We start from the raw sequence: 57,671 nt of genomic DNA, 5'->3' as shown, positions 1-57,671 counted from the left end.
CATGGTAGAGCAGCGTCACCCCTTTCAGATGGGGTACCAAATCCGGGTCGTAGATGGTGTCTGAACAAAATGCGTAGGTTTTTGGTGGATCCGGTGGATACGTATAGTCTTTGGCCGCATACAGCACCTTCCCGTCAGAATCCATAAAATCCTTTCCCCTTAGAAGGGATTGGATGGCTTCCACTTCGATTTTCTTCTGTAATAACTTTTCTTTGATCAATTTCCGGAATTCCTTTTTTTCTTGGATAATAAAACCAGTACAGGCGATCCTATGTTTCAGCGGCAGACTGAAAACCCTGTAATTTTTCTCTTCCAAAATCAATTCTTTCTGATTGGGATTGGTGGCGACGAACCTGATGGGGAAATTGAGTCGGGTATTGCTGTGCTTGAGTTGGACGGTGATGATTTCGTCCAGGCCATTGGGCCCAAAAATGGTGAGCAGACGGGTTCTTTTGTGCAAATGAAAAGTGGAGATCATTCCCATGATCCCAAAATAATGGTCTCCATGCAGGTGGGAGATGAAGATAAAATCCACCCTTCCGTATTTCAGCTTGAATTTCCGCAGCTGAATCTGGGTGCCTTCTCCACAATCCAACAACATGGAAGACATCCCAATTTCTACCAATTGGGATGTCTGATTTCTGCCATGTGCTGGGATGGCGGAATTGGAACCTAAAACGGTGATTTCAAACCTCAAAATTAATTTTCTTCTTCTTCTTCCTCTTCTTTGCCGTCGATCTCATGCATGAAAATCGCTTCTGCAGCTTCCTCAATGGAATCGACAATGTTGAATACTTTGTCCAACATGGAGATTTTGATCAGTTTCATGACGTGTTCCTGCGGAGAGGAAATGATGAAGATCCCGTCTTTGCTGAATTCACGGTTTCCAACCAACAATGCACTCAACCCACTTGAATCCACATATTTTACATTGCTCATGTCAATCACAAGATTGGGATAACCTTCTGCATGAACCGTCAGCAATTCTGACTTTAGTTTTGGGGAGAGGAATGAATCCAATTTCTCCTCATGAGGCGTAAAGACAACATATTGCTCTTTTTTATCTACACTGTATTTCATAATCGTGATTGTTTTTCAAATTTAAAAAGGTCATTTTCCAATGATGTCGATAGGACAAAGCTACTGGAATTCGCCCATATACTCTTTTATTTATTCAAAACCGAAGGGTCTCCACCTATTGTGCTAAGGTTTCAAGCGCCCAGTTCCTTTAAAACCGCTTTTTCGATCCTTTGTTCCAGTTGGGAAATATCTCCTTTGACAAAGGGTTCTCCGATGATCTGTTCGTAAAGTTCAATATACCTCCCGGAAATTTCCTGAACAAATTCATTGGGCATTTCGGGAACAAGCTGTCCTTCCTTGCCTTGGAATCCGTTGGCAATCAACCATTGCCGCACAAATTCTTTTGAAAGCTGTTTTTGGGGCAATCCGGCCGCTTGGTGGGCTTCGTATCCATCGGCATAGAAATACCGCGAGGAATCTGGGGTATGGATTTCGTCAATCAGAAGGATCTCTTCTCCGAATTTCCCAAACTCATATTTGGTATCCACCAGGATCAGTCCTTTTTCCCTTGCCATCTCTGTTCCTTTGGCAAACAAAGCTTGTGTGTATTTTTCCAATACCGCATAATCCGCCTCGCTTACGATACCTTTGGCAAGAATATCCTCCCTGGAAATATCTTCATCATGTCCGAAATCGGCTTTGGTGGTTGGCGTGATGATGGGTTCCGGCAATTTGTCGTTTTCTTTCAGTCCCTCAGGTAGGCTTACTCCACAAACGGATCGCTTTCCCGCCAGGTATTCCCTGGCCGCATGTCCTGCCAAGTAACCTCGAATGACCATTTCCACCTTGAAGGGCTCACATTTCTTTCCGATAGTGACATTGGGATCTGGCGTGGCAGTGACCCAGTTGGGGACGATGTCCGCTGTGGCCTGAAGAAATTTGGCAGCGATCTGATTCAAAACCTGCCCTTTGTAGGGGATAGGTTTTGGCAACACCACATCAAATGCAGAGATGCGGTCGCTGGCGACCACTGCTATTTTGTCCTCAAAAAAATAAACGTCACGTACTTTTCCTTTGTAAAACCCGACTTGGCCGGGAAACTGAAAATGAGTTTCTTTAATTGCAGTATTCATTTTTTTCTTCTTTCGACAAAAATAGAAAAAGCTGGCCTTTTCTTGTTTGCCGGGTCCTTTTATTTGTGGATTATTTCTTCTTTTTCGGGATTCCTTGTGCTCAGTTCCTTTCCCTCATGGAAAAATCTCTCCGTTAACAATTTGCCGGTTTCGTCGAATAGCTTATAGGTGCCCTCCATTCTCCCTTTATGGTAAGGGATGATTTCTTGGACCTGCCCATTTTGGAAATACCGGATGGTTTCTCCCTCTTCCTGTCCATTGAGATAGAAAATTTCCTGTTGGAGTTCTCCGGTTTCATAATAGGCCGTGATTTGGGTCAATTTCCCTGAAGAATCGTGCTTGACGATTTCCCTTTTGGCTCCGCTTTCATAAAAACTTTGGATGGTCCCAACAGGCATCCCCCTTTTATAGAGGGCCTGTTCTGCCAATTTTCCGTTCTCATGGTAGCTTTTGAAGATTCCATCGGCTTCCCTATTTTTATATTTCCCGATTCTGGCCAATTGACCGTTGGGGAAATAGCTGACGGTTTCGCCTTCCTGATAGCCATTCTTATGTTTGAATTTTGACTTGAGACTTCCATCTGGGTAATACTGGAGGTGTTCGCCTTCCAATTTTCCCTTTTCGTAGGAAATCTTGGCCATCAGTTCACCCCCTTGGTAATACTGTTCCTTGGTGCCATCCAACAGCCCTCTATCGAAATTGGATTTCTCCAACAGATTGCCCAAAGTATCATAATCATAACTCAAGCCCTGTGGGAGATTACGCTCAAAAAATGTCCTTTGCCTGATTTTCCCATTTTCAAAATAGGTGATGACTTCCCCGTCGATCAGGTTGTCCCTGAAGGACAGCTCCTGCGAGACGGTTCCGGATGGGTAATAGGTTTTGGAAGGACCCTCTCTATTATTTTGGGAATAGGAAATCACCCTGAGAGTGTCTTTTGTCCCGGGGAAAAAATCCACAAAAACACCTTCCTTCATCCCGCTTTCAAGTTGCCCGACGACCGCAAGAGAACCCTCTTCGTAGTACAATTTGTATTCACCTTGTCCCACACCGTTGACTTCGGGGTAGACTTCCCTGATTTTAAGTTTTTGTTCATCATAAAAAGTCCTGACCAACTTCTGTGCAGAAGCTTCCAGGGTGATGAAGCATAAAAAGGCAAAAATCGTTTTTTTGAACATGGGAGGTTTGTAAATAAAGAGAAAGCCTCGGAAACAAAAGGTGTGCTCAGTTTGATCTTGAAGACAATTCCTTTTTTTTTCCGAGGCTCAAAAAAACTACTTAGAGTCTTTCGATGACGATGGCAGAAGCACCACCTCCGCCGTTGCAGATTCCCGCAACACCTATTTTTCCTTCATTTTGTTGCAAAACCGAATGCAGGGTAGCGATGATCCTGGCGCCGGAAGCACCCAGTGGATGACCCAAGGCCACAGCTCCACCGTTGACGTTCAATTTGTCCATATCCAAGTTCAATTGTCTTTGGTTGGCGATCGCAACGGCCGCGAAGGCTTCGTTGATCTCGTAAAAGTCAATGTCGTTTTCTGTCAAGCCTGCATTTTTGATGGCTTTGGGAATGGCAAGAGAAGGAGCGGTGGTAAACCAAATCGGATCCTGTGCAGCATCGGCAAAACCAAGGATTTTAGCAATTGGCTTTAATCCCAATTCTTGCACTTTTTCCTTGCTCATCAAGACCAATGCGGAAGCGCCATCATTCATCGTGGATGCATTGGCTGCCGTGACGGTGCCCTCCTTGTCGAAAACCGGTCTTAGGGATGGGATTTTGTCAAAGATGACGTTCCTGAATTCTTCATCTTCATCGATGATGACCGTTTCGCCTTTTCTTCCCTTGAAGCTTACGGGAATGACCTCATCTTTAAAGGCTCCTTTTTTCCAAGCTTCGGCAGAGCGGGTGTAAGATTGGATGGCATAGGCATCCTGTTCCTCTCTGGTGATTTTCATTGTTTTTGCGGTATTTTCCGCACAGTTTCCCATTGGGAAATCGTAATAGACTTCATGGAGACCATCTCTGACCAATCCGTCGATCAGTTCACCATTTCCGTATTTGTAACCAAATCTTGCTTTGGGAATGTAAAAAGGGGCGTTGGACATGCTTTCCATACCACCGGCGACCATTACGTCATTTTGTCCCGTCATGATGGATTGCGCCGCAAACATCACTGCTTTCATTCCGGAGGAACAGACTTTGTTGACGGTTGTACAAGGCACATTGTAACCGATTCCGGCCCCGATGGACGCTTGTCGGGCAGGTGCTTGCCCCAGGTTGGCAGAAATCACATTTCCCATGATGACTTCATCCACTTCTTTGGGATCAACACCCGCTTTTTCCAAAGCGCCCTTGATGGCAAAACTCCCTAATTCCACGGCGGTCAATCCGGCCAACTTGCCACCAAAACTCCCAAATGGGGTTCTCACTGCGGATACGATATAGACTTCTTTCATTGGTTTATATTTATTGGGTTTATACTCTTTTTTCAAATGTATTTGGCTTCCACTGAGGTTGGAGGGTTTAGAATTCTCCCGCTCCAGACTTTCTACAGCGATACGCTTACCAATCCGGCAAGCCTTTTTCCGGCCTCTTGGTGGGTTTCTTTTTGTTTTGCTGGATGTAGCGCAACTCTGCCGCATTCATAGCGTCAAGGATTTGGGAAGCTTGTTCCGGACTGAGGTTCATTTCTTTGAGCCTTTCCTTCATCTGTTCCTTGGATTTCTCCCTTTCACTCAGGTCACTTTCCATGTCACTGGGTTCCTGGGAATCTTTTTCCTCTTGGGATTTTTCCCCGGATTTATCATCCTTTTTCTCGGATTCGGAGGCTTCATCCTCTTCGGTTTTTTCGTCGCCTTCTCCGTCTTTTTTATTTTCCTTGTCTTTGTCCTGATCCTGTTTTTCTTGCTCCTGATCCTCTTTGTCTTTTTGTTCCTCGTCTTCCTTATCCTGATCCTCCTGATTTTGATCCTCGTTTTCCTCGAGCCATCTGCTCAGCAATTCATAATTGTATCGCGCAGGTTCGTTTAGGGGGTCTTTGATCAGCGCAAATTTGAAGGCTTCCAATGCTTCTTTGTATTTTTCCTGTTTTCCCAACAGGATCCCATTTTGATTGGATGCAAAGGAAGCGATCATGGGGTTGGCTGAGCCGATCAATCCCAAATAAGCTGCTTGGGCTTCTTCCAACTGTTCATTATAATGGTAACTCAAGGCCAGGTTGTAGCTGGAATTGGGACTGTTGATCCCGAATTCGGTACCCAAAAGCAAATGGGAAGCGACAGAAGCTTCATACTTGGCATTGGCATAATCCTTGGACGCCGCTTTGATGGCGGCATTCTTCCTTGTTGTCACGGTCCAGGAGGCTGGGACAAACAGGATGAGGAACAAAAGAATTCTACTGATGAAGATCATATTCTATACCTAAGACGATTTTAAAGGCGGATGGTTTTGAGTGGCAAAATCATATCCAACAAAGCCAAACCCATCGCAGCCAACAGAAAGTAAAAATATTTGTTGGCAGAGGCTTCCACCATTCTGGATCCAGTGACGGTGCCTTCTATTCTTTCGAGTGCCGCAGAAAGGTCGGAAATTTCATTCAGCTCATCGCTGATTTCGAAATACTGCCCGTCGGTTTGTGCCGCGATCAGTTTCATGTTTTCGGATTGCAATCTTGTGATGGCGGGTTGGTTGGTTTTGGGGTCAATGATGATGGAATTACCACGCGGGATGGTGCTCCCCTGGGATGTCCCCACACCTAGACTGAAAACCTTTATGCCCGAATCGCTTAATTGCGCGGTGAGAGGCCTGAAATTCTCCGCAAAATCCTCTCCGTCCGAGATCAGGACAATCGACTTGGATTTGACTTCCGGAGAATCGTCCAAGTTGAATTTTCCCAATGCCAAATTCAAGGGTGCACTGATGTCGGTGCCAGTGTTGGGCACCAATCCGGAATTCAATCCATCCAGATGGAGTTGCAAAACGTTTTGGTCAAAGGTCAAAGGGCATTGGATAAAGGCTTCGGAACTGAAAATAATCAGCCCAATACGATCACCACTGAAGTCTTTGACCAGGTTTTTTAACTCGAATTTTATCCTTTGCATTCTGCTCGGTCCAATATCGGTTGCATTCATGGACTGGGAGAGATCGATGGCAATGAAGATGTCTTTCCCTTCTTCTTTGATCTCTTTTTGGGATGTGCCTATGGAAGGTCCCGCCATTGCGACCAAGAACAGTACAAAATACCCCAACCGCAACACCATCTTCATCAGAAGCCTGTGCTTGTGTACCTTTAATTTTTTATTGATAAAGTAAAAGCGGAGGAGGTAAACTCCATAAAGCAATCCAAATACAATTGCCAGCCCTATGAGTAATTTAACGTCAGGATATGCCCAAATCATGCCCTGAAATTATAAAATATAAACGAAAAGCCAGTATAGGATTCGATTTAATATATGTTAACGAAATCCATATCCCGATCTTTTCGGATTCATCTGTACATTAATTCCCCCGGTCAAAATTTTATCGGCGTGGTCTCCGCATTTTGATTTGGATCCTGTATTTTTTTCAAAGGGTTCATTTTTAATGGACAATATTGAATCCGTATGATTCATTTCCATTTCTATTCGAGTCTGGAGATGCCTAAAAATCAGACATCAGGTATTTTAGATTTTTGACTTCACCCTAACGGTAATACCCGTTGCTCTTCAAATAGTCTAGTTTTCCTTCAGTTATGACCCCACTGGGAACCATAAGTCATATTTCCGGTTGCACCCCAAAAAAAGACCTGGCCTTGGGATAAATCCATTTTATCAGGTCGAAAATATTTTTTTGGAAACAGATAGGCAAGAGCATAAGCACGTTTTTTAATCCAACAATCCAATATCCGGAACAAGCAAAGGCAAATACACCAGGAAAATTGTCGGAAGAAAATGTCCCCCAAAAGTAGGAAGCTTCAAAATGAGAAGCGATAAGATGGGGAATGTCCCATACAAACTTCTTCCTTTGCTGCCCATCATAATTCCATATCTTTGCCTCAGGTAAAAAGATTATTTTTGCCCTATACCAATCAATTCAAAGGAGAAACCGTTATCCATTCAAAAGAAATCTGTTTTATGAAATTTTTATTTGCTTGGGCTTCTGTCTTTCTGTTTCTTCTTGCATCCACAAACCCAGCTTTTTCCCAAAATCCCGAAAACATCTCCGGTCAGGTTTTCGAAATGGATTCGAACCTGCCACTTCCCGGCGCAAATATCTACTGGGAGTCGGAGCCACAAAAAGGAGTAGTAAGTGATGAAAATGGAAGGTTTTTGATTGGGAAAACAGGCCTTCCTTCCAAATTGGTGGTTTCTTTCATTGGATTCACGGTGTCCATCAGGGTGATTTCCGAGAAGGATCTGGGCAAGGAACTTCGGTTTTTCCTCAAAGCAGAAGAACTCTCCCTGGAAGAAATCATCATCCGGGACAGAAGGCCGGATGAAAATGTCAAAAGTTTGGACATGGGCAAAACGACCATCCCCATCGAAACGATTAAAAATATCCCGGCACTCTTTGGTGAGGTTGACCTTTTGAGAAGCCTCCAACTCCTTCCTGGCGTACAGACAGCCGGAGAAGGGACGACTGGTCTATTTGTCAGAGGAGGATCCGCAGACCAAAACCTGATACAGTTGGATGGCGCACCCGTGTACAACCCTTCTCACTTTTTCGGTTTCTTTTCCGTGTTCAATCCCGACGCATTGAGTGGGGTCGAGTTTTACAAGGGAAACATACCCGCCAATTATGGGGGCAGGATTTCCTCCCTGATCGATGTCTCTCTGAGGGAAGGCAACTATGAGAAAATAAAAGGAGAGGGTGGGATAGGGACGATCAGCTCAAGATTGACTTTGGATGGCCCCCTTTTTTCCGATAAGTCCTCCTTTGTGTTTTCTGGAAGAAGAACTTATGCCGACTTGTTTCTCAGGCTTTCTTCTGATCCGAATATCAAGAACAACGATCTTTATTTTTATGACTTGAGTGGAAAATTCAGTTTTAAGGTTGGTGATAAGGACAAAATCTCCATTTCCAGTTATTTCGGCTCAGACTTTTTGGGATTGTCAGGACAGTTTGGATTGGGATGGAACAATTGGGTTTCTTCAGCACAATGGACCCGAAACATCAGCGAAAGGACCTATTTTGACCTTAACGTGTATCACAGTAAATACAAATATGCTGTCAACTTTGACGACGCAGACAATGGTTTTCGATGGGACAATGTTTTGTCGGAGTCGGGAGCCAGGGCGGAATGGGGTTTTGTCCCGAACGAAAAAACCGAGTTGAAATGGGGGATGCACACACAATATTACCACTTTGCTCCGATCAATTTTGTGCCGGATCCCGGTGCCAGCATTGAACCCATCAACACGAATGCCCGGAATGGGCTCCAAAACAATTTCTTTGTTTCGGGCTCCCGAGACATCAGCCAAAGATTAAAAGTGGATGCGGGACTGCGGTGGGGGATCTACCAACAAGTGGGCAAAGGAATTGAGTACCGCTATGAGGGAAACCAACCGGGGCCTAATGTATCCATCACCGACAGCCTTTCATTTGGTACTTTGGAAAGCATGAAAACCTATCAGGGATTTGAGCCCAGACTTTCGGTCCGTTACCTGATTCGGGAGGACCTTTCATTCAAGGCTTCCTACAACAGGAATTTCCAATACGTGCAGGTGGCCTCCAACAGCTCCGCAGGATTGCCGATCGACCGATGGGTGCCTGCCGGTACATACATTGAGCCAGTGAGAGGGGATCAGTACTCGGTTGGGCTTTTCAAAAATCTCAACCAAAACAAATGGGAATTGTCTCTGGAAGGATATTACAAGGATTTCAAGAATGTCATCGATCTCCGGCAGGGAGCCAATGTCTTGTTCACAGACAACGTGGAAACGGAATTGTTGGCAGGTGTGGGGTATGCGTATGGGTTGGAAGCATTGTTGCGGAAGAATATTGGGAAAACCACCGGATGGCTGGCCTATACTTACTCCAGGACTTGGAGGAAAATCGAAGGCATCAGTGAGGGGGATTGGTACAGGCCGAGGTTTGACCGACCGCATGATGTGACTTTGGTTTTGAATCATGAATTCTCAAAAAGGTGGTCCTCGGCCCTAACTTTTGTCTATACGACTGGTCAGGCCGTTACCTTTCCGATCGGGACATATGAGGTGGACAACCAAAGCCTGCCTTTGTATGGAAACAAAAGGAACGAGGACCGCTTCCCGGATTACCATCGGATGGATGCATCGGTCACTTGGAAAAATGTGGATAGGGGCAGAAAATGGAAAGGCAGTTGGAATTTCAGCATTTACAACCTTTATGGGAGAAAAAATCCCTTTTCCTATCAATTTGGCGACATCATCAATGAGCAAATCGATTTTGATCCCGGATTAAACGAAGAAGTTCTCTCCAGAAGGCCAGGCGTGGTTATGACTTATTTGTTTACTTTCCTTCCGGCAATCACCTATAATTTCAAGTTTTGAAAAGACAGTTATGAATATGAAAAGAATTTTATATTGTCTTCTCTTGTTGCCTTTTTTCTCCTGTCAGGAGGAGGTTTTTCTTGATCTCCAAAAAAAGGAATCCATCCCCATTATTGAAGGGATTTGGACAAATGTGGGAGGATTGAACCAGGTGAAAATTTCATTGTCCAAAGATTATTATTCAGAGGGACCAGGTGAGGTGGTGGATAATGCTGAGGTTTATGTGGTCAATTCGGGGAATGGTTTTAGGTACAATTTCCGTTTTTCCGAAGATGTCTCCAGGTACATTCCGGTCAATAACCTGGGCGGTAGAATCGAGGAAAAATATGAGCTTCATGTCTTGATGGGGGAGAACCATTATATCTCTTCCGGAACACTTTTGGCACCGCCAAAATTGGACAGCATCACGTATGCATTCAAGGAGGAAAGGATTTTTAGGGATGAGGGGTATTACCTGACCCTATATGGCGATATTCCATTTACCACCGACAATAATTATCGGGTCAGGCTGGTGCGAAACGATACTTTATTGAACAGACGATCCGATTACCTTTTGTTTGACGATACCTTTGGGACATCCATTTTGAATCGGGGATTTGAATTGTCCGGCTTCAGGTTTAAGGAAAATGACAAGGTGCGGATTGAGCTTTACAGACTGAACCAAGATGCCTTTGATTACCTCAATCAATTGGTGAATTTATTGTTTAACGACGGAGGGCTTTTCAGTCCGCCACCAGAGAATCCGAAGACAAATATCCGGATTCTTGAAGGCGGTGGAGAGGTTTTGGGTTATTTTCTGGTGAGTCCTGTACTCACCGAAACGGTGGTCATCCAACCGGAGTAGACCCCGAAGAAAAACATGGGTGAAGGAAAGGAGCATTTTATTCCTTACTTTTGCACCATGACAGATTTTAATGCAAAGGGCAAGGTGGTCATCACCTGCAAAGACAGGTTCTCCGCCATCTTGGAGAAGGAATTAAAGGATTTGGGATTTAAGCCAAAACTGGTTTTCAGGACAGGGGTAGAGCTTTACGCTTCTCTCAACGAATGTATATTTCTGAACCTTCATCTTCGGACTGCCAGTCATGTCCTTTATGAAATCAAATCCTTTTACCTCAGGCATGCCGATGATATCTACAGAAGGATAAAATCTTTGCCTTGGGAGGAATACATCAGCAATCAAACTTATTTTTCGGTTTATTCCCATGTGGACAACGAAAGTGTGGACAATCCACTTTTTGTGAATGTGCGGATCAAAGATGCCATCGTGGACCGATTTAGGGAAAATACAGGTACCAGACCGGATTCAGGTTCTGCCTATGAAGGTGCTGTGATCCAATTGTTTTGGAAAGAAACCGAAGCCTCCATCTATATCAATACCTCAGGTGAAACACTTGCCAAGCATGGCTATCGGAAGATCCCGGGAACTGCACCCATGTTGGAAGCTTTGGCATCTGCGACCATTTTGGCCACGGGCTGGGACAGGAAAAGCCCATTCGTGAACCCGATGTGTGGAGCAGGGACACTTGCGATCGAAGCGGCTTTGATCGCCACCAACCGTTTTCCGGGGCTTTACAGAGACCATTATTCCTTTATGTACATCCAGGGATATGATGCTGAGGTCTATACTAAAATGAAGGAAGACCTTCAAAACGAAATTATAGAAGTTCCCGGTCTGAAGATCATTGCCAGCGATATCAGTGCACAGGCAATTTCGTTCACCCAGGAAAATGCCGAAACTGCAGGGGTTTTATCATTGCTGCAGCTGGAGGAATGCGATTTTGAAGAGACGAGTTTGCCGGAAGAGGAAAACGGGGTCGTCTTCCTGAATCCTGAATATGGCGAAAGGCTGGGAGAAGAGGAAGAACTCGAACTCACCTACAAGCGTATGGGTGATTTCATGAAGAAAAGATGTGCAGGCTACACCGGATTTATATTCACCGGAAATTTGGAACTGGCCAAAAAAATCGGTCTGAAAGCTTCCCGAAGAATGGAGTTTTACAACGGAACGATTGATTGCCGACTCCTGAAATATGAATTGTACAAAGGAACAAAAGAGCCGATTGCAGAATGATTTTTTTAGGACAATGAAATAATAAAAAAGGCCATCGGAAATTTCCGATGGCCTTTTTTCTTTTCTTCCCATTGACTACCTGTGCGTAAATCAGTTCAAGAATAATTCCGACAAGAACAAAGCTCAATTGGTTTTTGGCATTTTGGGCTATAATTTTTCATCCGTGCATTCATTTTTTTGAAAACAACAAATGCATTTACCAATAATCAAAACAATTCAATTCACCCTTGAGGAATTAAATCTTCTTGATCAAAGCATCTATTTTTTGTTTTAGGTCCAAGATCGCCTTGCTGTAGCGTTCGTCCCATTCCGCCAAGCGGTCTGTGGATTTCAATGCGATTTCATATTGGATGCCTGGCAGTACCCATGAAGCATATCCGCTAAATGGATCGGAAGAAGCATAAAGCGAACGGTACCAATCCCCAAAATACATGCCCTTGGGATCGATGAAACTCTTTTCCAATCCCAGGAGATCCTTGTTGATGGCTTTCAGTTTTTTGGCATCCACTTGACTTGTCTTCAAGACCGAGGCGATTTTACTGTCCAATTCTTCTGCACTGGATTTCATGGCGGTGTTTGCCGCTTTTGATTTTTCGAATCCGGTAAAAGCAGTGTCAAAGGCTTTGATTCCCTTTTCGGCATTTTCAAAATGGAGCGCCATGTCCTGGGCATATCTGGAAACCTGATAGGGAATGATATCGGCATTGGCCAACCTCAAGCTCATGATCCCTACAAGCTGCTCCACGGTTCCGCCCATCTGGAAAGTTGGATCTGCGAATTTTTCATAGAAGTGGAGGTTGTCATAGTTGGTGTGGTACAAGGTGGGTCCACCCGTTCCGCCATTCAAGGAAGGTACGCCAACATGCATATAAAAGGCGATGTGGTCCGATCCACCGCCAAGATTGCCGATGCTGGGTTCTTCTTTTTTGCCCGCCCAGACTTCATATACGGATTTGGCCGAATCCGGAAAGGCCACTTCCTTGGCGGATTCCATGATGATTTTCTTGAGCGTAGGGGAGGCAGATGCGCCAAAATTCCTTCCGGAAACTGCTGCATCCAAATTGATATAGGCAACCGCTTTGGCACTGAGCTCATCCCTGAATTGTTCCACCCATTCTGTGGAACCGATCACGCCATGTTCTTCGGCATCCCAATGGGCGATCATGATGGATCTGGAAGGCTGGAAACCTTCTTTGGCCATATTTCCCAAGGTTTCAGTCAAGCTCAAGAGCATTGAAGTGCCGGAATTGGGATCGGTGGAGCCAAAACTCCAGGCATCATAATGACAACCCAAGATGATCCATTCGTCGGGATTTGTACTTCCTTTTAAGGTTGCGACTACATTGTTGGCTCTCACATATTCTCTGTCCTGCTGCACTTTTAATCTTACTCGGAGTTCTTTTCCACCCTCCAACCGATAGGTATAGGGAAGTCCACCTTGCCAGCCACTTGGAACAGGCTTTCCTTTCATCTGCGCAATGATTTCTTGGGCAGATCCATAAGGAATCGGCGTGACGGGAATGGTATGTAGCCCCACTTCATCAGGGTTGAGACGTTTGATTTTGGTTTTGCCATCCAGTGGCAATGCTGGTTCAAAAGGGGTCAAGGCGTCTCCTGTCCAGTCCAAAGTAAGCAATGAGCCTCTTTGGACAGAACTTTCATTGTAATAAATCCCCTCGGGATAGACCAAACCTTTTGCATAACCGGAATCCCCCGGATCGGTAAAGATTAACAGACCAATGGCCCCATATTCTTCTGCAAATTTTGCTTTGAATCCTCTAAAATTCCCGCCATATCTGGCCAGGACGATTTTGCCCTTGACATCGATGCCCAGTTCTTTCAATCTTTCGAAATCCGCTTTTAGGCCATAGTTGGCATACACCACCTCCGCGGTCACATCTCCGCTACCCGAAAAGGCATTCCATCCTTTCCAGAGATCCGGATTGGAAGAATACGGGTCTTCGGACAAAACATATTCCTGCTGGTTGAGCGGTTTTCTTATCGGAGTGATGATTTCTACCAAGGACTCGCCGGGAGTCTTGGAAAGGTAGACATCGTAGGGGTGGACGACTACATCCCATCCCGCGGTTTTCATCGTTTTCACGAGGTAATCTTTCACCTTTTCATTGGCGGGAGAACCTGCGGGATGCGGCTCGGAAGTGATGGTGGTCAGGTGTTCTTTGAACCTGCTGAAATCCACCGTTTTCAGAAATTGTGCTTCGGTTTTTCTTTGTTTTTCACCTGATGCATTGGAAAATCCATCTATTTGTTGTGCCTGCGCAGGGAGTATCAAAATGGCACCCAATGCGATTGAAAGCAAATGTCTTTTTTTCATAATTAAAATTTTAACGAAAAGGCCTTTACACAAATATATCCAAACAGGATTCAGGAATGCCCTATAAATGTTAAATGGTTTATTTTTGATTTAAAATTTACCCAATATAAAACACTCGCCCATCTCTTATTTTCTTTATTTTGCAAGATCAATTTCTGAAAGGCTTTCTGCTAAATATTGGAAAAGAAAGTTTTTGACGGATTGAGGAATGATATTTTAGTTAATGGGGCAGTGAAAGAGACTAAAACCAATTAATAAATAGTATTCATTTTCTGTATGCGACATATTGATTTGTTTAAATTGCAAAATGGAAGACGATAGTAAAGGCGCAGTAGGTTTGGATTTAATCCCCCAACTGTCGTTAGATTGTGTGATTTTCGGTTTCCATGATGGATTATTGAAGATTTTGTTGCTCAGATGGAAGGAGACAGAGGAGTGGAGTTTGCCGGGAGGAATTGTGCTGCAACGGGAGTCTGTGGACGATGCCGCCAATAGGGTTTTGATGGAAAGGACAGGTCTTACTGAAATTTTCCTCAAGCAATTCCATACTTTTGGTGATCTTCACCGCTACGACAAAAAGGAGTTACAAGATAAGTTGGGGCACGTCATTTCCACTGAACATTGGTATGATCGCGCGGTTTCCATCGGTTATTTTGCTTTGGTAGATTATGCAATGGTTTTTCCAAACCCGGACAAATACACAGATGAGTGCAAATGGGTTGACTTGAAAGAAGTCCCAAAATTGCTTTTTGACCACAATGCCATTTTGGAAAAGGCCATTCAATCTTTGAGAAGGGAATTGAGTTTTCAGCCTTTGGGTTACAATCTTTTACCTGAGAAATTCACCATGCCCGAATTGATGCGGCTATATGAGGCGGTTTTAGACAAGAAGATTGATCCGCGCAATTTCCAGAAGAAGATTCTGAAATCCGGCATCGTCATCCGTCTCGAGGAGGTCAAACGTGGATTGGCGCACAAATCCCCTTTTCTCTATCGATTTGACAAAGAGCGGTATGAGGAAGTTTTGGAGGATGGGGGCTTGTTTTTTGTTTGACAATGTGGATCAGCCAATCAAAAAGGGAAATGCGGCTTTCTTTGGATTTTTCCCAACAATAAAGCAAAGGATTGTGCAGGGATGGATTTGAAATGCGAAGCATAAATTTCACCTACCTCAATGGGTTCTAAACCCCGTATAATGCATGACCATTTCGATTCCAGCCCGAAATTATTTAATCATCAGTCAGTTATGCTCTGTTTTTGACTTCAACATATCGGCAAGAGGACTTTTTCTTCCAATGGTCTGTTTTTCTTGGAGTTTAATAAACTCCTTTTTTTAGAAATCGAATGCATATTATGGGTTTAACCCGTTTTATGCATTTCCAATCCCATTCCATCCTGAAAATACTTCATCATCAGTCGCTTGTCGACGGTTTATGACTTCGCCGTTTTGGCACAAAACCTTATTCTCCAAATGGTTTGATTTTCTTGTAGTTTCAACACCTATTGGAAAACCTATTGCACATTTCGGGTTTGAGATTATAGAAAAAATCCCACCAAAAAAAGGCCGATAAATCTACCGGCCTTTTTTGGTTTTTCTGGCACTGCGCTCGCAATTTTCAATGGAAAGAGAGAAGCATTCGCCAAATATCTTTTTATCTATTGGATTCCTAAACGTATCGAGGCTTAGATGGCCTTTACTTCTCCAACAAGTTTTTGAAGCGAGTCTTTGGCATCCCCAAAAAGCATTCTGGTTTTTGGATAGAAGAAGAGTTCGTTTTCAATGCCCGCATAGCCAGCAGCCATCCCCCTTTTGAGGATGATCACATTTTTGGCTTGGTCCACTTCCAAGATGGGCATTCCGAAAATGGGCGAGGAAGGATCGTTTTTGGCGGCTGGGTTGACCACATCGTTGGCACCGATCACCACTACCACGTCCACTTGTGAAAGTTTGGGATTGATTTCTTCCATTTCTTGCATCCGCTCATAGGGAACGTCCGCTTCGGCTAGTAATACGTTCATGTGTCCCGGCATTCTCCCCGCTACGGGGTGGATGGCATAACTCACTTCTACCCCTTTTTCCTCCAGTAGTTTCTCGAGTTCGTGGCAACTGTGTTGGGCTTGCGCCACGGCAAGTCCATATCCTGGGACGATCACCACACGTTGCGAATAGGAAAGCAACACGGCGGTATCCGAAATGCTGATTTCCCGAGCGCTCTGTTCTCCGTCCGCACTTTTCCCCACACCCCCGGCAGTTCCGCCAAAAGCTCCCAAAAGGACATTGAGTAAGGAACGGTTCATGGCTTTGCACATGAGAATGGTCAGGATGGTTCCGGCGGAACCCACCAGGATTCCTCCGGTGAGCATCGCCTTGTTGCCATACAAAAATCCTCCCAAGGCAGCGGCAATCCCAGTGAAGGAATTGAGCAGCGAAATGACCACGGGCATATCTGCACCACCAATCGGCATGACAAACAATATCCCGTAGATCAGAGCAAGCACCATCAAGACATAGAAAAGCGGATTGTTGATGGATTGGCCGGTCATGAGGATGATGATCAGAATGATGATCACCAAAAATAGGCTGTTGTTGATGATTTGATTGAACGGAAGGGTTTTGTCCTTTATTTTTCCTTCCAGTTTGCCGTATGCAACCATCGATCCCGAAAAGGAAACACCCCCGATCACAAGTCCCATCAGCATGACCAACATTTCTCCATTCAGTAAAGAACTGACCATGGCTGGATCGTGGTGCTGAAACTCGATGATGGCGATCAATGCCGCACATGCACCACCCATCCCGTTGAAGAAAGAAACCATTTGAGGCATCGCCGTCATTTTGACCTTTTTGGCCATGACAGTTCCAATGACGGATCCAACAAGTAAGCCCAAACCGATCAAAATATAGTTGACCATTTTGTCAGGGTCAAATGTCTGATAGAGGGTAAGAGTGGCAAGAATACCCACCAACATCCCTGCCGCAGCAAAGAGATTCCCCTTTCTGGCGGTGTCGGGATGACTGAGCATTTTCAGTCCGATCACAAAAGTCAGGGAGGCGAATAGGTAACAAATTTCCAATATATTCAAACTGATCATGACTTCTTCGGTTTTTTCTTGAACATTTCCAGCATTCTGTCCGTGACCACAAATCCACCCACCACATTGAGCGTACCCATGACCACTGCCAAAAAGCCTACCGTCAAGGCAAGATAATTGTCAGGTGCAGCATGGAGCATGACGATAATGGCGCCGACCACGACCACACCATGAATGGCATTGGCGCCGGACATCAGCGGGGTATGGAGGATGGCCGGCACATTGGAAATGACCTCTACGCCCAATAAGACTGCTAAAATCAGGAAATAGATCATTTCCATGTTTTCGCCAAAATAATTCAGTAGCTGTTCCATGGTTAATTGTTTATCATTTGGGTGATCCGGGAATTGACTGGCTTGCCTTCATGGCAGACACAGGTTCCTGAGACGATATCATCTTCAAAATTGAGGTTCATTTGTCCCTCTTTGATGATCAATTTCAAAAAATTCAAGTAGTTTTTTCCATACATTTTACTCGCGTCTTGGGGGAGTTGAGCAGCAAGGTTGCCCACACCCACAATGCTAACCCCATTGATACTGACTGTTTGGTCAGCTTGGGTGAGCGCACAATTCCCACCTGAGGATGCTGCCAAATCAATGACGACCGCTCCGGGTTTCATGGCAAGGACTGTTCTTTCCTCAATGAGCAAGGGTGCTTTCTTTCCCGGAATTTGGGCAGTGGTGATGACCACATCCGCTTTCGTTGCTTGTTCGTGGATGGCTTCTTTTTGTCGATGGATGAAATCTTCGTTTTGCTCAACGGCATATCCTCCGGCACTTTTGTCATCTGTGGCACCTTCGACTTCGACAAATTTTGCGCCCAGGGACATGACTTCTTCTTTGGCTGCTTGGCGCACATCAAATGCGAAAACAGTCGCTCCAAGTCTTTTGGCTGTGGCAATGGCTTGCAGGCCGGCAACACCCGCGCCCAAAATCAAAACCCTTGAGGGAGTAATCGTCCCTGCCGCAGTCATGAACATCGGGAAAAATCTTGGAAGTAAGTTCGCGGCCATCAATACGGCCTTGTAGCCAACCACCGTTGCCATCGATGAAAGAACATCCATGGATTGCGCCCTGGTTGTTCTAGGAACAAGTTCCATGCTGAAGGCAGTTCGACTTTCGTGGATGAGGAAATGGGTGAGTTCTGGATTGTAAAGGGCGTTGAACTGGCCCATCAAAACCGATTTGGGACCCATTGATCTTATTTCGGCAATCGAAAGCGCTTGTATGCCGCAGACAATATCGACCTTTTGAAGAAGGGTGCTGCGGTCGACAATTTCCGCACCTGATTCTTGGTACAATGCGTCATCGGCAAAGGCCTTTTTGCCCGCACCGGTTTCCACCATTACTTCGACATTCCAGCTTTTAAGGGTTTTTACAGCCTCAGGCAACATGGCAACCCTTGATTCTTCTTCAGGTTCTTTTACTATCCCTACGATCATTATTGTTTGGCTATTGGGAAAAATTAAGCTTTTAAAAGGCTCTTAATAACCCTTAAACTATTAAAAAGTTATGGAATTAAAAGGTATTCTTGATAAAAGAATGGTTTTTCTTTTCAGTGGAGGTGAAATGGGATGGGCAACCAAAGAGTAGGAATTTCTCTTGGTGGCTACAGTCTGGAAGTCATTGATTTTGATTTGACCCGCGCAGTGTTTTACCAGTTTTTATCCCTCCTGAAATTAATTAAAAATCAGGTAGTTGTTTGCTGTTTTTGACTTCATCCCATCGGGGCTGCGCAATATTCTACAAATCGTCTGATTTTCCTGCAGTTTCAACCTAATAAAGAATCGGAATGCATTTTTCGGTTTTTTAATGTTCAAAAAGTCCAATGGTGCCACCCACCCAATCCTTGTCTTTGTTGAACTTGACGCCAATCATTTCTCCACGGCTGAGGCGGACCAAATTGGACATGAAAGTGGGGTTTTCGTCCTTTTCCGGCCAAACGGCCAAAATACGCACTTCTGCCTTGATCATTCCTTCCGGCGCTTGGATGATTGGGGCATAGTTTACTTTTTTCTGAAGCACATAAAGATCTTTTTCCTGGACTGCTTCCACATCTGATTTTTTGACATGGAACACCACACCTGTTCCCGAAAATGAAAAAAGTGGTTTCAATACATAGTTCTCCAAGTCTTCGGGGATTTCCTCCAACTCACTCAAGAGTGTTGATTCAATAAAATATTCCCCTTTGAGATAGGGGAGGATAAATTTACTTACCCTGAAAAACCAGTTCGGATGGCCGGCCCATTCCACATTCAAGTGATCCGAAAAACTGAAGTCCAGGATCAAATCCTTTCTCAATTCCAATTCATCGAAAATGACGCGATTGTATAGCCTTTTGATTTCGATAAGACTTCCCGCTTCGTCTTTGTAAAAAAGCGTATCTCCTTTTTTGATCACTTCCGTGACGCAGATGATGGGGATCCCCAAATCCTGCTTGCAATAATAAAAATCAATTTTGGTGTTTTGTTTTTCGGGCTCGATCTCCAAGAGAACCACATTTTCCTTGGGATGACCGTTCAGGATGACTTCCTTTAATTTTTCCAGATAACTGTCTTTGTCCATTCCATTCAGATATGGGGTCAGCTCCCCAAGAAATGGATAGTGGCTCTTGAGTTTTTCAAACAGGTTCATCTGAAAATTGAAAATGGAAGGGAAGCCTTGCACTTCAATCAATTTTGGGACGATCTCCCCATTTTCCTCACAGATGCCAAAGTCGATGGCCATGAATTGCGGATGTCCATCTTCCTTGGGAACCGAGGAATTGACAGCCAGGGATTTTTCGGTCAATGCTTTAAAACCAGGTTTTTGGATGAAGTCGATCACCTGCTGACTACCTTCCATGAGTTTCGCCTGCAATTCCTTCGAAATAAAAAATGGCGTTTCTGCAATTCTAAAGGTTGGCAAATAATCAAAATCACGCCTGATGTCATCCAAAAAAGCCAAATATTTTTCTTGACTGAATTGGCTGTTGAAAAATTCCCGGTAATTTTTGAGCATATTGGATGGAAGGATTAATGTGAAAACGCTTGTTGATACCTTAGGACGTCATCCAAGGCATTTCTCAGAAAATTTGGGATGAGTGTTTCATTGGTCTTGTAGATCTTGTCCTCGTCCATCAGATACTCCAGCATGGTTCTGTACCTTGCCTTTCCCTTCAGTTGGATGATTTTCTCTTTAACTTCCGGCTTTTTCAGGTGGTTCATGAAGCTGATCGGATCCGCTTCCGGATGAAATTGGGTACCTACTACTTCTTTTGAAAAGCGGACGGCCATGATGGCGCGCTCATATTCCAAATGGCTCCTTATTTTTTCCAATGCAATAATGGAAGCACCCTTTTGCTTGAATTTATTCAATCTTGGTTGGACCACTTGGTAATCTCTGGAATCAACGGCATAAAATGGCTGGGGGAGCCCTTCAAACAAGGGGTCTTCCAATCCATCGATTGTTTTTGGGATTCTCATCACACCAAAGGAAGTGGATTTTCTTTTTGTGATTTCGGCAAGACCAAAATGCTTACAGGCCATTTGGAAGGAATGGCAGATCAACAGCAGGTGCTTTTTGTTTGCATTTTCCTTGTTCCAATTCCATAGGGTATCGATAAATCGGTAATAGGCAGTGTCCCATTCCCCGTTTCCTTCCAAAGGGTTTCCAGGACCTCCAGTGGAGATGTAGATGTCAAAATCACCTATGGCGGGAAGCTCACTTTTGCCTCTGACGTCAAAAACAGTAAAGCTGATTTCATCCTGAAAGCGGCCCACAATGTCGAATATGCAGCGCATCCCCTGATTGGGTTCAGCGTCATACATATCCAAAACAGCAAGTTTGATTTTTTCCTTTGGTTCCATTTGCATTTTATTTTTTTCTGACTGGCAGGGCTAGTGTTCTCGCTTGGAGATTTTCAGTCATCCGCAAAGGTCGTGAACAAATTCTTTTATCCCACACTGGATGAAACAAAAGAAATCATGGACGTAACCATTGTTGCTTTTTTTGCCCAAACAACAATGGTCAAAATCCATAGGATTTTCTGCTTAGAGGCCTTTTGTAAATTCCCCTGTGATAAAATCCACCACTTTTTTGAGGTCTTGGGTTTCCTCATAAACCTTCAACTGTTTGTCAGCACCAGTTCCTGTTTCCAGGATTTGATGGATATGGTTGATTTCCTCCCTGCTTCCAAGTTCGTCTACCACGTCATCGATAAACTCCAGCAATTCTATCATCAATTCTTTGTACACCACTTCCTTTTGCTGGCCAAAGTCAATCATCATTCCCTCGGTCCCATATCGGGCTGCACGGAATTTGTTTTCCCGGATCAGGGCGATGCGATAGATGTTGAAACTCGTGTTCATCAAATGCATCTTGTAGAGTTTGGCGACCACCGCTTGTATCAGGGCTACGATACAGATGGTTTCGTCTACGGTAAGGCACATGTCGCAAATCCTGAATTCAATCGTACTGAAAAAAGGATGCATCCTAAGGTCCCACCAAATCTTTTTGGGATTGTCGATACAATTTGTTTTGATCAATGTTTCCACATAATTGTCATAGGACTGCACGGAGTCAAAGTATTCAGGCAGTCCCGTCCTCGGGAATTTCGCAAAAACCTTTGCCCTAAATGCCTTGAACCCTGTATTTCGGCCTTCCCAAAAAGGGGAATTGGTGGAAAGTGCATAGATGTGGGGCAAGAAATAACAGGCTTGATTCATGATTTGCAAAGCAATGTCCCTGTTTTCGATGCCTACATGGACGTGCATCCCAAAAATCAAATTGGATCTTGCTGTGTCCTGGAGTTCATTGATGATGTTGTGATAGCGTGGATCATCCGTGATCGATTGTTCCTGCCATTTTGAGAAGGGATGTGTTCCTGCCGCCCCGACGATGAGGTTTTGCTTGTCGGCCAACTCCACAATCTGTTGCCGGAGGAAACCTACTTCCTTCCGGGCTTCTGCAATATTATGGCAAATGTTGGTTCCCACTTCCACAACGGATTGGTGCATTTCGGATTTAACCTGTTCCTTCAGGTAGATTTTTGCACCGTCCACGATCTTGGACATGTGGGAGCGGAGGTCCCTGGTTTCCGGATCGATGATCTGGAATTCCTCTTCTACTCCAAGTGTGAAAACTGGTAGTTTTTTCATGATCAAAATCTTTGGGCCATTTGCACTGCATCTCTCATGAACGTACCCCAGGAGAGATTGATTTGTCCAGGCTTTTGTGCTTTGGCGTAGGCAATGGCCATTTTTGCGGATTCCTCTACCACCCAATCAAAATTCGCTTGTCCTACCGAGTTGATGTCGGCATCCGGAGCCGGATTGCCAAAATCAATGGCGTAGGGTATTCCGTCTTTTACGGCAAATTCCACGGTGTTAAAATCATAACCCAATCCTTTACAAAGTTTGATGGTATAATCCTTTACTGTTGCCAATAATTTTTTGGAAGCAGGCGGACCGTCTACCACGTAGCGAAGGTGATGGGGATTTCGGGGTTCGTACTGCATGATCCGGACAGCTTTTCCACCCAAACAATAGACCCTGAAATATTCCTGAAAAACGATTTCTTCTTGAAGCATCATGACCAATTGGCCTGTTTCAGGATGGGTTTTGAAAAATTCTTCTTTGTTTTCCAAACGGTAAACATTTTTCCAACCACCACCTGCATAGGGTTTCATGTAAGCAGGGAATTTCACATAATCAAAAATAGACTGCCAATCCATTGGAAGTGCAAGGTTTCGGAAGGACTTTCCAGTCGTGTCTGTTGGGTGTTCTGCGGATGGTAAAATCACCGTATTGGGTAGGGGCACGCCAAGTTTGTCGGCCAGACCATTGTTGAAAAACTTGTCATCTGCACTCCACCAAAAAGGATTGTTGATGACCGCGGTACCGGTGAGAGCCGCATTTTTTAAATAAGCACGGTAAAAAGGGACGTCTTGGGAAATTCTATCGATGATGACTGAATAGTCGTCGGATTTGTTTTGAATCACTTTGTCGATCAGAACGGCTTCCGCGAAGATGCCGCTTTCTTTTTTCTCATTTACTCTTTCCACGAATGCATGGGGAAAAGTGTCTTCCATGCCAAATAATATTCCAATCTTTTTCATATGAGGTGATTTTTGTTTAATCGAATTTGATTCTTGATAGGTAGTGGGGGAACATCTCCTTCCAAAGTGGCCAATCGTGATGGCGATTTTTCCTGACATCCAGCCAATGGCGAACGCCTCGACTTTCAAGGATGTCGCTCAGTTTGATGTTGGCATCGAAGCAAATGTCCCAATTGGAGGTTCCCAAGATGATGTCCATCTTCCAAAGCTCAGGATCATTGAGTTGCTTCAGAAATTCCAAAGGGGAGTTGTAGAAAATATCGTCATGTTGGTAACCATGCATAAAATTTCTGATTTCGAAGGCTCCGGACAGCGAAAACATATGGCTGCAATAGCCGGGATGTCGAAAGGCAAAATTGGCGGCATGATATCCACCAAAACTGCAGCCTGCCATCACCACTTTGCCAACGGCAGTGTTCAGCCGGATGCGTTCCACGACTTCATGACAAATCATTTTATCATAGGCCAGATGGTTTTGGATGCGCTGGTGTGCATGGATGCCTTTGTTGTAAAAGCTCTGACGGTCATTGCTTTCCGGACAGAATATTTGGATCAATCCCTGATCAATATACCACTGTGCTGCGGAGATGAGTCCCATGTCCCTGTTTTCGTGAAATGACCCCATGGATGTAGGAAAAAGTACTACGGGGTACCCTGAATGGCCAAAAACCATCATTTCGACCTCTCTGTGGAGGTGAGGGGAATGCCATTTGAAATATTCTTCCTTCATAAAACTTTGGTTTCTAGTTTTATTAAAATTAAGAGGCTTTTGTTCAATCACAAAAAAATATTAAAAAGTTTTCCACTTTTTTTGAAAAAATTGAAATTTTCCGGGAGTTGTGGATAGGAATTCAAATTGGGATCATTAGGTCTTGATTTTAAGCTGTTGGTTTTTTAAACGCCCTTTTTTTATCCCAGGACTTTCCTTTCTGTCCGGTGCCGGAATCAATGCCGATTTTTAAGGCTTTAGAAGTCAGGTGGGAACGAATCATGGTGCGAGAGTTGCATGAGATTTATTCAACCCGTTTGCTGCATAGCCATTTCTATCCCCGCCTGAAATGGCTGAATAAGCCTCAGTCGTGAATTCTTTTTGATTTCAGCCTATTGGTAACACTAATTATTTTCAATAGTCTGAATTTTATGCAGTTGAAATCCCATCGGGAAGCCGAATGCATGTTTCGGGTTCAAATGGTCATTCATGCTTTTCTGACTACAATTCCACTGTTTGAGGTTTTTTGATTAATTTTTGGACAAGCAGAATAGCCAAAATGGAAAGGGAAGCCATGATGGAAAACCATTTCAAGGTGGTGAACATGCTGGTCATTCCCGCAAGCAAAAGATTCTTACCCGGAAAATATTGCAAGAGGGTGATGATCCCAATGTTTTCGATAAAATCTGCAAGGCTTGCCAACAAGGGTATTTGGGCCAAAATCACACTTTTCTTGATTCGGAAAAGTAAAAAACTGAACATCAAACCATAGATTACTGGATAGACAAAATCGATATAGATCAGGCCATTCGCATAAATTTGTCTGTCTGTTTCCCCATAGCCTTCGATCAATTGGTAGGCTTGTTTGGAGGAATATGCAAATTTCAAATCCAGGGGCTCAATGATGGGGATATAATAAGGAAAGAGAAACATGTTGAAAACAAAAAAGGCGACAAACAAAATGAGGATGTTTTTGCCACTGGAAAACCTCTCAAGAAAATTTTTCATGTCATTCTATATTAAATGCCAGAATAGAATAGGAAAAAATCACGTTTAACATCCCGAAAACCCAGGGGTCTCGGGAACCGACTGCCATTTCAAATATCGATATTTATATATAAAAAAAAATCTTTTGTATTATAAAAAAGTTGTTTTATATGAAAAAAACAGGAAAAAACTAAACTAAAAAATATTGATTTTACTTCATTTTTTAGTGTTAAGGATGAATCCTCTCCAACTTGGTCAAAACGATTCCCGTCAAAATGTTTGGATAACCATGGAGGACAAAAAGGATTCTAGGGAAAGTGTTTTTTCCATGTAGCCCCAGTCTCCAGGTTATCATTGGGTCTCTTGCCGTCTATTCCTCCTTGTACCATTCTGCATACATTGGGTAATTTTTTGCCGTCCTTTCAATCACCTCGAGCATTTCTGGTCCGGTATCTTTCACTTTTTTTGCAGGCATTCCTGCATATATACTATTGGCTTCCACGATCGTGCCCGCAAGGACAACGGCACCTGCCGCAATCACGGCTCCAGAATGGATGACCGCTCCATCCATCACAATGGCTCCCATGCCGATTAGGACGCTGTCGTGTATGGTGCAACCGTGCACGACGGCATTGTGGGCAATGGAAACTTTGTTGCCGATATACGTTCCTGCTTTCTTATAGGTACAATGGATGATGGCCCCATCCTGGATATTGGTGTCATCTCCAATCCTGATCTCATGGACGTCACCCCTAACTACGGCATTAAACCAAACCGTACAGTTTTTGCCCATGACCACATCGCCCACCACCGTGGCGTTCTCAGCCAACCAACAATTTTCGCCCAGCATCGGGAGATGCCCATTGACACGTTTTATCAAAGCCATATTTTTTTGCTTAATTTTCGATGAATCATTAATTTTTGAGGACTAAAATTAATTTAATTTCGTTGAAGGTTGAACTTTTTTGTCAATAATTGGTTTTCATGTTCGTACATTTAATATCGAAAATTCAAAAATTTTACAAAATTATGAAATTACTTCAAAAAACAGGTTTGGTATTGGCTGCCTCATTTATGATGGTAGCTTGTGGAAAGTCAGGTGATACTGTAGAAACTACAGACGCGCAAGAGGTAGGTGAAGCTACTGGCGAGACCTTGGTGATCGACAATCAATCCAGCAAAGTGAATTGGAAAGGTTACAAGCCATCTGGTCAGCATTACGGTTTTATCCCCGTTACTTCTGGCGAATTGGTAGTTGCTGGTGAAGAAATCACTGGAGGCAAATTTGTATTCAGCATTCCTGATCTTAAAATCGAAGATTTGGCCGAAGGATCCGAAGATTATGGAAAACTTCATGGCCATTTGCAGTCTCCAGATTTCTTTGATGCTGCCAATCATCCTCAGGCAACTTTCGAAGTAACGGAAGTGACTGCCTACACGTCAAACAATAGCGTAGCTGACAAAGACGAATTCGCATCTGACAACACTCCCGCTTCTGATTCTGAGTTGGCCGGTTCAAATCCTACACATTGGATCGCTGGTAACTTGACCATGAGAGGAACTACCAAAAACATCAAATTCCCGGCAACAGTTTCCATCACTGATGGCGCAGTAGCTGCGAAAGCTGGTTTCAACATTGACAGAACTTCTTGGGGTTTGTCTTACGGTGACGAAAGTTCTGCCGTGGACAAAGCAAAAGATCAGTTCATCTACAACACTGTAAGTGTGATGTTTGACATCAACGCGAAATAAGCGCAACAAGAACAATACGTTTTAAAGAGGAAATCTTCGGATTTCCTCTTTTTTTTTATCCCATCCAAAGCTGTAATTTTAGGCCATGTCAGGAAAAAACACCTTTCCATTGCCCAATGATCCTATTTGGATTTCTAAATTGTTGAATTGGGCGAATCACCACTATCCCTTTTTTGCCTATTTTACAGACAATGGGATTCCATACCCCCATCAGGGTTTCAAACACCAGTTTTACGCTGCCAAATCAGCATTTCCCCTCAAAGAGGCCACAGCTATTTATGGGAAACAAAAGATGGTGGGTATCATCGGATATGATTACAAAAACGTTGTTGAAAAATTGACCAGTGATCATCCGGCGCCTGTGGATTGTCCGGAATCTGTTTTTTTCTTGCCCGAACTGGAGATCCTCATTGAGGAAAATCAAATCTCGGTAATCCATGAGCACGCCGACCAGCTTTTGTCGGAGATATTGGCTTTTGCGCATCCTTTGATCCCGAATCCACACGTTTTAGTGACTGCAATGACAGACAAAGAAACGTATTTTTCCAATATCCAATCCATTAAAAACCATATCATCTCGGGAGACCTTTATGAGATGAATTATTGCATGGGGTTTACTTTTGAGGAAAAAAAATGGGATCCCATTCAAGGTTTTGAGGCATTGATGAAGCGGTCTGCGATGCCTTTTTCAGCTTTATTCCGGGCCGAAGATCTTTATTTGGTTTGTGCTTCTCCGGAAAGGTTTTTGAAAAAAACGGGGGATCAATGGATTGCCCAACCGATCAAAGGCACCATAAAAAGAGGGGCCAATGCAGAAGAGGACAGCATTTTTCAGGATTATTTGGCCAACAGCGAAAAGGAACGGGCCGAAAATCTGATGATCGTGGACTTGATGCGAAATGATCTTTCCAAAGTATCCAAAGTTGGCTCCGTGGAGGTGGAGGAGCTTTTTGGGATTTATGCATTCCCAAAGGTTTCCCAGATGATCTCCACAGTGAAATCCAAGGTGCGAAGTGACCTTTCCCTGGAAACCATTGTCCAGGCCACATTTCCGATGGGAAGTATGACGGGCGCTCCCAAGATCATGTGCATGGAGCTGATAGAGCGGCACGAGGATTTCAAGCGGGGATGGTATTCAGGCGCTTTGGGGTATTTTGAAGCGGATGGGGATTTTGACCTGAATGTCGTCATCAGAAGTATCGTTTTTGATAAAGCCTCCGGCAAAGGTTATTTTGCAGTGGGAAGTGCCATTACCCATGACGCAGATGCGGAATATGAATATCAGGAATGTCTGCTCAAGTCCGAAGCCATTCGGGAAGTGCTGGAGGGGTTTTGACCAATTTTAAAGGATGAATGGAAGGGATCAGAAAAATAATTCATGTGGATATGGATGCATTTTATGCCTCTGTCGAGCAGATGGATTTTCCTGAACTCAAGGGAAAACCAGTTGCAGTCGGTGGGAATATGGAAAGGGGAGTAGTGGCGGCGGCCAGTTATGAGGCAAGAAAATTTGGGGTCCGTTCTGCCATGTCCGGAAAAATGGCAGCCTTGAAATGTCCTCAATTGATTTTTGTAAAGCCTAGATTTGATCGGTACAAGGAGATTTCAGGTCAGATCAGGGAAATATTCTTTGAATATACGGATTTGGTGGAACCGCTTTCCCTCGATGAAGCATTTTTGGATGTCACGGAGAACAAAGTCAACAACCCTTCAGCGACTCTTATCGCCCAAGAAATCAGGGACAGGATCAAGAAGGAAGTTGGGCTGAATGCCTCTGCCGGAATCTCTTACAATAAATTTCTGGCCAAGACCGCCTCTGACCTCAATAAACCCAACGGTCAAGCCTTAATCCTTCCCAAAGACGCACATGATTTTTTGGAGAAATTGCCCATCGAGCGATTTTTTGGGATCGGAAAAGTGACTGCCGATAAAATGAAACAACTGGGGATCCACAACGGTCGGGATCTGAAGGAGTTTTCGCTCCAGTTTTTGACCAAGCGGTTTGGAAAGTCTGGATTGCATTTTTTCAACATTGTCCGAGGGATCCACCTGAGTGAAGTGCAGCCGAATCGCATCCGTAAATCCCTTAGTGCCGAAAACACCTTTGAGAAAGACCTTTCCAAGGAAAGTGAATGGGAAGAGGAGTTGGCCAAGATCTTCGAAGAATTGACACGAAGGATAGAAAGAACCGGCATCAAGGGCCGTACAGTGACGCTGAAGATCAAATACAGTGATTTCACGATCCAAACCCGCAGCAAAAGTTATGAACAATATCCCGAAATGGAGGTCATCTGGGAAACAGCAATGGAACTCTTGCAGCAGGAAGAGCTGAAGGGATCAGTGAGACTGCTGGGCTTGGGGCTTTCCAATCTCAACCTGACGGAAGAAAAAACGCTTTTTGGAAAGCAGCTTTGGCTTGACTTCGATCCTTTGTCAGAATAGGAAAATATTGCTTTTGCTGATGCTAATCTTGGGATTTGAAGCTGTTTTTTCAATGCATTGGCCTGCCGATCAAAACCATGTTTTTTTCGGGTCTTTTTCAACCCGTTTTATGTATTGCCAATGCCTTTCAATACTTTACTTGTCTGATAATTAGTCCGTTGTTGACTTATATTGACTTCACCCTATCGGTGTCAGGAATTGGATTCCCAATTGTCTGGTTTTCTTTCAATTTCAATCTCAATTGGAAAACTATTGCATATTTCGGGTTCAATTATTGGCCCCAATGAAACATCATCCTAATTCCTCCATCCCATAATCCCTTTCTACCAGACAAATCCTCGTTTTGAAGGCAGAATACCATTTTTCCCTTCCCATTTTTTGGGCAATCAAATGTTCACCATTCATTTTCCAACTGCGGATGGCCTCTAGGGATTCCCAGTAGCTGACGGTGATCCCCAGGTCTTCGCGTGCACTTTCGTGTCCCAAATATCCAGGTTGCTCCTGGGCGAGGCTGACCATTTTTTCGGCCATTTTGATATATTCTTCGCCTCCGATATGAGCCCGGTGGGAAGTGAAAATCACCGCATAATAGGGGGGATGAGGAGTTATGGCAATGTCATTTTGTGTCATTTTTGGACGATGGTTTTATAGGCGATTTGGTCTCCTGATTCTTTTGGTGGCATAGAAAGTTAAGTGCTTTTTTTTGAACTGAAAAAAAAGGCAAAAAAGAATTTGACCTACTGATTCAATCCGAAAAATACGGGTTAAAACCAACATTTCTAAATTGTGATAGGGAACATCCTTTTCGATTTTGCGTTTTGAATTGGGTATCTTCTTTTCATTTGAGTAAGTTTTAGCACTGCTCATCGGCATTTCAAAAAAAAACTATGCTTGCATCCCCATATTTTAAAAAAAACCCGAAATTATATTATTTTCTCCCAATTTTTTATCGGTATTGGATGGATTCCAGCCCAATGTCTGAAGAGATCAGTTCCATAAAGGAGCTGATCAATGGCCAAAATTGGTTAGCCGAGGAAGAGAAAGCATTTTTGATGGAGCAGATTGATCCCCTGCATCCACCTAGGCCCAAAACACTCCACTCTTGGAATTCCTTGATCCTCCAATCCTTTGACCCGAGTCAAAAAAACCTGCCTGCAATTGGAATCGAACTGGCTTTAAAACAAGCAAAAGAACAGCACCGGGAATTGGACAACGAAAGCGAATTGGCTTTCGTTGAGACCTCGCAAAAGCTTGGGTTTTTGGAAAGGAATACAGGCTTTTCCTTTCAGGAAGGGCACATTACGCTTACTTCGGAACATGATTCTGCGACAAGCTTTGATGTGTCCGCACTCCAAGACATATTGGAAGGAAATCAGGCAGCATTGATCCAAAAGGTGAAAAGTGTAATTTCCGCCCCAGATTTCGCTTATGTAGCCCCGGATCCTCTTATTGAATACAGGCAGCAGGTTTTTGATTGGTGCAAAATATTGGCAGATCATGGTCTTGGCAGCTGGGGATTTCCCAAAGAAAATGGTGGCAAGGGGGATATGGAAGGCTATTTCACCATTATGGAGACCCTGAGCTATCATGATCTCAGCTTGGTGATCAAGTTTGGAGTCCAGTTTGGGCTCTGGGGAATGAGTGTTTATTACCTCGGTACGGAAAAGCACCATCGCAAATATCTTCGGGAAATCGGTTCACTTTCCCTTCCCGGATGTTTTGCCATGACGGAAACCGGCCATGGCTCCAATGTAAAAGGCATTCGGACGACTGCGACCTATAATCATGAAGATCAGACGTTTTCCATCCACAGTCCGGACCCTTCTTCCCGAAAGGAGTACATTGGCAATGCTGCTGTGCATGGACAAATGGCCACGGTCTTTGCCAAATTGGTCATCGATGGGATAGATTATGGGGTCAATGCTTTTGTGGTTCCTTTGCGGGACGAGTCAGGAAAATTAGAGAATGGCGTGACAATAGAAGACTGTGGTCGGAAGATGGGCCTAAATGGCGTTGACAATGGTGTGATCTATTTTGATCAGGTGATCATCCCGAAAGAAAACATGCTGGATAAGTATGCCTCGGTGAATGAGGCAGGGGAGTTTGAAAGTCCCATTTCCAGTGACAACAGGAGGTTTTTTGTGATGCTGGGGACCTTGGTTGGCGGAAGGATTGGAATTCCCAGATCAGCTCTTACGGCGGCAAAATCGGGATTGACCATCGCCATCCGATATGGGGACAAGCGAAGACAGTTTGGCCCCGAAGGGGGAGAAGAAGTGCCGATTTTGAACTACAGGATGCATCAGCGAAGATTGATTCCCCCTTTGGCCACTTCCTATGCCTTGAATTTTGCATTGAAATATTTGACGGATAGGTTTCTGAATAAAGCCGAAGAGGAGGCCCAGGAAATCGAGGCATTAGCAGCAGGGTTGAAAGCCTACACCACTTGGTTTGCCACCGCCACCCTTCAGGAGGCAAGAGAGGCTTGTGGAGGCAAGGGGTATTTGTCCGAAAATAGGATTGACGCACTTAAAAACGACACTGAAATCTACACCACTTTTGAAGGTGACAATACGGTCTTGATGCAATTGGTGGCAAAAAGCAGGCTGACCGAGTTCAGGCAGGAGTTTGGCGACATGAACGTATTCGGTATTTTCAACTTTGTAACGGACAAAGCCATGACCTACGTGTCCGAAAAAAATCCCCTTATCATCAGGAGTACAAATTCTGAACATTTACTGGATTTTGATTTTCACCTTAATGCATTCCGTTACAGGGAGCAAGCAATTTTGGGTTCGGCAGCAAGTAGACTGAAGCGGCTGATAAATGGGGGAATGGATTCTTTTGATGCCTTCAATGTCTGCCAGCACCATTTGATCAATGTAGGTCAGGCATATATCGAGCGGGTTGTTTTGGAACAGTTTCAGGAGAAAATAAAAAGCATAGCGGACAAAGGCAGTAAAAAAGCACTCACCCAAATGTGTCAATTGTATGCACTCCACACCTTGGAAAAAAACCGTGGGTGGTTTTTGGAACAAGACTATATGGAGGGAGTGAAAACAAAGGCAATACGAAAGATGGTCAATCAACTCTGTTGGGAAATCCGGCCTGATGCCATTGCGCTTACAGATGCTTTTGCAATTCCCGAAAGCTGCCTTTCTGCCCCGATAGCAAAAAGGGAATCCTTGTAGTTCCTTTCCCAGCGATTCAATGTGGAGGAATGAGCTGTTGGAAAATGGAAGATGAAGGCATTTGGATCAAGATTCCTTTCAATTAACCCAAGGTTATTCAAGGATTGGGTTCATTGAATTTGCCTTATTTGCCCGAAAATATTTTTCTGGAATACAAATATTTTTTTTCTGGAGAAATCATCTCAAAGGATTGTGGATTCGATTTGTACATTGTTTCCACAATTTGAGGAGGTGGGATTCTACAAATATTTTTTGGTCCCAATGTCTTTTTGATACACAAGGATTGCTTTTTCCTTGGTTTGGATGATTAACCAAAGCCTTTTGATCCCTAATGTATGTTTGACAATATCAATACGGGTAGTTTTTATGGGTTGTCGGGTTGAAAAAAGTATGAAAATCCATTCAGGAAATGTAAAATGTGGAAGGTTTCCAGTGAAAGATTGCAGTCGGGTTTGGCCTGTTACCTCGGGTTTTTACCTGTCTTATGCATTTCCAATTGGATTCGATCCTGAAATTAATGGATAATCAGTCGGTTGTTTGCTGTTTTCGACGTCATCCTATGGGTAGAACGACTTGCCCTCCAAGCGCCTGATTTTCTTAAGGTTTCAAGCCCAATTGGAAACCTGATGCATATTTCGGGTTCTAGGCATAATAAAAAAGTAGGGTGAATCAGGGGTTTACATTAAAATATTGCCCAAAAAATCAAAATCCCTTTCAAATAGACTTATAAAAAAAAGGGCCATCTCAAACATTGAGGTGGTCCTTTTTTTTATAAGGATAATGAATTTATCTGAGGGTGAATTTGATGGTTTTTGAAGCTCCAGTGCTCGGCATAGCCACCAAGGTATAATCCCCTTTGGGCAAGCCAGTACCAAAATAATAATTTCCTCTTCCATCATCACCAAATAAAGTAAAAGGTGCGGTTTGATCCGTGAAGTTTTGGGTGGAAGCACCTGTTAAGGAAAAACTTACCGATCCTTTGAAGCCAGTGACCATATTGGCCTGAATGTTCATTTTATGGGTAGTGGTCGGGATAACGTTTCCAGCTGATATTTCCTGTAAGTATTTATTGATATTGGCTTGGATCAATGAAAATCCGGTGATTGGTGAGGATCCAGAAGAAGTTGTAGTGGTGCTCTTTGGACTGCTTTCTGCTGTATCTGTGGAAGAACTTTGGGTTGTCCCGGAGGAAGTCATGTCGTTGAATGAGGCATTTTGATTTCCCATTCTGACATTGTCAAAGTAAATAATCCTTTTGGATACATTGGTTTTTCTGTTTGCCCAAGTCCATTTGTATAGGCCTATTTTCCATTTTGGAAGATCGCCTTTGTAGATATTCCCCCCTCTTCTGGTCACGATTTTCTTTCCGTTTTGCCATACTTCAATTAAGCCATCTGACCCGTTCGAATGGATATAATGAAAGACAAACTCGTTCCAGGAATTTTTTGGAACTTGACCCAAATCTATATTGTCTTTGTTGCTGGATCCGGTTTGAACATTGCCAACGATCAATATCAATCGGTCATTTTTCACATTCAAGGAAGCGCTTGGGCTTCCCATTCCTTCTTGATGCCATTGGGAGATGATTTCCGTGTCGGTATCCATTTGAAATCCATCCGAAGGGAAATTAACAGCAAATGAATACCATCTTTCCCGATGATTTTGTGCGGGGAAGAGTACCTCTGCCCTGACCCCTGAGTTGATTTGAACCTTGTCGCCATATCTCAACTCAAATTTACCTGATTTGGCTCCTTGGAATTTTGGATTTGTAGGTGTCCCAAAGGAATGACTGGAAGCCAATTGTTTCCATGTGAAGCTCAAGGGGTTGTTTCCTTCAAATGTTTCTTCAAAGATAAGGTTGGCCGCAACCCTAAGGTTAGGGTCCGTTTCTGAATCCGAGATGCTGGTCGCTAGGAATTCCATTTCGTTAGCCTCGGCAATCGGGCTGTCGATTTCTTGCATTTCGCAGGAAAAAATTCCTAAACTTAGCAAGATGATGATCAATTGGTTGGTGGTTTTTCTCATTTGACTTTTCATTTTAGTTGGTTTTTAATGCATTGATAAAATTTGGTTATAAATAAAACAGTAACTATTTATGACTATAGTTTTCACTCTCAACAATAGATGCAACAATAGAAGAGCGTTTTTCTGGATAATTGAGGTGATGGATGTCCAGGTCTTTGATTTATCAATTTGATTTTACAAAAATGTTTATTACTGACCCCTTGTACCTCCTTGATTTTTAGTGGTTTGTGTGCGTATTGGTTTTGACGGAAAAACAATTACTATGCCATTACCTTTCATGGAAAATGAGCGATGGCTAGATGCGAACCCAGGTAGGATCTTTATTAATTGGGCGAAATATAGTTTGTCGGATTTTCAAACGAAGAACCGCATGAAAATTTTCCTAGACCATGTAGCAACATGAACAAAAGGCTTTTCCATCTAAAAGTTAGAGTTGAATTGGTTTTTGGATCTTTTTTTTTTTTCGAAATAAAAAGGACAATCCACAGATTAAAGTTTTAGGGAAAAAGCAAAGGATTGGTTCAGCGAAAAAAATGTTCAGCATTTTTCTTCCACTTAATGATTTAACCCGTTTTATGCATTGCGAACTCCATCTAATATTTTAATTTACTGATCATCAATTAGGTGTTGACTATTTTTGATTTCACCCTATTGGTGTCTGGAATTATTCTCCCAATGATCTGATTTTCTTTCCGTTTCAATCCCATTTGGAAACCTATTGCATATTTCGGGTTTCAAGATTTGAGAAAGGGGAGTTTGGGTGCATCTAAAAAATATTGAAATGTCAGGGGATGACTAGTTTTGGTTTTTGGGTAAAAAAAAAGGCTGCCCATAAGGCAGCCCTTGATTGAAATAAGTGAAATTATTTAATGGTGAATTTGATGGTTTTGGAAGCTCCTGTGCTAGGTGTGGCCACCAAGGTGTAAGTTCCTTTGGAAAGTCCAGGACCAAAGTAATAATTGCTTTTTCCATCATCTCCAAACATAGAGAAAGGAGCTGAATTATCTGTGTAGGTATGGGTTCTTGTTCCAGACAAACTGAATTTTACAGTTCCTTTAAAACCGGAGTCCATATTGGCACGGATATTCAATTTATGCGTGTTGGTGGAAATTGAGTTCCCCTCGCTGATCACCTGCAAATCCCTGTTTACATTGGCTGCAATCAAGGTAAAGCTTGAGATGGGGGATGTTGGGGTAGTGGTAGTAGGACTAGTCGGGGCTGGTGCCGGTGCAGTTGTTCCAGAAGAACTCATGTCGTTGAATGTGGCATTTTCATTGCCCATTCTCACATTGTCATAATACAATACTCTTTTTGAAACATCTGTTTTATTGCTTGCCCAAGTCCACTTGTAAACCCCGATTTTCCATTTTGGAAGCGCACCTGGGTAAATATTCCCGCCTTTTCTGGTTAGGATTTTATTCCCGTTTTGCCATACTTCTATCAAACCATCCGATCCGTTTGAGTGTACATAATGGAAAACGAATTCATTCCAGGAATTCTTTGGTACGGGACCCAAATCGATATTGTCTTTCTTGCTTGATCCGACATTTTGTACGTTTCCTACAATCAAGATCAACCTGTCATTTTTTACATTCAAAGAAGCACTTGGACTTCCCAATGTTTCTTGATGCCACTGAGAGATGATTTCAGTATCGTTGTCTTTTTGAAATCCATCTGCAGGGAAATTCACTGCAAAAGAATACCATCTTTCGCGGTTGTTTTGTGCAGGGAACAATACTTCTGCTCTTACTCCGGTATTGGTCACAATCTTGTCACCATATCTCAGTTCAAATTTACCGGCTTTGCTTCCCTGAAATACAGGGTTGGTAACCGTTCCAAAAGAATAACTTTCAGCAAGTTGTTTCCAAGTAAAGCTCAAAGGATTGCTTCCCTCGAAGTTTTCATCGTAAATGAGATTGGCGGCAACCCTGAGATTGGGGTCGGTTTCTCCGTTTGAGTCCAGAATGCTGGTGGCTAAAAAGGACAATTGTTCTGATTCGGCCAAGGGGTCTTCAATTTCCTGCACGTCACAGGAAATGATTCCAAAGCCAAGTAGCAAAAGGGTGAATAGTTGGGTGATTTTAAGAAATTGGTTTTTCATTTTAATTGGTTTTTGTTTGATTAAATAAGAGTTGGTTTTTGTTTGATTAAATAAGAGTTGGTTTTTGTCTGTCATTAATTTTGGTTTGGTTTAATTAAGTAAGAGTTGGTTTTTGGCAATAGAATATCTTTTCATGAATATCATGAGTGGTTTTGGGTAAATTGGCTTTTGCCTAAGAGGGAGAATGGGTGATTCTTGTTCCGGGCAATATAAGGGGTGATTACATCCCGAAATTAATTTCTAAAAACAATCGATTGAATAGAAATTGTGTTCTCGAAAGGTGATTTTACTTTTTTTAATTTTGCATATTACTGATTAATAATTAGTTATATTTTTTTTGGGTGTGGTGCGGCAAAAAACAATTTTTGTGCCATTAGGCTAGTCCTAATTTTGAGAAAGCTCATTGGAGGGTGAAATCCACTGTGGCTTGAGTTATTTGATGTTTTGTGTTTTTCATTGGATTCATTCGGTATTTTTATTTGGGGAATTGGTGTTTTAAAACTGATGAATTGATACCCATTTTGTTGCTGTTTTTTTCGTCCTTCGCACCATTTTAATTGTCTTTTATTATTTAAAATATAATTTTATGGTTTTTGAACGCCTTCTGATAATATTTGTATTGTTATATTTATTAGGGCAATAAAATAATAAATAATTCAATTAACAAAATATAAATCCATTTATGGCAAAAAATAACAGAACTAGAAGACACTTCGAATGACCACCTTTTTAGATCGAATGAGATAGTTTAAGTGATTTCTATACAGCTAGTTAACGCTTTATATTTTTAAGATGTTGCTCTGGGGATTGTATTGGTATTTTTGTGTAATTCCTTGACTTTTAGGAGTAGGTAATTTGACTTTTTAAAAAAATAAATAAAAAATGAAAAAATATAATTAAAATGATAGTGGTAAAAATAGATTAATCTGCATTTTTTTTAAATGTTTTTTAGATTTTAAAAAGAAAAGGCCATTTGGGATTTTTAACCCAAATGGCCTGATGATTTAAAAATCTGTTCCGCTGTTTTTCAGTTTTTTTTGCGTGATCCAGATGTTCCTGAAGAGCACCTCATGTCCCTCTGCTTGGAGTTTGATTCCTCCGGGTCGGTCGGTAATTCCTTTCCCACCATCGTTCCCTCCGTCCTGTCCCGAATTGGGGCCTCCCCATACTTGATCGATGGACTTGTCTTGATGGATTTTCTTGCCATTGAAGTAAATTGTCACACGGGCTTTTTCGAAGAGTTTGCCGTCCTTGAATCTTGCGGCCTTGAAAAGGATATCGTAAGCATTCCATTTTCCAATTCCATTATAGGCTTCCTCAGTGGGAAGATGTTCATTGATGATGGCCGCCATCCCATGCAGGCCATAATCCCCATCCAAAATCTGGATTTCATATCGGTTTTGGAGGTACACACCAGAGTTTCCCCCTTCTTGTTTTACCAAGAACTCCACATGAAGCCTGAAATCTTTGAATTCTTCCTTGGTCACGATGTCTGCCGCTCCGTACAATCCCCCCGCACCTGATGGATCGTTGCTGCTCATCGCAAAGCCTTCATCAACGGGGTCCGATACAATTTCCCATTTGATGGGGAGTTCGGCCTTTAATCGTGGGCCGTTCCAATAGGTCCACTTCGAATCCAACATTTCGCGGCTGCCATCGAAAAGCATTTTGGCTTTTTTGGGTTTTGAAATGCCTACTCCAGTTTGCGCCTTCATTGTAAGTGGCAATACAAATGCGAGTACGCAAAATAGGGCTGTGAAATACTTTCTTTTTTCCATAGGTTTTAAGGTTTATTCCAGAAATATAGAAAATAATCATCCGAGGCATCCTAAATAATAGGCTTTTTACACGGAGGTTGCTGATCGTTCCAGAGGTGGGGATTTTATGGATTGAAATTTGACTGCTTTTTTTTTGAAAAAAAGAATTGAAAATTCTCCAAGCTTTTTACATGCAGAAAGTAGGCTCATTCTAGAAAAAACTGCCAAAACCTATCTTGAGAGGGGGTTGGGAAATGGCCTTTTGGCCAAATGTAATCCTCTCCATCATAGGGACATGGGATTGCGCTGATTTCAGGTATTGCTTCTGCAATTCAAAAACAATTGGAACAAAAATTTAATGTAATTTTAGATCAAATAACAACAGATAACATGAAGTGGCAAGGAAGAAGACAAAGTAGCAATATCGATGACAGAAGAGGTCGCTCGGGTGGTGGCGGGGGAGGGATTTCCCCATTTTTGATCGCACCACTGATCAAGTTGCTGTTCTCAAAGATGGGAATGGTCATCGTCGCGGGATTTTTATTGTTGATGTGGATCACTGGCACCAATCCCCTCACCTTGATTCAACAATTTATGGGGGGTGGCAACATGACCAATGTTGCCAATTATCAATCCAGTCCGGCTGAACAGGAATTGGCAGATTTTACCGCTGTGGTACTTGCCGATACGGAAGATGTCTGGAATGAGTTGATTCAGGATTATAGAGAACCAAAATTGGTCTTGTATACGGGAAGTGTCAGTTCGGCTTGCGGGTCAGCATCTTCGGCGACGGGTCCTTTTTATTGTCCGGCAGATGAAATGGTTTACATAGACCTGAGTTTTTACCAGGATCTCAAAACAAAATTGAATGCACCGGGCGATTTTGCGCAAGCCTATGTGATTGCGCATGAAGTGGGACACCATATCCAAAACATAATGGGCATCAGTGGCAAGGTCCAATCCATGCGGGGAAAGATAAGCGACAAGGAATACAATGAGTTGTCGGTCAAATTGGAATTGCAGGCTGATTTTTTTGCCGGGGTTTGGGCACACCATACCCAAAAGATGAAGAATGTCTTAGATCCCGGAGATATTGAGGAAGCCCTGAATGCAGCCAATGCCATCGGGGATGATCGGCTCCAAAAACAATCTACCGGAAGAATAGTCCCGGACTCCTTTACCCACGGCACTTCAGCACAGAGGATGCGTTGGTTTAAAAAGGGTTTTACAACCGGGGATTTTGCTCAGGGAGATACCTTTAGTGCTACGGATTTATAATGCGTCATCACCAACTTTATCTTCTTTGGATTGCCTGTATTAGTAGTTCATCTATTTGATACCGTCCTTCGTGGGCAAATATTAACCTTCCTTCATGATTCCAAATCCGCTGCCTTATGCGTAGGTATTTTACGATATGTCTTTTGTTGGCATTCTCCATGGGTTGTGGGAATGGCAAAGGAGCCGAGACGCTGAGTCCCGAAGCGCATTCCGCACTGGTGGAGAACTGGTATGACGCGCGGGTGACAAGTCTCAAATCTCCCGAGGGCTGGCTGAATCTCATCGGCTTGTTTTGGTTGGAGGAAGGTGAAAATCAAATGGGCTCCAAGGCCGGGACTGTCATTGTCTTGCCTTCAGGCATGCCTGAAAAATTGGGTTCCTTCTTCCTGAAAGACAGTCTTGCTTTTTTTATTCCGGTACAGGAAGGGATTGTTATGGAAGGAGAAAAGTTAAGGGAGAAAACCATTGTGTCCAATTTTAAAAATGGGATAGGGCCTCAATTGGCTTATGAAAGCCTACGGTTCAATTTGATCAAAAGGGACAAAGTCATCGGTCTTCGGCTCAGGGATTTGGAAGCAGATGCAGTCAGCCAATTTGATGGAATAGAAAGATATCCTGTGGATATTGACTGGAGATTGGAGGCGACATTCATCCCCTATGATCCTGTGAAGATGATCGATATCACAAACGTTTTGGGCCAAACCACTCCCAATCCTTCCCCTGGAGCAATTGAATTTGAGCTTTGGGGAAGCACCTACCGTTTGGATGCTTTGGATGGGGGAGAGGAGGATTTGTTCTTGATCTTTGCGGACGGTACGAGTGGTGAGGAAACCTATGGTGGCGGAAGATATATTTACATCAAAAAGCCTTCGGCCAGCGGAAACACGGTTTTGGATTTCAACATGGCCTACAATCCTCCCTGTGTTTTTACGCCACACGCCACTTGCCCACTTCCGCCTAGGCAGAATGTGTTGGACGTCGCCATTACCGCCGGAGAAAAAAATTACGGCATTTATTGAGTTTTCCTTTTGGGAAAACAAAACACCCTTTGGAATTTGTGAAAATCAATTCCAAAGGGTGTTTTTATCCAATCAATTTCCATTTGACATTCATTTGGTGTTTGTTTACGAAACACCTAATACGAAAAGCAAAAAGCGGAATACTTGAGGAAATCGTTTTTCGCAGGTACTTATTTGTGGTTTTAAAATTAACCCAACCAATTTCCCCAAGGAATTCTTGATAGGATAAGCACCAATCCGATGGCGTACATCATGTAAATGGACCTGAACTTGGATTTGCTCAGGAACATGTTTTTGGACCTGATATAGCCCACGCTAATGACGACAATCGCAATGATATTGATGAGTGGATGCTCCAAGGCTGTCAATCTCGCAACCGGATCCTGCATGGCGCCACCGCCGGTCAATAGGGAAAATCCCAAAGGGCTGACGAAATAAAGAATCAAGCCGACCAATAATTGCACATGGGAAATGATAAATCCTGCCATTGCAATTTTTCTGTCCTTTTCATTAAAAGTCTTGTTGCTCAAGGCTCCCACAAGCGCTAAAATAATCACAATGAAAAGCACCGCAAGTGCGAGATAGGCCAATGCTGAGTGTAGGTGTTGTAATCCTGTATACATGTTTTCTTTTTTTGTGGTGAAATTAAGGAATTAAGTCTGTTTTGGGAGAATTTCTCTGTATTAATTTGAATTATACCTGCGTTCGTCTAATTTTTAGGTCTATTCGTTTTTGTGAAGTAGTTGTATGAACATTTAATTCTTTGATCCAAAAATAGCCGTGAGTTCAAATTGTATTGCGATTTGCGGGTTTTACATCAAATGTTTATTTGTGTTATTTTTTGATGCTTAAAAATAATAAAATTGAATGGTCGGTTTAAAAATTAACTATTTTATTCAATTAATAGTTCAATAATTAAAATATAGGTCTATTAATGATGCTTGAATTAACTTTTTTAAGTAAAAAAATGAATTTATGGCCATTTTCATTGTGCTTTAAATATAAGATTGTGATAAGTGGAATTGCGTATAAAGTGCTCATTTTTTTAATATTTAAAAAATTTTAAAAAAAATAATATTTATTTTGTTTTATAATCTTGAAATATAATAATTCAATGTAATTTTTAAATAAAAACACATTCATTTTAAAAGCAAAAATCTATTCAAATCCATCTCTATTTTTTTGAATGGTGCATTGTTTAGGAAGGATCTTGGTAGTTTTATAATCGTGTATTAAGCCTGTTTACTTCTTAAATACACTTTATTTTTCCCAAAATAACCATTTATATACCCCAATTTTAGCCATTTGCCAAAGATGTTTTTTCTTAGGAGAAATCATGCCTTGTTGTCTGTACCCTTTTACCAACCACTCAAAACCCTTTATTTATGAAAATCGATTTTACCAAATCGGGGATTTCACTGAAAAACTGGAAGATACTCTTCCTGATTTTGGGGATAATTCTCATCAATGCAAATGAAAAAATTTATGCCCAGCAGCGGCAAGTGTCAGGAGTTGTCCTTGATGAAGCAAATTTGCCGATTCCCGGTGCAAATGTTCTCGTCAAAGGGACAACAAGAGGTGTGATTTCAGATCTTGATGGAAGGTTCACCATTGAAATTGGACCTTCGGAAAACATCTTAGTCATCTCTTATATCGGCTACGAAAAGATGGAAGTGGCTGTTGGAAACCGAAGCGAGGTCACCGTCAAACTTAGTGGAGATATTCAACTCAGCGAAGTCATTGTCACTGCTGCGGGTATTGAGCGGAACGCAAGCACCTTGGGCTATGCTGTCACCACGCTTAATGCCGATAAGGTAGCGCAGAGAAATGAGCCGGATCCCATCAGATCACTGACTGGAAAAATCGCCGGTGTCAATGTACAGGGAGGCGGTGGCGTTGCAGGCGGATCCACGAACATCACCATCAGAGGAAATTCTTCATTGGGAAACAATAACCAACCCTTGTTTGTCGTGGATGGGATTCCATTTGACAATTCCACTTTTGAACCAAGTGGATCTAGGCAGACCCAATCCAATCAATCAACGCCCAGCAGGGCCTTTGACATTGATCCAAATACCATCGAAAGCATGACTGTTCTTAAAGGAGCGGCTGCTTCTGCATTATATGGTTCACGTGCTGCAAATGGCGCAATCATCATCACCACAAAATCCGGATCCAAAAGGAGTAGGAAGGGCATGGAAATCACCTACAGCACATCCTATTCCACAGAGAAACTATCTGGATTGCCTGACTACCAACAATTGTATGGGCAAGGGACCAACGGCGATTACAGGGCGGGCGTTTACGGTTCATATGGTTCTCCCTACAGTTCTAGACCTACTATTCCGCATCCATTGGCCTCTACAGCCTATCCTTCAAGTGTGTTTCCGGAATTTTATGAAAGTAATGGTGTTACTCCTTTAGAGGTCCCTTACAGGTCTTATGCAGGAGAAAACCAGCGTAATTTTTTCAGAACCGGTAATGTTTACGAAAATGCTGTTACCATCAATACGGGAACAGAAAAAGCCAGCTTATTGGTCGGAGCCAGTCGCACTGAAAACAAAGGGGTTGTGCCAGGAAACGAAGTCACTCGAACCTCCTTTAATGTGGGAGGAAATGCCAACCTTGACAATGGGTTTTTTGTGCGGGGTACCATCAATTATGTAAAAACGGATCAGCAAAGTCCACCAATTGGTGGGTCCGGTTCCGTGATGGGCAACTTGCTCTTCATGCCTACGAGTTATGATTTGACAAGCTATCCATTTGAACATCCGATTACTGGTGCGAATATTTATTATCGGGCATTGGACAATCCCTATTGGTCTGTCAAAAACAGTCCTTCGACAAGTAGCGTGGACAGGTATTTTGGGAGTTTTGTTCTTGGAAAAAAAGTGACACCATGGCTGACCATTCAAAACACATTCGGCTTTAACGGCTTCACGGATGCCCGTATTTCTGTTCTTGGAAAAGGATCAAGCGTATATGCCAATGGAACCATCAACACGGACAATATCAATCGTCAAGAGTTGGACAATACTTTAATGGCAACCATTTCCACCAATATTACCCCTGACCTTTCCTTTACCGGTATTTTGGGAAACAACATCAATCAGAGAACGACGAGAAGGTCTGCTTTTTCAGGAGATGGAATCATCGTGTCAGGAATCAATGATATTCGAAACACTACGACCATCACCCTGTCAAGCATTCCCAACAATCAGGCACTGATTCAGCAACGGTTTTATGCATTCTTTGCTGACATGACCTTTAACTACAAATCGTTTGCTTCCCTCAACTTTGTTGGTAGGAATGATGTATCGTCGACCCTTCCCGCAGCCAACAGGAGTTATTTGTACGGAGGTGTAAACGGTCAGTTTACCTTCACGGAAGCTTTGAAAATGCCCAAAGGCGTTTTGAATCACGGTTCCTTGAGAATGGGCTACACGAAAGTTGGTAATGAAGCCAATCCTTATCAAACCATCAATGTTTTCAATGCCAATGCAAGTTTTGGTGGAATAGGTTCTCCTTTCTCCAATGCAAACAGTGCCAATGTAAGTACGCAGACATTGTCCAATAGCTTGACCAATGGGGGGTTAAAACCAGAGTTTATCACTGAATTTGAAATCGGTACTGAATTGAGGTTTTTTCAAAACCTCCTCACTTTGGATTTGACTTATTATGACAAACTAAGTACCTCGCAGATTTTTGTGGTGAACTCGGCTCCTTCTTCAGGATTCCTGACCAGAATCATCAATCTTGGCGAAACATCCAACAAAGGAATTGAAATTGGCTTGACAGCCAATCCATTGATGTCCGACAATGGCCTGAATTGGAGTGTTTCGGGTAATTTCACCAGGAACAAAAACAGGGTGGAAAACATAGGCGGATTTGCCCAATTGACCTATGGTGGAAACGTCCATATTGCCGGAATGCCATATGGGATGATTTTTGGTACCCAATATGCCAGAGATGATGAAGGAAATATCCTCGTAAATCCTCAGACGGCAAAGCCAATTTTGGCCACCACAAATGGTCCAATCGGTGATCCCAATCCTGATTTCATCGCTGGTCTGAGCAATACCTTCACTTTAAAAGGACTGACTTTGGATTTTCTTTTTGATTGGAAACAAGGAGGTGATTTGCTATCTACAACCATTGGCGAGACTTATGCCCGAGGCGTATTGAAAGATACCGAAGACAGGGATTCATTCAGGATCGGCCAAGGTGTACTGGGAGATGTGAACACCAGGTTGCCTTTGCTGGATGAAAACGGGAATAAGATCCCGAACAATACAGCATTGAATTACAATGATTATTTCTTTGGAAGTGGATTCGGCCCAAGTGGCCCCAGTGCAGGTTATATCGGTGAAGCCACCATTTTCGATGCCACTGTGATCAGATTGAGGGAAGTCTCTTTGGGATATTCGTTGCCATCCACTATGCTCCGAAAAACGCCTTTTGGGAGCATCTTTATTTCCGTAAGCGGAAGGAACCTTTGGTACCTGGCTCCCAACACGCCAAAGGCCATGAATTATGATCCGGAAGTGAGTACTGCCGGGTCCAATAATCCTGGATATGACGATTTGGGCGTGCCTGCCACCAAAAGATACGGAGTAAACCTAAGAGCAAGTTTTTAATCTGAAAAAACTAGAAAACCATGAAAAAGACAACATATATACTTGGGACTTGCCTTTTGGCCATTCAGTTCCTGTTTACTGCTTGCGATGATTTCATCGATATCAATGATGATCCCAACAATCCGACCGTTCCCCAACTGAGTTTGCTCCTACCGGCAACCCAGCTGTCGATTGCGGGAAATTTTGACAATATCAACAGGGGAGCCTCCAATGTGATCCAACATAGGGCTGCGGGGAGTCTCAACAGATATGATCAAAGTGGGACTACTTTCCAGGCAGCCTGGCTTGGGTTCTATACACAGGCAATACCGGATTTGGAAACCATCATACAAGAAGGCACAGCGCAATCCAGCTGGGGATATGTCTCCATTGCCAAGATTCAAAAAGCTTTTCTTTACAGTACAATGGTAGACGTTTGGGGGGATGTTCCCTACTTCGATGCTGCAAAAGTGGCTGATCCTAAGTTTGATAAGGGGGAGGAGATTTATAATGATTTGATCGGATTGATCGATGAGGCCTTGTCGGATATGGACAGGGGATTCACAGTGGTTTCTTCCTCTGACCTTTTCTACCAGGGATCCAAACTGAAGTGGCAAAAAATGGCCAACTCCTTGAAATTGAAGCTTTACATGCAGATGAGACTGGTCAATCCTGAAAGATCTAAATTGGCGATTTCCAACTTGGTGCAAGCAGGAGTTCTTATCGATAACAACAGTGATGATTTCACATTTTTGTTCGGAACCAATGCTGCCCCAAATACGAGACATCCATGGTTCACAACCGGGTACGCTCCTGGTCGTGACGGTTATGTAAGCATGGTTGTGGTGGATCGCTTAAAGGAACAGGATGATCCTCGACTTCGGTATTATATATTCAGGATCAACGCAAAAGCAGGTTTGGCAAACTCTCAGGTGGGTGAAGGCTATTATGGCCGCTATCCGGGAGATGGTGCAGCATCGCCTGCCGATCAAAACACGAGGGCCATTGTAGGCATTTATCCGGCAGCTGGTCTCTATGACAATGGCGCAATGCCTTCCTTAGGTGATGATAATATATTCCTGAACAATATAGGTGCAGCTACCGGGACAACTGGAAATTCATTTAAAATTGCCTTGTTTGCAAATGGAGATGGATCCGGTGCGGGAATCTTGCCTTTGCTTACCCATGCAATGGTTAAATTTTATCGAGCCGAAGCCGCATTGGTTTTGAATACTGGTGAGGATGCAGGATTATTGATGAACCAAGCGGTAGCAGCCCATTTTCAGGCAATCAATGAACTTTCCCCTGCTTTTCCGATTGCTCCTGCGACAAGTACAGGTTTCATAAACAGACTTTCCGAACATTTTGCAAGTGCTACCGCGCAAGGCAAGTTGGAGTTGGTGATGATGCAAAAATGGATTGCAATGTATGGCAACGGTGTGGAATCCTACAATGATTACCGAAGAACCGGCCTTCCTGAATTGCAGGATCTAATTGCTCCACTTGATGTTTTTCCGGAAAGGTTTTATTACTCGGAAACGGAATTGACCTCAAATGAAACAGTAGTGGACACGAGAGATCAACTCCAAAGGAATCAACAAATTGTCCCTGTTTTCTGGAAAAAATAAATCTTAATCTGAATTCATAACGTCAGCGGATCTTTATTCCCCGCTGAATAACCTATAAACATTTATGAAAAAATATCTTTCTTATACCTGGATTTTGGTTTTACTGTCTTTGTCCTGTAAAACGGTAGACTACGATTGGGAGGACTTTAAATATGCCCCCACACCCAAAGTCAACTTGAATGCTGCGGCTTCGGCATTGCCTACCTTTTCTTCTGCAAAAGTATCCTTCTTCAATATGGCGGACCCTGATTTTGCAACAAGTCAAAAATTTGAATGGGAATTGGACTTCCATGATGCGAGTGGAAGGGCTGCGGTTTCTGAAATTGAAGTATATGTCAGCTTCAACAAAAGGGAAAACAACGTACCTGTCTATCCTGTCATTTTGTCTCTGGCAAAAGTTCATCCCAACGAACGTCAATTTCCTTTGCCCAGCACGATTAGGGCCACGGATAAACTTTTCGAAAAGGTGAATTCTTTCCCCAAAAGTTACAGTTTTACTCCTGCTGAGCTGGCTTCTCTCACCGGAACAAATTTAGCCACCATCGGGGTGAATGACTATTTCCTCTTCAAGTTTGTCGTCGTCATGTCAGATGGTACAAGGATAACCCAGTACAATGACAACTCTTGTGACGAATCAAGGGGGGAATTGTGCGACTGTAGAGTGGGGGTTCGATTCAAAAATCTAAAATAAAATCCTTTGAAGGGGAATGCCGATATTCGGTATTCCACTTTTTTATTCACCCAAAAGAAATTAAAAAGCATGATGAAATTAAGGATATTAGTTTTCTTTTTATTTGCCTACTCCCTAGCCTTTGGACAGGGGATTCCTTCACCGGAATCACATTTTGGTTTTAAAATCGGAAAGGATTACCATCTGGCCAACTATACCCAAACCGAGGCTTACTTCAAAAAAGTGGCAGCAGCTTCGGATCTGGTGAAGTTGGAATCGATCGGTAAAACTGAGGAAGGCAGAGAGCAATATATGCTCATCGTAACCTCTCCTGAAAACCACAACAAACTGGACCGGTACAAAGAAATCTCAACCAAGATGGCCAGAGCAGAGGGTTTTGGTGAGGTCGAGGCCAGGGCTATGGCCAAAGAAGGAAAAGCGGTTGTATGGATAGATGGTGGATTGCATTCCACGGAAACGGTGGCTACCCACCAACTTATAGAAACCATCTGGCAAATGGTGAGCCGAAAGGACGACGAAACACAAAGGATTTTGGAGGATGTAATCATTCTTTTTGTGCACGCAAATCCAGATGGACATGAATTGATCGGAGATTGGTACATGAAAGATTCAGTACCTGAAAAACGCAGCCTCAATAATTTGCCTGTGTTGTACCAGAAATATATCGGCCATGACAACAATAGGGATTTTTATATCCAAAACATGAAGGAATCCCGGAATATGGGCTACCAATTGTTTGTCGAATGGATCCCACAAGTCATGTACAACCATCATCAAAGAGGGCCTGCCGGGTCAGTTTTGGCCGGACCTCCTTACAGGGATCCTTTCAATTATGTGTTTGATCCGCTGATGGTGACAGGTATCGATGCAGTTGGTGCCGCGATGTACAACCGTTTGATCACCGAAAATAAGCCTGGATTTACCCGAATGGATGGATCTTCTTTCTCTACATGGTACAATGGAGGCCTTCGGACCACCACCCACTTTCACAACATGATCGGAATCCTGACGGAAATTATCGGCGGACCAAATCCGGAAGAAATTCCTTTGGTGCCAGACAGAATGATTCCCAACAGCAACACACCATTTCCGGTGATGCCCCAAAAATCCTGGCACTTTCAGCAATCCATCGATTATTCTGTTTCGCTGAATTTTGCGCTTTTGGATTATGCCGCCAGAAACAAGGACCATTTGCTTTACAATATTTATGCAATGGGTAAAAGCTCCATTGGTAAGGGGAATATGGATTATTGGACTGCTTTTCCAAGGAAAATCGATGCCATCAAAAAAGCACATCAAGCAGACTTGGCAAAACAAGCCGCCGGAGATACCAGAAGGGAAGCCAGAGGCGGTGTGATCCCATCCAAATATTATGACAGTATCTATTTGGCACCAATGGAGCGTGATCCCAGAGGTTTCATCATTCCTGCCGATCAGACAGATTTTGCCACAGCGGTTAAGTTTGTCAATGCGCTTGTCAGAACAGGGATAAGGATTGAAAAAGCCATGGCAGATTTTACAGTCAACGGAAAAAAATATTTGAAAGGGGCTTATGTAGTCAAAACGGACCAGGCATTTCGTCCCCATGTAATTGACATGTTTGAGCCTCAGGATTATCCAAATGACTTCCAATATCCAGGAGGTCCTCCTATCAGACCGTATGATGCCGCGGGTTGGACTTTGGCCTACCAGATGGGTGTGGGTTTTGATCGGATAATGGAAGCATTTGATGGACCATTCGAAACCCTTTCTTATGGAGAATTACAGGGGATTCCGGTTTCCAAGTTTGAATCCTCCAAATCAGGATACATGATCAGTGCGCACATCAATGATGCTTTCGTATTGGTAAATGAACTGATCAAGGGAAAAGTTGATGTTTTCAGGACCAAAAGTGCATTCCAAGGATTGCCTGAGGGTTCGTTTTATATTCCCAGCAATGGTGGAACCGCCCTTGGGAAATTGACCGAAAATCTCGGGATTCCTGTTTTGGCGATGAAAAACAGTCCGAAAGACTTGGTGAAAGTCAAGGCCAAAAGAATCGCGCTTTTTGATACCTATGGAGGATCCATGCCGTCCGGTTGGGTAAGGTGGATGCTGGAACAATACCATTTCGATTTTGATGTGGTGTATGCCAAGGATATCGATGCAGGAGAACTTCATAAAAAATATGATATCCTCTTGTTTATCAGTGGAGGTATTCCTTCCGTAAATGATGGAGAAGCGCCTTCCAATTATGCCAGAAGAATGCCCACTCCTGAGGAAATTCCATCCCAATACCATCACTTGTTGGGTGAAATCACGCCCGAAAAATCAATCCCACAAATCAAGAAGTTTCTTGAAAATGGCGGAGATGTACTGACCGTGGGAAGCAGTGCGCAACTGGCTTTTCACTTGGATTTGCCCGTGAAAAATGCCTTGATGGAAATCGGCAGGGATGGGAAGGAATCTAATTTGCCAGGTGAAAAATATTATGTGCCCGGCAGTGTGATGGTAGCGAAGATGGAAACTTCAAATCCTGCCAACTGGGGTATGAAACCCTATTCCGATATCATGTTCAATAACAGCCTTGTCTTTAAATTGAAGCCTGAAGCAAAACAAATTGGCCTTGAACCTTTGGCCTGGTTTGATAGACCGGATCCATTGAAAAGTGGATGGGCTTGGGGCCAATCTTATCTTGAGGATGGTGTACTTGCTTTTAAGGCACCGGTTGGAAAAGGCAGTTTATTTGTTTACAGTCCTGAAATTACCTTTAGGGCCCAGTCCCACGGCACTTTTAAAATGCTTTTCAACAATTTGTATAATGTGAAGTAATAGGTTTATAAAGTAAAAAAACGGCATGGATTTTCCGTGCCGTTTCTTTATGCTTTCCATCGTAACCTCAAGCCCAAAGGATACAAATTGGATGTCAGGTTACTGATTATTTTTCTTATGAATACCTATGGGTGGTACATGCCAGACCGTTTAACCCGTTTTATGCAATTCGGACTCAATTCAATATTGTAATTGACTGACAATCAATTTTTTGTTGACTATTTTTGATTACACCCTATTGGTTAACAATGGAAAATTCCCGTTTTATTTGATTTCATACTCCACTATTCCACAAACAGCACCAATCCTTTCAAATACTCGGTTTCCTGATGGAAAATATTGATCGGATGGTCGGCAGGCTGGGAGAGGTAATGGAGGATTCGGACATTCCTCCCGGATTCGATTGCGGCGGCAGTGATCGTGTTGGCGAAAAGCTGTTTGTCAATCACCTGTGAACAGGAAAAGGTGAATAAAATCCCCCCTGATTTGATATGTTTAAGCGTCTCGGTATTCAGCTTTTTATACGCCTTGATGGCATTGTGACGGGATTTGATGTTCTTGGCAAATGCCGGTGGATCCAAGACAATGAGGTCATAATCCAAGTCGATTTCCCGGATGTACTCGACCACATCCGCGACAATGGCTTTGTGCGTGCCTTCAAAACCCGGGTTTAAGGCCACATTCTCCTCGGTCAGGGCGATCGCTTTGGCAGAAATGTCCACAGAATGCACTTCTTTTGCGCCCGCATTTAAGGCGGAAACCGAAAATCCGCCCGAATAGCAGAATGCATTCAGGACTTTTTTCCCTTTTGCGTAGCTGCCGAAAAGTTTTCTGTTTTCCCTTTGGTCAACAAAAAAACCTGTCTTTTGGCCATGCTCCCAATCGATGGCATAGGTACAACCGTATTCCTGAACAAGATTGGTTTCGGGTGTCCCGAAGAGCATTTTGTTTTGGATTCCCGGAAGGTTTTTGGGAAGGGTCTCTGCGCTTTTGTCATAAACGGCTTTTAAACCGTCTCCGTACACTTTTTGAAGGGCATTGGTAAGGTCATCAAAATGCTGGACCATCCCAATGGAATGGGCCTGGATCACAGCAGTACCATTATAAAAATCAATGATCAATCCCGGCAATCCGTCGCCTTCGGCATGGATCAGCCGGTACACATTGGTTTCTTGACTGCTGGTCAATAATAAGCTTTGTCGCATTGCGTAAGCCAACCCAATTCGTTTTTCCCAAAAATCCAGATCAATAGGCGCCTCCTCGTATGAGATCATCCGCACCATGATGGATCCGTTTTGGTAATGTCCGATTCCCAAAAATAGGTCTCTGGCACTGAAAACCTGGACCAATTGTCCGTTTTCCAAATCGGGATCTTTTTTGTCGATCGCACCGGAAAAGATCCAATGGTGTTTTCTGATGATGGAAATTTCTTTTCCTTTGAGGAGGGTGATTTTAGGATATTGAAGCATGAAGATTTGTTTTATTGGGGAAAATAAGGGAGCCGCAAAGCATCGACAATGCACTGACGCATAGTGCTGCAATATGGGGATAAATAGGCAGTTCTAAAGTGGAAAATGCCAAATAGGAGATCATTCCCAGCACGATGGACAACAAAGCGCCCATTTCTGAAGCTCTTTTCCAATAGAGACCCGCCGTGAGGGGAACAAAAAGAGAAACCAACATCAGAATGGAGGCTTCCGCTACCAATTCATAAATATTGGATTTCCATTGTGCCAATAGCGTGGCAATAATCGCTACAACAATAATGTTCAATCTCAAAATCCAAAGAAAGTGTTTGTCTTTCAGTTTCCCGCCGAAATAGGGCCGGATCAAGTTTTCCGATACGATGGCAGCTGGCGCCAATAGACCTGAACTCGTGGTACTCATGATCGCGGAGATCAAGGCACCAAAGAAAAGGATCTGGACATGTAGGCCTCCATGCCTGAGGACCATCTCTGGCAGCAGCATTTGTTTGTTTTCCAGGTAGATTTCAGGGTACAGGTACTTGGCGCCCAAGGCAATGAACAAGGGAAGAAGGCCAAAAGTCACATAAAACCCACCGGCCAAATAGGTGGATCTGACCGCCACTTTCTCGGATTTTGCAGACATCACCCTTTGGTAGATGTCCTGGCTGGGGATACTTCCAAGGCCGATGATCATCCAAGCGCCAAGGTAATTGATCCAGGAAATGGGATTGGCATCGGGGAAAAATTGAAAACTGCCTTCAGGAGCGGACTCCAGGATGGGCATGACGCCCCCGGCTTGCTGGGCGACCATGACGGCAACCCATATCAAGCCCACCACGATCAATGTGGTCTGGATGAAGTCGGTGATCGAAATCGCCCACATCCCGCCAAGAAAGGTGTAGAAAACCACAATGCCACCACTGATAAGGATTCCCTGCAGCATCGAAATGTCGGCGATGCTGGAAAATATCAAGGAAAGCGCCACCAGCTGCGCCGCCACGTAACCAAAATAGGCTGGGATCATAAAAATGGAAGCGACAAACTCCACTTTTTTGCCAAAGATCCTTTTGTAAACATCCCCGATGGTCAGCACATTCATGCGGTACATGGGTTTGAGATAAAAAATCCCAAAAAGGATCAAGCACAGTGCTCCGCCAAAGGGGTCTTCAATGACTCCTTGGAGGCCATTTTCCAGATATTCTGAGGAAGCGCCAAAGATGGTTTCCGAACCAAACCAAGTTGCAAACAGTGCAGATGCAGATAAAAAAAGTGGGAGCTGCCTGCCCGCCAAAACAAAATCATTGGAATTCTTGACCAGTTTTGACGACCAGGCACCTATCGCCACGGTGATGAAAATATAAACAATGACAGCTGTGAGTAACAACGGAAGGGTTGCTTATTTGCTGTACATTTTTTCCCTGAGCGCTTTTACTTCTTCACTCGCCAAGTAATCTTCATAAGGCATGCGCTTGTCGATGGTCCCTTTTGGGGTGAATTCCACGATCCTGTTTGCGGAAGATTCCACAAAGGCATAATCGTAGGAGGTCATCATCACGGTGCCATTGAATTCGATAATGGTATTGTTGAATGCGGTGATGGATTCCAAGTCCAAGTGATTGGTCGGTTCGTCCATAACCAAAAGGTTTGGATTCTGGAGCATCATCCTGGAGATCATGCAACGCACCTTTTCACCACCTGAGAGCACACTTGATTTCTTGAGTGAATCCTCTCCCGTGAACAGCATCCTGCCCAAGAAAGTACGGACATAGGCTTCTTCCTGATTGGTGGAATATTGGCTCAACCAATTGATCAGGTTTTGATCCGTCGCAAAATATTTGGAGTTGTCGTTGGGCAAATAGGCTTTGTTGATCGTAACTCCCCATTTGAAACTGCCTTTTTGAACCGGTATTTCTTCCATGATCGTTTGGAAGAATTTGGTTACGGCCTGTTTGGTTTTGGAGACGAAGGCTACCTTATCTCCTTTTTCCAACATCAGGTTGACATCCGTAAAATAGATGTTTTCATCATCCTTCAATTCCAATCCTTCAGACATGAAGATTTGATCACCGGCTTCTCTTTCAGGTTTGAAAATGATGCCCGGATATTTACGGGTGGAAGGCTGGATATCATCCACGTTGAGTTTTTCCAGCATTTTCTTTCTGGAAGTGGCTTGTTTTGATTTGGCCACGTTGGCGGAAAATCGTTCGATAAAGGAAAGGAGTTCCTTTCTTTTCTCTTCCACTTTTTTGTTTTGGTCAGTCTTCTGCTTGGCTGCCAATTGGGAAGATTCATACCAGAAGGTATAGTTTCCTGAGTAGATCCTGATTTTGGAGAAATCAATATCGACGATATGGGTCGAAACAGCATCCAGAAAATGCCTGTCGTGGGAAACCACGATGACCAAGTTTTTGAAATTCACCAAGAAATCTTCCAACCAATTGATGGTTTCTGAATCCAGATCATTGGTAGGTTCATCCAGGATAAGGATGTCCGGGTTGCCAAATAGGGCTTGGGCCAATAATACCCTTACTTTTTGATTTCCGGCAAGTTCCTTCATTTTCAGATTGTGAAGGTTTTCGGATATACCCAATCCGGAAAGCATGGAGGCAGCATCTGATTCTGCATTCCAACCATCCATTTCGGCAAATTCACCTTCCAATTCAGAGGCACGGATCCCATCTGCTTCGGAAAAATCCTCCTTCATGTAGATGGCATCTTTTTCTTCCAAGATGGCGTAGAGCTTTTTGTGCCCCATGATGACGGTTTTCAATACCTCTATCTCATCAAATTCAAAGTGATTTTGACTCAAAACCGCCATTCTTTGGCCGGGAGAGATGTTGACAGCTCCGCTGGTACTGTCGATTTCCCCAGAGAGAATCTTCAGAAAGGTGGATTTTCCTGCACCGTTGGCACCGATGACGCCATAACAGTTTCCGGGGATGAATTTAAGGCTAACTTCATCAAATAGGGTTCTTTTGCCAAATTTGAGAGAGAGATTGTCGACTGAAATCATTTAATTTTTTTTCCTTGTTTTTTTGAAGTCACAAAGATACGAAATTCCAAAAGAAAAAGCGTTATGCATTCCCTTATTGTAATTTGTATCATGCATAACCAATAGATTATCAATAATATTCGGGAATATTGCAGAATTGACTTTAATACAATGAAGTTAGTTGATGGCGGGCCATGGGAAAGCGCTATTGAAAACTTTGCAGTGTGCAAATGCTTTGTTTTTTAAATCCTTCCACTACATGCCACAGAGGATGATCACCAGGAGGATGAAAGAAAACCAGGGGGAGTGGACAATTAAAATCCCAATTTCCACATATTTGTATTGGATATTATTTCTCAGGTTTTACCAAAATTCAAAAGCAATTGAAACTTCTTCACAAGACATTTATCATCACCGGAGCCACAAGTGGCATGGGCAAGGCCATTGCCTTAAGTTTTGCGAAGGAGGGAGCCAGCCTACTTGTCACGGGGAGGGATGCAAACAAAGGCAAGGTGCTTTTGGAGGAATTGCTGCCCTTTAATGGGGAATGCATTTTTTTGGTAGGTGATGTGGGAGATCTTGCCTTCAATCAAAATCTGGTGGAATTGGCCATAGCGCATTTTGGACAATTGGATGGTGTGGTCACGAATGCTGGAATGCTCGGTCTGGGTTCGCTCACCGATCTGGCACCGGAGGTCTGGGACGATACCTTCCGTACAAATGTGGACAGTGTCTATTTTCTTCTCAAATATGCTTTGCCGGAAATGCTGAAGAGACCATCGGCTTCCGTAGTGGTCAATGCCTCTATCGCAGCCTTTAAATCCTTTCCCAATCACCCCGCTTATTGTGCTTCCAAGGCGGCTCTTGTGGCATTGGCCAAGCAGTTGGCAGTGGATTATGGCCCGACTATCCGGATCAACAGTGTTTGTCCAGGTCCGGTGGATACCCCGTTTATCCATGCTTCGGCAGTCGCTTTTCCCAATCCCGGAGAGGCCGTTGCCAATGCCGGAAAAGCCACCTTGCTCAAGAGATTGGGTGCCCCTGAGGACATCGCAAAATTGGTCCTTTTCCTTTCCTCAGAGGATGCGAGTTGGATCACTGGCAGTTCCTACACCATTGACGGCGGGATTTTGGCAGGGGGATAATATAGGTTTTGAATGGGGGATTTTTATCGTGGCTTGATTTCCCCCTTTTCAAATCCTTCTGAACGCAAAGACACCCACAACTGCAAAGCAAAGCAAGGGAAGGATAAAGGAGAAATTGACTTCCGGAACGCCAAGGATGAAGGTATCGGCATAACCTGTCCCTCCGATATCCAAGATCATTCCCTGAAGCGTCGGCATGATGGCACCGCCCACGATCGCCATCACCAAGAATGCTGCGCCGTATTTTGCGTCTTCCCCCAGACCTTCCAAAGCGATTCCATAAATCGTCGGAAACATCAGTGACATCGCAAAGGAAACGCCCACCAAGCAGTACAATCCTGCCATGCCTTGTATAAACATTGTTCCCAAGACAAGGATCATGGCCAGAATGGAAAAGTAGTAAAGGAGTTTTTCTGAAGAGATGAATCTCAAAAGATACGTGCAGATCCATCTTCCTGTCAAAAAGACAATCAATGCAGCGTAAGCGTAATTTACGGCATCGGCATTCTCTATTCCCAAGACTTCGGCATATTGATAGATATAGGTCCAGCACATGATTTGAGCGCCTACATAAAACATCTGGGCAATTACTCCTTCCACAAAATGGGGATTCGTCCATAACCGTTTCATGGAAGGCAAAAAGTCTAAATTCCCGTTTTTCTCCTTGCTTTCAGGCATTTTGACCAACAAGATCAGAACGATCATAAAGATCACGAATATTCCCAACAGCACGTAAGGATCTCGGATGACCATCAGATCATTGCTGCGGACAATTGCCTTGGCGGAAACATCCAGGGAGTCGTAGAGCAAACTGCCATCAGAACTCCTGTTGTTGGATTCCAAAGCGTCGAGGATAAATTCCTTGGCAACGAATAATCCAGCCAGTGCGCCCATAGGATTAAAGGCTTGGGCAAAGTTCAATCTTTGGGTAGCGGTTTCTTCCGATCCCATAGAAAGGATATAGGGATTGGAAGTGGTCTCCAAGAAGGCAAGTCCGAAGGTGAGGATATACAATGCAATGAGAAAAAAGAAATAGCTTTCCCAAGCTGCGGCTGGGTAGAAGAGGAGTGCCCCAAAAGCATAAAGACTCAAGCCGAAAATCACCCCTTTTTTGTAGGTATAGCGCTTCACAAAAATCGCTGCCGGCAAAGCCATGGTAAAATAACCCCCATAAAATGCCATCTGCACCCAAGATGCTTGAACATTGTTCAATTCCAAAACCCGTTTAAAAGTGGCTACCATCGGGTTCGTGATGTCGTTCGCAAATCCCCACAGGGCAAAAAGAGAAGTGATCAGGATAAAAGGGACAAGGAGGGATTTTGGGACGAGTGGTTTTTTTGTCATTTTTCAATAAGGAAGTCGTGTGGATTCAATGGCATTGTTTGAATTTAGAATGTAGAAGGTAGATTGCCTGCGGCGTAGATTGCGCTATGCGCGTAGACATATTTAGCATAAGGCAGTCGTTTGGATTCAATGGCGTTGTTTTAAATTGATAAAGTAGAGGGTAGAATGCCTTCGGCGTCGATTGCGCTATGCGCGTAGATTTTGATTCCATAAGTTATGCAATCCAATTTTTTTGTTTGAATGTTTTTGCGAATCGAATCCCCAATTCAATCCATCAACTGCAGCATAACCCTTTCTACGCCGAAGGCATCTACCCCGAAGGAACGAAGGGAATCTACGCCGCAGGCTTCTCCAATTTGGACACCTAATCAGAACCAAATCTACCCTTCAAAAGGGGTAGAGGGTAGATTGCCTGCGGCGTAGATTGCACTACGCGCGTAGATTTTGATTCCATAAG

General features: G+C 43.4%; 42 protein-coding genes (1 of these 42 only partly in view). 15 read left to right on the top strand and 27 right to left on the bottom strand.

Annotation, left to right across the window (positions count from 1 at the left end):
- From F824_RS0114845 to F824_RS0114815, 7 genes are all read right to left on the bottom strand, one after another.
- Window positions 1–697 carry the 5' portion of a ribonuclease Z gene (locus F824_RS0114845; RefSeq protein ID WP_019598704.1) on the bottom strand. It extends 221 nt beyond the left edge of the window, so the window shows 697 of its 918 coding nt (coding positions 1–697); the start codon lies at window positions 695–697; the stop codon falls past the left edge of the window.
- Window positions 698–699: 2 nt separating this feature from the next.
- Window positions 700–1,080 carry an STAS domain-containing protein gene (locus tag F824_RS0114840; RefSeq protein ID WP_019598703.1) on the bottom strand — a complete coding sequence of 127 codons (381 nt, stop codon included), beginning with the start codon at window positions 1,078–1,080 and terminating at the stop codon, window positions 700–702.
- 131 nt (window positions 1,081–1,211) lie between these two features.
- The gene (locus F824_RS0114835) at window positions 1,212–2,153 is read right to left on the bottom strand and encodes a phosphoribosylaminoimidazolesuccinocarboxamide synthase (RefSeq protein ID WP_019598702.1); all 942 of its coding nucleotides are present in this window, start codon (window positions 2,151–2,153) and stop codon (window positions 1,212–1,214) included.
- 59 nt (window positions 2,154–2,212) lie between these two features.
- On the bottom strand, window positions 2,213–3,331 hold the full coding sequence (locus F824_RS0114830; protein WP_019598701.1) for a toxin-antitoxin system YwqK family antitoxin: 1,119 nt from the start codon (window positions 3,329–3,331) through the stop codon (window positions 2,213–2,215).
- Window positions 3,332–3,431: 100 nt separating this feature from the next.
- Window positions 3,432–4,610 carry an acetyl-CoA C-acyltransferase gene (locus F824_RS0114825; protein ID WP_019598700.1) on the bottom strand — a complete coding sequence of 393 codons (1,179 nt, stop codon included), beginning with the start codon at window positions 4,608–4,610 and terminating at the stop codon, window positions 3,432–3,434.
- A 106-nt stretch (window positions 4,611–4,716) separates the two neighbouring features.
- Window positions 4,717–5,565 (bottom strand): hypothetical protein, encoded by an 849-nt coding sequence (locus F824_RS0114820; RefSeq protein ID WP_019598699.1) that lies wholly within the window; start codon window positions 5,563–5,565, stop codon window positions 4,717–4,719.
- 20 nt (window positions 5,566–5,585) lie between these two features.
- Complete coding sequence (locus F824_RS0114815) at window positions 5,586–6,551, bottom strand: vWA domain-containing protein (RefSeq protein ID WP_019598698.1); 966 nt, start codon at window positions 6,549–6,551, stop codon at window positions 5,586–5,588.
- A gap of 714 nt (window positions 6,552–7,265) precedes the next feature.
- On the opposite strand from F824_RS0114815, the gene F824_RS0114795 reads away from it, so the two are divergent.
- Genes F824_RS0114795 through F824_RS0114785 form a run of 3 tightly spaced genes read left to right on the top strand, consistent with a single transcriptional unit; the run spans window position 7,266 to window position 11,736 of the window.
- A complete protein-coding gene (locus F824_RS0114795; protein ID WP_026333730.1) occupies window positions 7,266–9,662 on the top strand; it encodes a TonB-dependent receptor in 2,397 nt (798 codons plus the stop codon).
- Window positions 9,663–9,678: 16 nt separating this feature from the next.
- Window positions 9,679–10,506 carry a DUF4249 family protein gene (locus F824_RS0114790; protein ID WP_019598693.1) on the top strand — a complete coding sequence of 276 codons (828 nt, stop codon included), beginning with the start codon at window positions 9,679–9,681 and terminating at the stop codon, window positions 10,504–10,506.
- A 57-nt stretch (window positions 10,507–10,563) separates the two neighbouring features.
- Complete coding sequence (locus F824_RS0114785; RefSeq protein ID WP_019598692.1) at window positions 10,564–11,736, top strand: THUMP domain-containing class I SAM-dependent RNA methyltransferase; 1,173 nt, start codon at window positions 10,564–10,566, stop codon at window positions 11,734–11,736.
- Window positions 11,737–11,971: 235 nt separating this feature from the next.
- Here the strand turns inward: F824_RS0114785 and F824_RS0114780 are convergent, their stop codons facing one another.
- Window positions 11,972–14,071 carry a M28 family peptidase gene (locus F824_RS0114780; protein ID WP_019598691.1) on the bottom strand — a complete coding sequence of 700 codons (2,100 nt, stop codon included), beginning with the start codon at window positions 14,069–14,071 and terminating at the stop codon, window positions 11,972–11,974.
- A 307-nt stretch (window positions 14,072–14,378) separates the two neighbouring features.
- On the opposite strand from F824_RS0114780, the gene F824_RS0114775 reads away from it, so the two are divergent.
- A complete protein-coding gene (locus F824_RS0114775; RefSeq protein WP_019598690.1) occupies window positions 14,379–15,125 on the top strand; it encodes an NUDIX hydrolase in 747 nt (248 codons plus the stop codon).
- A gap of 629 nt (window positions 15,126–15,754) precedes the next feature.
- Here the strand turns inward: F824_RS0114775 and F824_RS0114760 are convergent.
- From F824_RS0114760 to F824_RS0114705, 10 genes are all read right to left on the bottom strand, one after another.
- Entirely contained in the window at window positions 15,755–17,161 is a 1,407-nt protein-coding gene (locus tag F824_RS0114760) for an NAD(P)(+) transhydrogenase (Re/Si-specific) subunit beta (protein WP_026333729.1), read from the bottom strand.
- Window positions 17,161–17,478, bottom strand: a complete 318-nt coding sequence (locus F824_RS0114755; RefSeq protein ID WP_019598687.1) for an NAD(P) transhydrogenase subunit alpha — start codon at window positions 17,476–17,478, stop codon at window positions 17,161–17,163. Before F824_RS0114755 ends, F824_RS0114760 begins: the two co-directional genes overlap by 1 nt.
- 2 nt (window positions 17,479–17,480) lie before the next feature.
- Entirely contained in the window at window positions 17,481–18,605 is a 1,125-nt protein-coding gene (locus tag F824_RS0114750; RefSeq protein WP_019598686.1) for an NAD(P) transhydrogenase subunit alpha, read from the bottom strand.
- 367 nt (window positions 18,606–18,972) lie between these two features.
- The gene (locus F824_RS0114740) at window positions 18,973–20,163 is read right to left on the bottom strand and encodes a hypothetical protein (protein ID WP_019598684.1); all 1,191 of its coding nucleotides are present in this window, start codon (window positions 20,161–20,163) and stop codon (window positions 18,973–18,975) included.
- A 14-nt stretch (window positions 20,164–20,177) separates the two neighbouring features.
- Window positions 20,178–21,017, bottom strand: a complete 840-nt coding sequence (locus F824_RS0114735) for a type 1 glutamine amidotransferase (RefSeq protein WP_019598683.1) — start codon at window positions 21,015–21,017, stop codon at window positions 20,178–20,180.
- A 177-nt stretch (window positions 21,018–21,194) separates the two neighbouring features.
- Complete coding sequence (locus F824_RS0114730) at window positions 21,195–22,301, bottom strand: carboxylate-amine ligase (RefSeq protein WP_019598682.1); 1,107 nt, start codon at window positions 22,299–22,301, stop codon at window positions 21,195–21,197.
- A 2-nt stretch (window positions 22,302–22,303) separates the two neighbouring features.
- Complete coding sequence (locus F824_RS0114725) at window positions 22,304–23,260, bottom strand: ATP-grasp domain-containing protein (protein ID WP_019598681.1); 957 nt, start codon at window positions 23,258–23,260, stop codon at window positions 22,304–22,306.
- 16 nt (window positions 23,261–23,276) lie between these two features.
- Window positions 23,277–23,990 (bottom strand): alpha/beta hydrolase-fold protein, encoded by a 714-nt coding sequence (locus tag F824_RS0114720; RefSeq protein WP_019598680.1) that lies wholly within the window; start codon window positions 23,988–23,990, stop codon window positions 23,277–23,279.
- 480 nt (window positions 23,991–24,470) lie between these two features.
- On the bottom strand, window positions 24,471–24,977 hold the full coding sequence (locus tag F824_RS0114715; protein ID WP_019598679.1) for a hypothetical protein: 507 nt from the start codon (window positions 24,975–24,977) through the stop codon (window positions 24,471–24,473).
- A 349-nt stretch (window positions 24,978–25,326) separates the two neighbouring features.
- Complete coding sequence (locus tag F824_RS0114705) at window positions 25,327–25,842, bottom strand: gamma carbonic anhydrase family protein (RefSeq protein WP_026333728.1); 516 nt, start codon at window positions 25,840–25,842, stop codon at window positions 25,327–25,329.
- A 143-nt stretch (window positions 25,843–25,985) separates the two neighbouring features.
- On the opposite strand from F824_RS0114705, the gene F824_RS0114700 reads away from it, so the two are divergent.
- The 3 genes from F824_RS0114700 (at window position 25,986) to dinB (ending at window position 29,150) form a co-directional block, all read left to right on the top strand.
- A complete protein-coding gene (locus tag F824_RS0114700) occupies window positions 25,986–26,708 on the top strand; it encodes a YceI family protein (RefSeq protein ID WP_019598676.1) in 723 nt (240 codons plus the stop codon).
- Window positions 26,709–26,793: 85 nt separating this feature from the next.
- Entirely contained in the window at window positions 26,794–28,044 is a 1,251-nt protein-coding gene (locus tag F824_RS0114695) for an anthranilate synthase component I family protein (RefSeq protein WP_019598675.1), read from the top strand.
- A gap of 17 nt (window positions 28,045–28,061) precedes the next feature.
- Window positions 28,062–29,150, top strand: coding sequence for a DNA polymerase IV (gene dinB, locus F824_RS0114690; protein ID WP_019598674.1), 1,089 nt, complete (start codon window positions 28,062–28,064; stop codon window positions 29,148–29,150).
- Window positions 29,151–29,441: 291 nt separating this feature from the next.
- On the opposite strand, the gene F824_RS0114680 is transcribed toward dinB, so the two are convergent.
- Window positions 29,442–29,780 (bottom strand): antibiotic biosynthesis monooxygenase family protein, encoded by a 339-nt coding sequence (locus F824_RS0114680; protein WP_019598672.1) that lies wholly within the window; start codon window positions 29,778–29,780, stop codon window positions 29,442–29,444.
- Between the two features lie 329 nt (window positions 29,781–30,109).
- Between F824_RS0114680 and F824_RS0114670 the strand changes: the two genes are divergently transcribed.
- Entirely contained in the window at window positions 30,110–32,341 is a 2,232-nt protein-coding gene (locus tag F824_RS0114670) for an acyl-CoA dehydrogenase family protein (RefSeq protein WP_456238871.1), read from the top strand.
- A 786-nt stretch (window positions 32,342–33,127) separates the two neighbouring features.
- Here F824_RS0114670 and F824_RS26880 read toward each other — a convergent pair.
- From F824_RS26880 to F824_RS0114630, 3 genes are all read right to left on the bottom strand, one after another.
- Complete coding sequence (locus tag F824_RS26880; RefSeq protein WP_236613227.1) at window positions 33,128–34,366, bottom strand: polysaccharide lyase; 1,239 nt, start codon at window positions 34,364–34,366, stop codon at window positions 33,128–33,130.
- 862 nt (window positions 34,367–35,228) lie between these two features.
- Window positions 35,229–36,467, bottom strand: coding sequence for a polysaccharide lyase (locus F824_RS25980; RefSeq protein WP_019598663.1), 1,239 nt, complete (start codon window positions 36,465–36,467; stop codon window positions 35,229–35,231).
- Between the two features lie 1,004 nt (window positions 36,468–37,471).
- On the bottom strand, window positions 37,472–38,245 hold the full coding sequence (locus F824_RS0114630) for a 3-keto-disaccharide hydrolase (RefSeq protein ID WP_019598662.1): 774 nt from the start codon (window positions 38,243–38,245) through the stop codon (window positions 37,472–37,474).
- A gap of 369 nt (window positions 38,246–38,614) precedes the next feature.
- On the opposite strand from F824_RS0114630, the gene ypfJ reads away from it, so the two are divergent.
- Together ypfJ and F824_RS0114615 are read left to right on the top strand one after the other, a co-directional pair.
- Complete coding sequence (gene ypfJ, locus F824_RS0114620; protein WP_019598660.1) at window positions 38,615–39,502, top strand: KPN_02809 family neutral zinc metallopeptidase; 888 nt, start codon at window positions 38,615–38,617, stop codon at window positions 39,500–39,502.
- A gap of 116 nt (window positions 39,503–39,618) precedes the next feature.
- Window positions 39,619–40,521, top strand: coding sequence for a DUF1684 domain-containing protein (locus F824_RS0114615; RefSeq protein ID WP_026333727.1), 903 nt, complete (start codon window positions 39,619–39,621; stop codon window positions 40,519–40,521).
- A gap of 188 nt (window positions 40,522–40,709) precedes the next feature.
- Here F824_RS0114615 and F824_RS0114605 read toward each other — a convergent pair whose 3' ends face one another.
- Complete coding sequence (locus F824_RS0114605) at window positions 40,710–41,144, bottom strand: hypothetical protein (RefSeq protein ID WP_019598656.1); 435 nt, start codon at window positions 41,142–41,144, stop codon at window positions 40,710–40,712.
- A gap of 762 nt (window positions 41,145–41,906) precedes the next feature.
- On the opposite strand from F824_RS0114605, the gene F824_RS0114600 reads away from it, so the two are divergent.
- The 4 genes from F824_RS0114600 (at window position 41,907) to F824_RS0114585 (ending at window position 50,267) form a co-directional block, all read left to right on the top strand.
- Complete coding sequence (locus F824_RS0114600) at window positions 41,907–45,158, top strand: SusC/RagA family TonB-linked outer membrane protein (protein WP_019598655.1); 3,252 nt, start codon at window positions 41,907–41,909, stop codon at window positions 45,156–45,158.
- 20 nt (window positions 45,159–45,178) lie between these two features.
- A complete protein-coding gene (locus F824_RS0114595) occupies window positions 45,179–46,765 on the top strand; it encodes a SusD/RagB family nutrient-binding outer membrane lipoprotein (protein WP_019598654.1) in 1,587 nt (528 codons plus the stop codon).
- 64 nt (window positions 46,766–46,829) lie between these two features.
- A complete protein-coding gene (locus F824_RS0114590; protein ID WP_019598653.1) occupies window positions 46,830–47,456 on the top strand; it encodes a hypothetical protein in 627 nt (208 codons plus the stop codon).
- 69 nt (window positions 47,457–47,525) lie between these two features.
- Entirely contained in the window at window positions 47,526–50,267 is a 2,742-nt protein-coding gene (locus F824_RS0114585) for a M14 family metallopeptidase (protein WP_022582345.1), read from the top strand.
- A 284-nt stretch (window positions 50,268–50,551) separates the two neighbouring features.
- Here F824_RS0114585 and F824_RS0114580 read toward each other — a convergent pair whose 3' ends face one another.
- Genes F824_RS0114580 through F824_RS0114570 form a run of 3 tightly spaced genes read right to left on the bottom strand, consistent with a single transcriptional unit; the run spans window position 50,552 to window position 54,746 of the window.
- Window positions 50,552–51,736: a class I SAM-dependent rRNA methyltransferase gene (locus F824_RS0114580; RefSeq protein WP_019598651.1), complete on the bottom strand. Its 1,185-nt coding sequence runs from the start codon at window positions 51,734–51,736 to the stop codon at window positions 50,552–50,554.
- Entirely contained in the window at window positions 51,720–53,117 is a 1,398-nt protein-coding gene (locus tag F824_RS0114575) for a sodium:solute symporter family protein (protein ID WP_026333725.1), read from the bottom strand. Before F824_RS0114575 ends, F824_RS0114580 begins: the two co-directional genes overlap by 17 nt.
- Before the next feature lie 12 nt (window positions 53,118–53,129).
- Entirely contained in the window at window positions 53,130–54,746 is a 1,617-nt protein-coding gene (locus tag F824_RS0114570; RefSeq protein ID WP_019598649.1) for an ABC-F family ATP-binding cassette domain-containing protein, read from the bottom strand.
- Between the two features lie 362 nt (window positions 54,747–55,108).
- On the opposite strand from F824_RS0114570, the gene F824_RS0114565 reads away from it, so the two are divergent.
- Complete coding sequence (locus F824_RS0114565; protein WP_019598648.1) at window positions 55,109–55,870, top strand: SDR family NAD(P)-dependent oxidoreductase; 762 nt, start codon at window positions 55,109–55,111, stop codon at window positions 55,868–55,870.
- Window positions 55,871–55,918: 48 nt separating this feature from the next.
- Here the strand turns inward: F824_RS0114565 and fucP are convergent, their stop codons facing one another.
- The gene (gene fucP, locus F824_RS0114560) at window positions 55,919–57,214 is read right to left on the bottom strand and encodes an L-fucose:H+ symporter permease (protein WP_019598647.1); all 1,296 of its coding nucleotides are present in this window, start codon (window positions 57,212–57,214) and stop codon (window positions 55,919–55,921) included.
- Window positions 57,215–57,671 lie beyond the last annotated feature (457 nt).

Source organism: Rhodonellum psychrophilum GCM71 = DSM 17998 (genome assembly GCF_000381545.1).
Taxonomy (GTDB): domain Bacteria; phylum Bacteroidota; class Bacteroidia; order Cytophagales; family Cyclobacteriaceae; genus Rhodonellum; species Rhodonellum psychrophilum.
Note: the sequence above shows the minus strand (reverse complement) of the source record. Positions and strands in the feature narration are given on the sequence as shown.

Excerpts from the sequence above, each read along its gene's own strand:
- F824_RS0114840 (WP_019598703.1), bottom strand. The coding sequence starts at position 1,080 with ATGAAATACAGTGTAGATAAAAAAGAGCAATATGTTGTCTTTACGCCT.
- F824_RS0114835 (WP_019598702.1), bottom strand. The coding sequence starts at position 2,153 with ATGAATACTGCAATTAAAGAAACTCATTTTCAGTTTCCCGGCCAAGTC.
- F824_RS0114830 (WP_019598701.1), bottom strand. The coding sequence starts at position 3,331 with ATGTTCAAAAAAACGATTTTTGCCTTTTTATGCTTCATCACCCTGGAA.
- F824_RS0114825 (WP_019598700.1), bottom strand. The coding sequence starts at position 4,610 with ATGAAAGAAGTCTATATCGTATCCGCAGTGAGAACCCCATTTGGGAGT.
- F824_RS0114820 (WP_019598699.1), bottom strand. The coding sequence starts at position 5,565 with ATGATCTTCATCAGTAGAATTCTTTTGTTCCTCATCCTGTTTGTCCCA.
- F824_RS0114815 (WP_019598698.1), bottom strand. The coding sequence starts at position 6,551 with ATGATTTGGGCATATCCTGACGTTAAATTACTCATAGGGCTGGCAATT.
- F824_RS0114795 (WP_026333730.1), top strand. The coding sequence starts at position 7,266 with ATGAAATTTTTATTTGCTTGGGCTTCTGTCTTTCTGTTTCTTCTTGCA.
- F824_RS0114790 (WP_019598693.1), top strand. The coding sequence starts at position 9,679 with ATGAAAAGAATTTTATATTGTCTTCTCTTGTTGCCTTTTTTCTCCTGT.
- F824_RS0114785 (WP_019598692.1), top strand. The coding sequence starts at position 10,564 with ATGACAGATTTTAATGCAAAGGGCAAGGTGGTCATCACCTGCAAAGAC.
- F824_RS0114780 (WP_019598691.1), bottom strand. The coding sequence starts at position 14,071 with ATGAAAAAAAGACATTTGCTTTCAATCGCATTGGGTGCCATTTTGATA.
- F824_RS0114775 (WP_019598690.1), top strand. The coding sequence starts at position 14,379 with ATGGAAGACGATAGTAAAGGCGCAGTAGGTTTGGATTTAATCCCCCAA.
- F824_RS0114755 (WP_019598687.1), bottom strand. The coding sequence starts at position 17,478 with ATGGAACAGCTACTGAATTATTTTGGCGAAAACATGGAAATGATCTAT.
- F824_RS0114750 (WP_019598686.1), bottom strand. The coding sequence starts at position 18,605 with ATGATCGTAGGGATAGTAAAAGAACCTGAAGAAGAATCAAGGGTTGCC.
- F824_RS0114740 (WP_019598684.1), bottom strand. The coding sequence starts at position 20,163 with ATGCTCAAAAATTACCGGGAATTTTTCAACAGCCAATTCAGTCAAGAA.
- F824_RS0114735 (WP_019598683.1), bottom strand. The coding sequence starts at position 21,017 with ATGCAAATGGAACCAAAGGAAAAAATCAAACTTGCTGTTTTGGATATG.
- F824_RS0114730 (WP_019598682.1), bottom strand. The coding sequence starts at position 22,301 with ATGAAAAAACTACCAGTTTTCACACTTGGAGTAGAAGAGGAATTCCAG.
- F824_RS0114725 (WP_019598681.1), bottom strand. The coding sequence starts at position 23,260 with ATGAAAAAGATTGGAATATTATTTGGCATGGAAGACACTTTTCCCCAT.
- F824_RS0114720 (WP_019598680.1), bottom strand. The coding sequence starts at position 23,990 with ATGAAGGAAGAATATTTCAAATGGCATTCCCCTCACCTCCACAGAGAG.
- F824_RS0114715 (WP_019598679.1), bottom strand. The coding sequence starts at position 24,977 with ATGAAAAATTTTCTTGAGAGGTTTTCCAGTGGCAAAAACATCCTCATT.
- F824_RS0114705 (WP_026333728.1), bottom strand. The coding sequence starts at position 25,842 with ATGGCTTTGATAAAACGTGTCAATGGGCATCTCCCGATGCTGGGCGAA.
- F824_RS0114700 (WP_019598676.1), top strand. The coding sequence starts at position 25,986 with ATGAAATTACTTCAAAAAACAGGTTTGGTATTGGCTGCCTCATTTATG.
- F824_RS0114695 (WP_019598675.1), top strand. The coding sequence starts at position 26,794 with ATGTCAGGAAAAAACACCTTTCCATTGCCCAATGATCCTATTTGGATT.
- dinB (WP_019598674.1), top strand. The coding sequence starts at position 28,062 with ATGGAAGGGATCAGAAAAATAATTCATGTGGATATGGATGCATTTTAT.
- F824_RS0114680 (WP_019598672.1), bottom strand. The coding sequence starts at position 29,780 with ATGACACAAAATGACATTGCCATAACTCCTCATCCCCCCTATTATGCG.
- F824_RS0114670 (WP_456238871.1), top strand. The coding sequence starts at position 30,110 with ATGGATTCCAGCCCAATGTCTGAAGAGATCAGTTCCATAAAGGAGCTG.
- F824_RS26880 (WP_236613227.1), bottom strand. The coding sequence starts at position 34,366 with ATGAGAAAAACCACCAACCAATTGATCATCATCTTGCTAAGTTTAGGA.
- F824_RS25980 (WP_019598663.1), bottom strand. The coding sequence starts at position 36,467 with ATGAAAAACCAATTTCTTAAAATCACCCAACTATTCACCCTTTTGCTA.
- F824_RS0114630 (WP_019598662.1), bottom strand. The coding sequence starts at position 38,245 with ATGGAAAAAAGAAAGTATTTCACAGCCCTATTTTGCGTACTCGCATTT.
- ypfJ (WP_019598660.1), top strand. The coding sequence starts at position 38,615 with ATGAAGTGGCAAGGAAGAAGACAAAGTAGCAATATCGATGACAGAAGA.
- F824_RS0114615 (WP_026333727.1), top strand. The coding sequence starts at position 39,619 with ATGCGTAGGTATTTTACGATATGTCTTTTGTTGGCATTCTCCATGGGT.
- F824_RS0114605 (WP_019598656.1), bottom strand. The coding sequence starts at position 41,144 with ATGTATACAGGATTACAACACCTACACTCAGCATTGGCCTATCTCGCA.
- F824_RS0114600 (WP_019598655.1), top strand. The coding sequence starts at position 41,907 with ATGAAAATCGATTTTACCAAATCGGGGATTTCACTGAAAAACTGGAAG.
- F824_RS0114595 (WP_019598654.1), top strand. The coding sequence starts at position 45,179 with ATGAAAAAGACAACATATATACTTGGGACTTGCCTTTTGGCCATTCAG.
- F824_RS0114590 (WP_019598653.1), top strand. The coding sequence starts at position 46,830 with ATGAAAAAATATCTTTCTTATACCTGGATTTTGGTTTTACTGTCTTTG.
- F824_RS0114585 (WP_022582345.1), top strand. The coding sequence starts at position 47,526 with ATGATGAAATTAAGGATATTAGTTTTCTTTTTATTTGCCTACTCCCTA.
- F824_RS0114580 (WP_019598651.1), bottom strand. The coding sequence starts at position 51,736 with ATGCTTCAATATCCTAAAATCACCCTCCTCAAAGGAAAAGAAATTTCC.
- F824_RS0114570 (WP_019598649.1), bottom strand. The coding sequence starts at position 54,746 with ATGATTTCAGTCGACAATCTCTCTCTCAAATTTGGCAAAAGAACCCTA.
- fucP (WP_019598647.1), bottom strand. The coding sequence starts at position 57,214 with ATGACAAAAAAACCACTCGTCCCAAAATCCCTCCTTGTCCCTTTTATC.